The 56,350-nt window shown below is 67.3% G+C and carries 53 protein-coding genes and 1 tRNA gene; 42 read left to right on the top strand and 12 right to left on the bottom strand.

What is annotated here, in order from left to right; all coding sequences use genetic code 11:
- The first annotated feature begins 1 nt into the window (after position 1).
- Entirely contained in the window at positions 2-961 is a 960-nt protein-coding gene (locus tag RWR81_RS04890) for a PQQ-binding-like beta-propeller repeat protein (RefSeq protein WP_314455263.1), read from the top strand.
- A 236-nt stretch (positions 962-1,197) separates the two neighbouring features.
- Positions 1,198-3,873, top strand: coding sequence for an aconitate hydratase AcnA (gene acnA, locus RWR81_RS04885; protein WP_314455260.1), 2,676 nt, complete (start codon positions 1,198-1,200; stop codon positions 3,871-3,873).
- Positions 3,874-3,898: 25 nt separating this feature from the next.
- On the opposite strand, the gene RWR81_RS04880 is transcribed toward acnA, so the two are convergent.
- On the bottom strand, positions 3,899-4,750 hold the full coding sequence (locus tag RWR81_RS04880) for an alpha/beta hydrolase (RefSeq protein WP_314455257.1): 852 nt from the start codon (positions 4,748-4,750) through the stop codon (positions 3,899-3,901).
- 5 nt (positions 4,751-4,755) lie between these two features.
- Between RWR81_RS04880 and RWR81_RS04875 the strand changes: the two genes are divergently transcribed.
- The 6 genes from RWR81_RS04875 to RWR81_RS04850 all read left to right on the top strand — a co-directional run bounded on the left by RWR81_RS04875 (position 4,756) and on the right by RWR81_RS04850 (position 9,719).
- Positions 4,756-5,211: a MarR family transcriptional regulator gene (locus RWR81_RS04875; protein ID WP_314455254.1), complete on the top strand. Its 456-nt coding sequence runs from the start codon at positions 4,756-4,758 to the stop codon at positions 5,209-5,211.
- A gap of 522 nt (positions 5,212-5,733) precedes the next feature.
- Positions 5,734-6,615 (top strand): alpha/beta hydrolase, encoded by an 882-nt coding sequence (locus RWR81_RS04870; RefSeq protein WP_314455252.1) that lies wholly within the window; start codon positions 5,734-5,736, stop codon positions 6,613-6,615.
- 8 nt (positions 6,616-6,623) lie between these two features.
- Entirely contained in the window at positions 6,624-7,202 is a 579-nt protein-coding gene (locus RWR81_RS04865; protein WP_314455248.1) for a WHG domain-containing protein, read from the top strand.
- A gap of 208 nt (positions 7,203-7,410) precedes the next feature.
- A complete protein-coding gene (locus tag RWR81_RS04860; RefSeq protein ID WP_314455245.1) occupies positions 7,411-8,862 on the top strand; it encodes an FAD-dependent oxidoreductase in 1,452 nt (483 codons plus the stop codon).
- A 94-nt stretch (positions 8,863-8,956) separates the two neighbouring features.
- Entirely contained in the window at positions 8,957-9,421 is a 465-nt protein-coding gene (locus RWR81_RS04855; protein WP_314455242.1) for a hypothetical protein, read from the top strand.
- Positions 9,414-9,719 (top strand): transcriptional regulator, encoded by a 306-nt coding sequence (locus tag RWR81_RS04850; RefSeq protein WP_314455239.1) that lies wholly within the window; start codon positions 9,414-9,416, stop codon positions 9,717-9,719. The genes RWR81_RS04855 and RWR81_RS04850 overlap by 8 nt, the downstream gene beginning before the upstream one ends.
- A gap of 23 nt (positions 9,720-9,742) precedes the next feature.
- On the opposite strand, the gene RWR81_RS04845 is transcribed toward RWR81_RS04850, so the two are convergent.
- Together RWR81_RS04845 and RWR81_RS04840 are read right to left on the bottom strand one after the other, a co-directional pair.
- Entirely contained in the window at positions 9,743-10,363 is a 621-nt protein-coding gene (locus tag RWR81_RS04845) for a YbaK/EbsC family protein (RefSeq protein ID WP_314455236.1), read from the bottom strand.
- 6 nt (positions 10,364-10,369) lie between these two features.
- A complete protein-coding gene (locus tag RWR81_RS04840) occupies positions 10,370-11,023 on the bottom strand; it encodes a GNAT family protein (protein ID WP_314455232.1) in 654 nt (217 codons plus the stop codon).
- A gap of 67 nt (positions 11,024-11,090) precedes the next feature.
- Here RWR81_RS04840 and RWR81_RS04835 point away from each other — a divergent pair, with 67 nt between their 5' ends.
- Positions 11,091-11,549, top strand: coding sequence for a tRNA (cytidine(34)-2'-O)-methyltransferase (locus tag RWR81_RS04835; protein WP_314455229.1), 459 nt, complete (start codon positions 11,091-11,093; stop codon positions 11,547-11,549).
- A gap of 24 nt (positions 11,550-11,573) precedes the next feature.
- On the opposite strand, the gene RWR81_RS04830 is transcribed toward RWR81_RS04835, so the two are convergent.
- Together RWR81_RS04830 and RWR81_RS04825 are read right to left on the bottom strand one after the other, a co-directional pair.
- The gene (locus RWR81_RS04830; protein WP_314455227.1) at positions 11,574-12,437 is read right to left on the bottom strand and encodes an SDR family oxidoreductase; all 864 of its coding nucleotides are present in this window, start codon (positions 12,435-12,437) and stop codon (positions 11,574-11,576) included.
- Complete coding sequence (locus RWR81_RS04825; RefSeq protein ID WP_314455225.1) at positions 12,434-13,009, bottom strand: YbhB/YbcL family Raf kinase inhibitor-like protein; 576 nt, start codon at positions 13,007-13,009, stop codon at positions 12,434-12,436. Before RWR81_RS04825 ends, RWR81_RS04830 begins: the two co-directional genes overlap by 4 nt.
- A gap of 236 nt (positions 13,010-13,245) precedes the next feature.
- Between RWR81_RS04825 and RWR81_RS04820 the strand changes: the two genes are divergently transcribed.
- Together RWR81_RS04820 and RWR81_RS04815 are read left to right on the top strand one after the other, a co-directional pair.
- Entirely contained in the window at positions 13,246-14,112 is an 867-nt protein-coding gene (locus RWR81_RS04820) for a hypothetical protein (protein WP_314455222.1), read from the top strand.
- A complete protein-coding gene (locus RWR81_RS04815) occupies positions 14,109-15,800 on the top strand; it encodes a DNA polymerase Y family protein (protein WP_314455219.1) in 1,692 nt (563 codons plus the stop codon). Before RWR81_RS04820 ends, RWR81_RS04815 begins: the two co-directional genes overlap by 4 nt.
- On the opposite strand, the gene RWR81_RS04810 is transcribed toward RWR81_RS04815, so the two are convergent.
- Positions 15,765-16,508 (bottom strand): phosphatase PAP2 family protein, encoded by a 744-nt coding sequence (locus RWR81_RS04810; RefSeq protein WP_314455217.1) that lies wholly within the window; start codon positions 16,506-16,508, stop codon positions 15,765-15,767. The genes RWR81_RS04815 and RWR81_RS04810 overlap by 36 nt on opposite strands.
- Before the next feature lie 137 nt (positions 16,509-16,645).
- On the opposite strand from RWR81_RS04810, the gene RWR81_RS04805 reads away from it, so the two are divergent.
- From RWR81_RS04805 to RWR81_RS04765, 9 genes are all read left to right on the top strand, one after another.
- On the top strand, positions 16,646-17,293 hold the full coding sequence (locus tag RWR81_RS04805; protein ID WP_314455214.1) for a thymidine kinase: 648 nt from the start codon (positions 16,646-16,648) through the stop codon (positions 17,291-17,293).
- 57 nt (positions 17,294-17,350) lie between these two features.
- Entirely contained in the window at positions 17,351-18,049 is a 699-nt protein-coding gene (locus tag RWR81_RS04800) for a SatD family protein (protein WP_314455211.1), read from the top strand.
- Complete coding sequence (locus RWR81_RS04795; protein WP_314455208.1) at positions 18,046-18,798, top strand: hypothetical protein; 753 nt, start codon at positions 18,046-18,048, stop codon at positions 18,796-18,798. Before RWR81_RS04800 ends, RWR81_RS04795 begins: the two co-directional genes overlap by 4 nt.
- A 101-nt stretch (positions 18,799-18,899) precedes the next feature.
- Positions 18,900-19,505 carry an XRE family transcriptional regulator gene (locus RWR81_RS04790; RefSeq protein ID WP_314455206.1) on the top strand — a complete coding sequence of 202 codons (606 nt, stop codon included), beginning with the start codon at positions 18,900-18,902 and terminating at the stop codon, positions 19,503-19,505.
- Between the two features lie 4 nt (positions 19,506-19,509).
- Positions 19,510-20,217, top strand: a complete 708-nt coding sequence (locus RWR81_RS04785; RefSeq protein ID WP_314455204.1) for a phenylalanine--tRNA ligase beta subunit-related protein — start codon at positions 19,510-19,512, stop codon at positions 20,215-20,217.
- Positions 20,214-21,146, top strand: a complete 933-nt coding sequence (locus RWR81_RS04780; RefSeq protein ID WP_314455202.1) for a dihydrodipicolinate synthase family protein — start codon at positions 20,214-20,216, stop codon at positions 21,144-21,146. Before RWR81_RS04785 ends, RWR81_RS04780 begins: the two co-directional genes overlap by 4 nt.
- An 86-nt stretch (positions 21,147-21,232) precedes the next feature.
- A complete protein-coding gene (locus RWR81_RS04775; protein ID WP_314455199.1) occupies positions 21,233-21,955 on the top strand; it encodes a hypothetical protein in 723 nt (240 codons plus the stop codon).
- 41 nt (positions 21,956-21,996) lie between these two features.
- Positions 21,997-24,522: a DUF222 domain-containing protein gene (locus tag RWR81_RS04770; RefSeq protein ID WP_314455197.1), complete on the top strand. Its 2,526-nt coding sequence runs from the start codon at positions 21,997-21,999 to the stop codon at positions 24,520-24,522.
- Positions 24,523-24,545: 23 nt separating this feature from the next.
- Entirely contained in the window at positions 24,546-27,956 is a 3,411-nt protein-coding gene (locus RWR81_RS04765) for an error-prone DNA polymerase (protein WP_314455195.1), read from the top strand.
- Between the two features lie 12 nt (positions 27,957-27,968).
- Here the strand turns inward: RWR81_RS04765 and RWR81_RS04760 are convergent, their stop codons facing one another.
- Positions 27,969-29,426, bottom strand: coding sequence for an AI-2E family transporter (locus RWR81_RS04760; protein WP_314455192.1), 1,458 nt, complete (start codon positions 29,424-29,426; stop codon positions 27,969-27,971).
- 69 nt (positions 29,427-29,495) lie between these two features.
- Between RWR81_RS04760 and RWR81_RS04755 the strand changes: the two genes are divergently transcribed.
- Positions 29,496-30,410, top strand: coding sequence for a D-hexose-6-phosphate mutarotase (locus tag RWR81_RS04755; RefSeq protein ID WP_314455188.1), 915 nt, complete (start codon positions 29,496-29,498; stop codon positions 30,408-30,410).
- A 113-nt stretch (positions 30,411-30,523) separates the two neighbouring features.
- A tRNA-Leu gene (locus tag RWR81_RS04750) sits at positions 30,524-30,614 on the top strand.
- Between the two features lie 65 nt (positions 30,615-30,679).
- Here the strand turns inward: RWR81_RS04750 and RWR81_RS04745 are convergent.
- The gene (locus RWR81_RS04745) at positions 30,680-31,237 is read right to left on the bottom strand and encodes a DUF805 domain-containing protein (RefSeq protein ID WP_314455185.1); all 558 of its coding nucleotides are present in this window, start codon (positions 31,235-31,237) and stop codon (positions 30,680-30,682) included.
- A gap of 241 nt (positions 31,238-31,478) precedes the next feature.
- Here RWR81_RS04745 and RWR81_RS04740 point away from each other — a divergent pair, with 241 nt between their 5' ends.
- The 12 genes from RWR81_RS04740 (at position 31,479) to RWR81_RS04685 (ending at position 43,824) form a co-directional block, all read left to right on the top strand.
- Positions 31,479-32,747, top strand: coding sequence for an MFS transporter (locus RWR81_RS04740; protein WP_314455182.1), 1,269 nt, complete (start codon positions 31,479-31,481; stop codon positions 32,745-32,747).
- 70 nt (positions 32,748-32,817) lie between these two features.
- Complete coding sequence (locus RWR81_RS04735; protein WP_314455179.1) at positions 32,818-33,963, top strand: bifunctional GNAT family N-acetyltransferase/nucleoside triphosphate pyrophosphohydrolase family protein; 1,146 nt, start codon at positions 32,818-32,820, stop codon at positions 33,961-33,963.
- Positions 33,964-34,016: 53 nt separating this feature from the next.
- Entirely contained in the window at positions 34,017-35,531 is a 1,515-nt protein-coding gene (locus RWR81_RS04730) for an MFS transporter (protein ID WP_314455177.1), read from the top strand.
- Positions 35,528-36,094, top strand: coding sequence for a helix-turn-helix domain-containing protein (locus RWR81_RS04725; protein WP_314455174.1), 567 nt, complete (start codon positions 35,528-35,530; stop codon positions 36,092-36,094). Before RWR81_RS04730 ends, RWR81_RS04725 begins: the two co-directional genes overlap by 4 nt.
- Positions 36,095-36,155: 61 nt before the next feature.
- On the top strand, positions 36,156-38,207 hold the full coding sequence (locus RWR81_RS04720) for a M3 family metallopeptidase (protein ID WP_314455171.1): 2,052 nt from the start codon (positions 36,156-36,158) through the stop codon (positions 38,205-38,207).
- Between the two features lie 48 nt (positions 38,208-38,255).
- On the top strand, positions 38,256-39,356 hold the full coding sequence (locus RWR81_RS04715; protein WP_314455168.1) for an FAD-dependent oxidoreductase: 1,101 nt from the start codon (positions 38,256-38,258) through the stop codon (positions 39,354-39,356).
- 74 nt (positions 39,357-39,430) lie between these two features.
- Positions 39,431-39,739, top strand: coding sequence for a DNA primase (locus RWR81_RS04710; RefSeq protein WP_314455165.1), 309 nt, complete (start codon positions 39,431-39,433; stop codon positions 39,737-39,739).
- Between the two features lie 220 nt (positions 39,740-39,959).
- Positions 39,960-40,397 (top strand): hypothetical protein, encoded by a 438-nt coding sequence (locus tag RWR81_RS04705; protein WP_314455162.1) that lies wholly within the window; start codon positions 39,960-39,962, stop codon positions 40,395-40,397.
- On the top strand, positions 40,394-41,080 hold the full coding sequence (locus tag RWR81_RS04700) for an ABC transporter substrate-binding protein (protein ID WP_314455159.1): 687 nt from the start codon (positions 40,394-40,396) through the stop codon (positions 41,078-41,080). Before RWR81_RS04705 ends, RWR81_RS04700 begins: the two co-directional genes overlap by 4 nt.
- Positions 41,077-42,093 (top strand): iron chelate uptake ABC transporter family permease subunit, encoded by a 1,017-nt coding sequence (locus tag RWR81_RS04695; RefSeq protein WP_314455157.1) that lies wholly within the window; start codon positions 41,077-41,079, stop codon positions 42,091-42,093. The genes RWR81_RS04700 and RWR81_RS04695 overlap by 4 nt, the downstream gene beginning before the upstream one ends.
- Positions 42,086-43,069: an iron chelate uptake ABC transporter family permease subunit gene (locus tag RWR81_RS04690; protein WP_314455154.1), complete on the top strand. Its 984-nt coding sequence runs from the start codon at positions 42,086-42,088 to the stop codon at positions 43,067-43,069. The genes RWR81_RS04695 and RWR81_RS04690 overlap by 8 nt, the downstream gene beginning before the upstream one ends.
- The gene (locus tag RWR81_RS04685) at positions 43,066-43,824 is read left to right on the top strand and encodes an ATP-binding cassette domain-containing protein (RefSeq protein ID WP_314455150.1); all 759 of its coding nucleotides are present in this window, start codon (positions 43,066-43,068) and stop codon (positions 43,822-43,824) included. Before RWR81_RS04690 ends, RWR81_RS04685 begins: the two co-directional genes overlap by 4 nt.
- 48 nt (positions 43,825-43,872) lie before the next feature.
- Here RWR81_RS04685 and RWR81_RS04680 read toward each other — a convergent pair whose 3' ends face one another.
- The 4 genes from RWR81_RS04680 to RWR81_RS04665 all read right to left on the bottom strand — a co-directional run bounded on the left by RWR81_RS04680 (position 43,873) and on the right by RWR81_RS04665 (position 47,669).
- Positions 43,873-44,853, bottom strand: a complete 981-nt coding sequence (locus tag RWR81_RS04680; RefSeq protein ID WP_314455147.1) for an aldo/keto reductase — start codon at positions 44,851-44,853, stop codon at positions 43,873-43,875.
- Positions 44,854-44,876: 23 nt separating this feature from the next.
- Positions 44,877-45,098 (bottom strand): sulfurtransferase TusA family protein, encoded by a 222-nt coding sequence (locus tag RWR81_RS04675; RefSeq protein ID WP_314455140.1) that lies wholly within the window; start codon positions 45,096-45,098, stop codon positions 44,877-44,879.
- Positions 45,099-45,125: 27 nt separating this feature from the next.
- A complete protein-coding gene (locus RWR81_RS04670) occupies positions 45,126-46,211 on the bottom strand; it encodes a YeeE/YedE family protein (RefSeq protein WP_314455136.1) in 1,086 nt (361 codons plus the stop codon).
- A gap of 381 nt (positions 46,212-46,592) precedes the next feature.
- A complete protein-coding gene (locus RWR81_RS04665) occupies positions 46,593-47,669 on the bottom strand; it encodes a PD-(D/E)XK nuclease family protein (RefSeq protein ID WP_314455133.1) in 1,077 nt (358 codons plus the stop codon).
- Between RWR81_RS04665 and RWR81_RS04660 the strand changes: the two genes are divergently transcribed.
- The 8 genes from RWR81_RS04660 to RWR81_RS04625 form a co-directional block, all read left to right on the top strand.
- Positions 47,668-48,786, top strand: a complete 1,119-nt coding sequence (locus RWR81_RS04660) for a peptidase M50 (RefSeq protein ID WP_314455131.1) — start codon at positions 47,668-47,670, stop codon at positions 48,784-48,786. The genes RWR81_RS04665 and RWR81_RS04660 overlap by 2 nt on opposite strands.
- A 149-nt stretch (positions 48,787-48,935) precedes the next feature.
- Positions 48,936-50,075: a Dyp-type peroxidase gene (locus RWR81_RS04655; RefSeq protein WP_314455128.1), complete on the top strand. Its 1,140-nt coding sequence runs from the start codon at positions 48,936-48,938 to the stop codon at positions 50,073-50,075.
- Positions 50,072-50,866, top strand: a complete 795-nt coding sequence (locus RWR81_RS04650; RefSeq protein ID WP_314455125.1) for a family 1 encapsulin nanocompartment shell protein — start codon at positions 50,072-50,074, stop codon at positions 50,864-50,866. Before RWR81_RS04655 ends, RWR81_RS04650 begins: the two co-directional genes overlap by 4 nt.
- 30 nt (positions 50,867-50,896) lie before the next feature.
- Positions 50,897-51,994 (top strand): tRNA (adenine-N1)-methyltransferase, encoded by a 1,098-nt coding sequence (locus RWR81_RS04645; RefSeq protein ID WP_314455123.1) that lies wholly within the window; start codon positions 50,897-50,899, stop codon positions 51,992-51,994.
- On the top strand, positions 51,987-53,690 hold the full coding sequence (gene arc, locus RWR81_RS04640; protein ID WP_314455121.1) for a proteasome ATPase: 1,704 nt from the start codon (positions 51,987-51,989) through the stop codon (positions 53,688-53,690). Before RWR81_RS04645 ends, arc begins: the two co-directional genes overlap by 8 nt.
- Positions 53,687-55,342: a proteasome accessory factor PafA2 family protein gene (locus RWR81_RS04635; RefSeq protein ID WP_314455118.1), complete on the top strand. Its 1,656-nt coding sequence runs from the start codon at positions 53,687-53,689 to the stop codon at positions 55,340-55,342. Before arc ends, RWR81_RS04635 begins: the two co-directional genes overlap by 4 nt.
- A 56-nt stretch (positions 55,343-55,398) precedes the next feature.
- Positions 55,399-55,632 (top strand): ubiquitin-like protein Pup, encoded by a 234-nt coding sequence (locus RWR81_RS04630; RefSeq protein WP_314455115.1) that lies wholly within the window; start codon positions 55,399-55,401, stop codon positions 55,630-55,632.
- 2 nt (positions 55,633-55,634) lie between these two features.
- Positions 55,635-56,350: proteasome accessory factor PafA2 family protein (locus RWR81_RS04625; RefSeq protein ID WP_314455113.1), on the top strand; the 716-nt coding region annotated here is incomplete at its 3' end.

Below are 56,350 nucleotides of genomic sequence, written 5' to 3'. Positions count from 1 at the left end.
TTTGTGGGAGGCGGCGACTGCGGCGAGCTGGCGGACGGATACGGGGCTGCGGTTCTTCCACTCCTTGTGGGGGGACTACCTCGACTACGACGGCCCTGAAAGGCCCGGTTCGTCCCGCCAGGATTATGCGGAGATGCCTAGGTTGGTGCATGAGGATGGGGACTGTGTGGTGGTTCAGGCGGGGTCGGGGGTGTGTGCGCTTGAGCGTGCTGATGGGCGGGTGCGTTGGTCGGTGGTGCTGGAGGCCCCTCAGGGGTTGGTGGCCGGGGGCGTGTCGCGTGAGTTGGTGGCCGGGGGTGTGTCGTGTGGGTTGGTGTGGACCAATGCGGGTGCTGTGGATCTGGGGACCGGTGAGGTGAGGAGAGTGCCCGAGGCGGTGTCCCGGGCGGTCAACCTGGTGGCCGGTGAAGGCGTCGTCGTGACCATCGTGCCCACCGATGACGGTATGGATGAGCTCGTCTGCCTGGAGTCCCACGGCTGCTCGGAGAGGTGGCGCAACACGATCAAGCATGTGCCGTATGCGCCGCTGGAGCTCAACGGTGGCACGGTTGACAACTCGGTGTCCTTCGGGTCGGGTTGCTACGACCTGGACAGCGGCGAGCACCACCTGATGCCGGTGAGTCTTCTGCCTCCCAGGATGCGGGACGGGGTCTTCATCGTCGTCGACACCGAGGTCGGCAGGAGGGTGCGGGTGGTTGTTGACGACGACGGGGAGGGGATCGCGGTTCGCGCCTTCGCTCCGTCAGAGGGAGAGAATGTGAGAGATCTTCTGGATAGGTCGAGGTACCGGGAGTGGTCCACCTCGGGTGAGGAGTTGTGGTCGGTTCCGTTGGAGGCCCGTCCGGGTGCGGTTGTGGCTATTGACTCCGCCTTGGGGGAGCGGGGGTCCTCCTTCTGGGTCATGGAACTGGATGATTCCGACGCGCTGTACCTGTCGTACTGGCAGCCCGGCCCTGCGTGAGCACGGAGCCCCGACCGACGATAGGTGCCGGTGACCGCACGTTAATCGGCTCCGCCCCGCGGCGGACCCGGCATTGCTATCGGCGTCCTGCCGGGGATCCTTCAGACCCTGCGGCATGTTGACGCGGGATGACGGAGCGTCGTCTAGCGTGTGTCGCGGCCCGATCGGGCAAGGCCGGCTTCCGCACCCCCGCGGGCGCACGGCGGCCCGTCCCCTTGTGCAGAACAGGAAAGACGTTGACGAGCCTCGACACCTTCCACTCCCGCTCCACCCTCGACGTGGACGGCCGCGGCTACGAGATCCACCGCCTCGACGCCGTCCCCGGACTGGAGCGCCTGCCCTACAGCCTCAAGGTCCTGGCTGAGAACCTGCTGCGCACCGAGGACGGCGCCAACATCACCGCCGACCACGTGCGGGCCCTGGCCGCCTGGGACCCCGCTGCCGAGCCCGACACGGAGATCCAGTTCACCCCGGCCCGCGTCGTCATGCAGGACTTCACGGGCGTGCCCTGCATCGTCGACCTGGCCACCATGCGTGAGGCCGTCGCCGACCTGGGCGGGAACCCCGAGGTCATCAACCCCCTCAACCCCGCTGAGATGGTCATCGACCACTCCGTCCAGATCGACTCCTTCGGCCTGCCCGGCTCCCTGGAGCGCAACAAGGAGCGCGAGTACGAGCGCAACGCCGAGCGCTACCAGTTCCTGCGCTGGGGACAGGGGGCGCTGTCCAACTTCCGCGTCGTCCCCCCGGGCACCGGTATCGTCCACCAGGTCAACATCGAGTACCTGGCCCGCATCGTCTTCACCCACGAGGCCGACGGCGTCACCCGGGCCTACCCCGACACCTGCGTGGGCACCGACTCCCACACCACCATGGTCAACGGCCTGGGCGTCCTGGGCTGGGGCGTGGGCGGCATCGAGGCCGAGGCCGCCATGCTGGGGCAGCCCGTCTCCATGCTCATCCCCAAGGTCGTGGGATTCAAGCTCTCCGGAGCCATCCCCGCCGGCGCCACCGCCACTGACGTGGTACTGACCATCACCGAGATGCTGCGCGCCCACGGCGTGGTGGGCAAGTTCGTCGAGTTCTACGGAGAGGGCGTCGCCGAGGTGCCGCTGGCCAACCGCGCCACCATCGGCAATATGAGCCCCGAGTTCGGCTCCACCGCCGCGATCTTCCCGATCGACGAGGTCACCCTGGACTACCTGCGCCTGACCGGTCGCTCCGAGGAGCGCGTGCGCCTCGTGGAGGCCTACACCAAGGCCCAGGGCATGTGGCACGACCCAGCCCGTGAGCCCGTCTACTCCGAGTACCTCGAGCTGGACCTGTCCACCGTGGTGCCCTCGATCGCCGGCCCCAAGCGTCCCCAGGACCGCATCGTCCTGTCGGGGGCCAAGGAGTCCTTCCAGGAGGTCCTGCCCACCTACGCCTCCCAGCCCTCCAAGCCGACGTCGGTGACCCTGGCCGACGGCACCGTCACCGAGCTGGACCACGGGCACGTCGCCATCGCCTCGATCACCTCGTGCACCAACACCTCCAACCCCTCGGTGATGATGGCCGCCGGGCTACTGGCCCGCAACGCCGTGGCCCGGGGCCTGCGCTCCAAGCCCTGGGTGAAGACCTCCACCGCGCCGGGCAGCCAGGTCGTCACCGACTACTACGAGAAGGCCGGGCTGTGGCCCGCCCTCAACGAGCTGGGCTTCAACGTCGTCGGCTACGGCTGCGCCACCTGCATCGGAAACTCCGGGCCCCTGCCGGCCGAGGTCTCCCAGGCGGTCAACGACGCCGACCTCGCCGTGGTCTCGGTGCTCTCGGGCAACCGCAACTTCGAGGGGCGCATCAACCCCGACGTCAAGATGAACTACCTGGCCTCCCCGCCGCTGGTCATCGCCTATGCCCTGGCCGGGACCATGGACATCGACTTCGCCACCGAGCCGCTGGGCCAGGACCCAGAGGGCCGCGACGTCTTCCTGTCCGACATCTGGCCCGACCCCACCGAGGTCCAGGCCGTCATCGACGCCACCATCGACCGCGAGATGTACACGCGCGACTACGCCGACGTCTTCGCCGGTGACGAGCGCTGGCAGGGCCTGGACACCCCCGAGGGGGACACCTTCGCCTGGGACGAGGAGTCCACCTACGTGCGCAAGGCCCCCTTCTTCGAGGGCCTGACCATGGAGCTCACCCCGGTCACCGACATCGAGAGTGCCCGGGTGCTCGCCCTGCTGGGAGACTCAGTGACCACCGACCACATCTCCCCGGCCGGCGCCATCAAGGCCGACTCCCCGGCCGGCCGCTACCTGGCCGAGCACGGCGTGGCCCGCGCGGACTTCAACTCCTACGGATCGCGCCGCGGCAACCACGAGGTCATGATCCGCGGCACCTTCGCCAACATCCGCCTGCGCAACAGGCTGCTCGACGGCGTCGAGGGCGGCTACACCCGCAACCTCCTCACCGGTGAGCAGGAGTCGATCTTCGACGCCTCCCAGGCCTACCAGGCCGCCGGCATCCCGCTGGTGGTCCTGGGCGGCAAGGAGTACGGCTCGGGCTCCTCACGCGACTGGGCCGCCAAGGGCACGGCCCTGCTGGGCGTCAAGGCCGTCATCGCCGAGTCCTTCGAGCGCATCCACCGCTCCAACCTCATCGGCATGGGTGTGGTGCCCCTCCAGTTCCCGGCCGGGCAGAGCGCCGAGTCGCTCGGCCTGGACGGCACCGAGACCTTCTCCATCACGGGCCTGGTGGCGCTCAACGAGGGCGCCACCCCGCGCACCGTCGCCGTCAGGGCCGAGAAGACCGACGGCTCGGTCATCTCCTTCGACGCCGTCGTGCGCATCGATACCCCCGGAGAGGCCGACTACTTCCGCCACGGCGGCATTCTGCAGTACGTGCTGCGCAGCCTCACTCGGAGTAAGTAAGAGACGCGCGTCGCGTTCCCAGCCTCTACCCGCGGAGGAAGCGTCGGATGGCGCTCCAGGTATCTGCGGGATTCTCCTGTGGGGTGAAATGTCCTGCCCCGGGTACGAGGGCGCTTTGGATGTTGGTCATCCCTGCTTGCTTGAAACCAGCAACGTAGGCGTTGATGTCCCCGTTCTCCTGGTCGCCTCGCAAGTAAAGTAGCGGGATGCTGATCGCATCGCTCGATGCCGCGTTCTCCTGGGCGTCCTTCCAAAGTGCCCGGTAGAACTCGAATCCCTGGCGCAAGGAGTCAGGGGACTGGTAGGAGGAGACGAACTGGCTGCGCGAGGCCTTGCTGATGCTGCTCGGGACCGCGCTCGTTGCATCGTAAAAGTAGTCGAAGTACGCAGGCAGGTGATTCGCGGTGACCTGTTCCGGCAGGTCTGGGATGGAATGAAATGCGAAATGCCACAGCCAAGGAATCCTAATGACATCGTCCCAGGGTGCGACGCCAGGGATCACCGTGTTCATGATGACGGCACTGTTCAGGGAGCCGAACTCTCTTAGGTAGGAGAAGGTAATCATGCCCCCGACGTCGTGCCCGACCATAGTGACATTCTTCAGACCTAGGTGCGCGATGAGATCGTGGATCTGGTGCGCCAGCAAGATCTTGCTACCGCAGGGGCCGGTCGTCTTTGAGCCGCCGATACCAGGTAGGTCCACGGCGATGCACTGGTACTCGTGAGCGGCCAGGAGAAGGATCTCCTTCCAGGCCGTGCTGTCCTGCGGCCACCCGTGAAGAAAAATTATAGTGGGCGCGCAAGGGTCTCCAGCGCGAAGGATACGGAAGGTGCGGTCGTCGAGGGTGACGTCGTGAGTGCTGATCGTGGTAGACATGAAACATGTCTACCACATCGAGCCGTTCGTCGCTTGTCAGTTTTCGTGAAGGGGCCGGGTTCCTGATCTCGCGATTGGGGGGTATGGTTGAGAAGGAGTGGGGGTCTTTGCTGCGAGATGTTGGGCTCACTCAGGCTGAGTTCGCGATTCTTGCAACTCTTGCTGACGGGGCGACGGTTCGACAGCGAGATCTTGCGATCCACGTTGGAAGTGATCCTCGCAACATCGTCCCTGTTGTAGCTTCTCTAACTGATCGAGGTCTCGTTGACGTGGCGCCTGCGCTGGAGGATCGTCGCGTGAAACAGATCAGATTGAGTGTTGAGGGGGCTGATCTGCTCGACACTGTCCAGATTATGCTAGCTCCGTCTCGGGCGAAATTTTTTCGCGGCCTCTCTGATGCGGAATATGATCAGCTTTGTTATCTCTTGCGGGTGGTCTACTCCTCTGCAGTGTCTGTGTGACATATTCTGCGCCCTTCAAGGCAGGTTTGTGCTGCCGGTGCTGAAAATGCGACCACCTAGAGTCGTCGAACATAGGGGTCCTTCGAGCTGTAAGTTGGTCGGGGTTGTCGTGAGAGGCGAGTAACTCAGGAAGTCTCAGGTGTCGCTCATGGGATTCCTTATCGCGGCCACGAGGTCACGCCACTCTTTCTCGGACTGCTTCGTGGTGTATTTCAAGATGTACCCCGACTTCCTCGTCGGCTATGGAACCAGGTTCTTCGTGGGCATGATCAGGGGCGGTCGACGACCGTTTTATCGTCGTCATCGTTGAGGCACTCGACCGGCTGCAGGCTCAGACCTGCGGCAATTGTCGCAGTTGTCTCTTGCCAATTGGTCAACTTGGTGACCTCCAGGTGTGGTTGGTGTGTTGAGAAGGGTGCTCGTGCAGTGTCGATGAGGTCTCGAGTGCACCGTTCTTGATCTTGAACGGCTGTGCAAGGAGTCTGCTTGCCCTCGGACGTGAGTGTCAGTAACTTTATGGCTATGACTATTAGCCAACTTGGGGTGCCGGGCGGCACCATCGCCTACGAGGTGCATGAGCCTGTCGGTGTAGGTGCTGGATCGGCTGCAGAGAGTTGGCCGCTCGTCGTCTGCTCACCGGCCATGGGGGATGTGCGGGACGTCTACGCACCGCTGGCGCAGTCCCTGAACGAGGCGGGCTTCCGCGTTGTCACTGCGGACCTGCGCGGTCATGGGGACAGCTCGGCAACCTTCACCGCCTATGGTGACGAGGCCACAGCATCCGACCTCATTGCCCTGATCGAGGCTCTCGACACCGGCTCCGCCGTCGTCGTAGGAGCTTCCATGTCCGGGGCTGCTGCGGTGATCGCAGCCGGGCGCCGCCCCGACCTGGTGCGAGGGCTCGTCCTTGTCTGCCCCTTTCTGCGTGGGCCGCAGAGTCGAGTCAAGACTCTCGTGCAGCGCACCATGCATGGGATCGCGCTGATGCGCCCCTGGGGTCCTGCTGTGTGGAACAGCTACTCGGCCAGGTTGTGGCCGGGACTGCCCGACGCTCGGCAGCGAGCCACGCGCCTGGGGGACCTGCTGCGCCGCCCGGGGCGCTGGCGCGCCTTCTGGACCACGACTCGCACCGACCACCGCGTCGTCACCCCCTGGCTGGACAAGGTGGACTGTCCCGCCCTCGTGGTCATGGGACAGAAGGACCCCGACTGGAAGGACCCCATGGTCGAGGCCTCCTGGGCGGCTCGTGCCGTTGGTGAAGGGTCGGGAGAGGTCATGATGGTTCCCGACGCAGGGCACGCCCCGATGCTGGAGTGCTCCGACGTCGTCGGGCCGCGTGTGGTCGACTTCGCTCGGCGTATCGTCGCAGGCACGCCGGGTCGAGGCCGGCGGGGGAGAGGTTGAGGAGAGAGATGCCCAGAGCAGGACTGAGTGTCGAGCGTGTGGTGGGGCGGGCGGCGCAGATCGTTGACGAGCATGGTCTTGAGGCACTGTCCCTGAGTCGTCTGGCCGCCGATCTCGGAGTCGCGCCGCCGAGCCTGTACAAGCACGTTGCAGGCATGGACGATCTGGTCCGGGGAGTCTCCGTGCGGGCGGTGGAAGAGCTCGCCGACCGCCTGGCGGCCTCCGTCATGGGGCTGGCCGGACGTGACGCCCTGAGTGCCCTTGCTGAGGCCTACCGTGGCTTCGCCCACGAGCACCCCGGGCTCTATCCGATGACCCAGGTCCCCGTGGGGACATCAGATGGGAGCCTGAGCCCGATACGTTCATCCGCAGCCCGACGCACGGTTGACGTCGTCACTGCGGCGCTGGCCGGCTACTGCATCCCCGACGAGCGAATCGTCGATGCTGTGCGAATGACTCGAGCGTCACTCCACGGCTTCGTTGATATTGAGGTCCACGGGGGCTTTGCCATGGACGCATCCATTGACGTGAGTTTCGCCACCCTTGTCGACTCCCTGGATGCGGCCCTGGTTGCTCTGGGCGGATAGGAGGATGGTGCCACGTATCAGTGGGGATGAAAGGATAAGTCACCTCAATGACCCTACTGGGAAGGGTGACGGCTGCGTGAGCTTCCCCAGGCGTAGGCGGTGATCTGCTAAGGACTCTGCAGCCACCTTGGAATAGAGCCCCCTCGCTCCCCGTTGCCCTGGCGTTCCGTCCGTACCGACCGGCAACCGCCGAAGGAGATGCGCACCCATGTCCCAGTCCACTGTCAACAGCGACTCGACCAGCCAGGCAGACGTCCCGGTCGAGGATGTCGACCTGCTCGTCGTCGGAGGGGGGAAGGCCGGCAAGTCCCTGGCCATGCTGCGCGCCAAGGCCGGCGACAAGGTCGTCATGGTGGAGCGTGACAAGGTGGGCGGCACCTGCATCAACGTCGCCTGCATCCCCACCAAGACCCTCATCTCCGCCGCACGGGTCCTCCATGAGGTCCAGGGCTCAGGTGCCTATGGCGTCACCCTGCCCGAGCAGGACGGCGGCACCGACGCCCTGACCCAGGCCCGCATCAACCTGGCCTCCTTCCGCGCCCGCAAGGAAGCCGTCGTGGGCGGCATGGTGGCGGCCCACGAGAAGATGTTCCCCGCCTCCGGGATGGACTTCGTCAAGGGCACCGCCCACTTCGTGGGGGAGCGCATCGTTGAGATCACCCTGAACGACGGCGGCCTGCGGCGGGTACGCGGCGCCAAGGTCCTCATCAACACCGGCACCACGCCGTCGGTCCCCCGGATCGATGGCCTGGCCGACGTGCGTTACTGGACCAGCGAGGACCTGCTCACCCTGCCCGAGCTGCCCACTGGGCTCGTGGTCCTGGGCGGCGGCGTCATCGGCGTCGAGATGGCCTCCCTCATGGGGCTCCTCGGTGTCCCGGTCACCATCGTCCACGCCGGTCAGCACATTCTGGATCGCGAGGACGAGGATGTCGCCGCCGAGGTGGCCGCCGGCCTGGAGTCCCTGGGTGTCACGGTCCTGACCGGTGCGCGCGCCTCGAGAGTCAGCGCTGCGGCCGACGGGCGGGGCGTCGTCGTCACCACCGCCGACGGGCGCGAGGCGACCGGCTCCCACCTGCTCGTCGCCCTGGGGCGCACCCCCGTCACCGCTGGCCTCGGCCTGGAGGTCGCGGGGGTGGAGCTGACCGAGCGCGGCTTCGTGCGCGTCGACGACCACCTGCGCACCACCGCCGAGAACGTGTACGCCGCCGGTGACGTGGCCGGGACGCCCCAGTTCACCCACGCCTCCTGGAACGACTTCCGTGTCCTGCGCGACCTCTTCGCCGGTAAGGAGGCCTCCACCGCCGGGCGCCTCATCCCGTGGGCCGTCTTCACCACGCCCGAGCTCGGGCACGTGGGCCTGACCGAGGCCGAGGCCCGCCATGCCGGCTACGAGGTACGCGTCGCCAAGACGCCCACGGCGGCCGTCCCGCGCGCCAAGACCCTGGGCCGCACCGAGGGCTTCCTCAAGATCGTCGTCGACGCCCGCACCGACCTCATCCTGGGCGCCGCCATCATCGGCGCCGAGGCCAGCGAGGTCGTCACCAGCATCCAGATGGCGATGCTGGGTGGCCTGACGTGGCAGCAGGTGCGCGACGCCGTCATCACCCACCCCACCATGAGCGAGGGACTCAATATCGTCCTGGACTCCCTGGGCTGAGGGATGTTCCCGCAGGCGCGGCCCTCAGTCCGACGCATCGGTCGTCCCGTCAGGTCACTTGCCAAGTTGGCATGTCAATGGAACACTTGCCGTTATGGCAACTCATGATGAAGTAGATACGACCGACATCCGCGAGCGCATTGATGCGTTGGACCGGGACCGCGCCACCCTGGAGAAACGGCTTCAGGCGCCCCGGGGACTGATGTGGGCGGCCGGGGCGGCGGTCGCCTGGTTCGTCGCCGACGCGGCGACCTCCAACCCCGGCGTCTCCTACAGGCCGAACGGAGGGTACCTCCTGTCCATAGCGGCCCTGCTCGTCATCAGCCATCTCGTCCAAAAGGAGGTCGGCGTCAGGTTTCGCCAGATCGGGGTCTCGGGCTGGCTGATGATAGGGGCTACAGTGGTCAGCGCCCTCGTCTTGTTCAGCGTCGGGCTCATGCTGGTGTCCACCGGCCACCGGTGGCTGACGGTCGTGCCCATTCTGCTGGCCTGGGCCGTGGGGGCCTGGGGCGCGACGAGCGTCTTCCGAGCCTGTGCGAGGGCGGCCGGTCGTGGATGAACCGGTTTTCGACGAACTCATCCACGCCCCCCTGCGTCTGAGGATCTGCAGTCTGCTCGCCCCCGTGGACTCCATGGCCTTCGCGACCCTGCGTGACGCCCTGGAGATCACGGACGCGCACCTGTCCAAACAGGTTCGCATTCTCCTCGACGCGGGCTACGCCGTCTCGACGCGCACGGGCTCGGCGAGCAGGGAGGGTGGCCGGCGCACGGTCTGGCTCTCCCTCAGTCCGCAGGGGCGCCACGCCTTCGAGTCACATGTCCGGGCCCTGCGCAGGATGCTGCCTGCGGAGGCCTGAGGCGGGGCCCGGGCCCAGGGCGGCTACCGGTCCGCCGTTGCGTCGGGACGCCCCTGCGGCCGCAGGCCCAGGCCGGTGACGACCTCCGCACCCGGCAGCGCTGCCAGCAGCGATCCGGGCACCAGGAGCTTGGAGTGGCGCAAGCCCGAGCCGATGAGCACCGTGGCCCGCTCCGCCACGGCGCCGTCGATGAAGAGTCGCCAGTCCTCGGGCAGGCCGACCGGTGTGATCCCGCCGTACTCCATCAAGCTCAGCTCCACGGCCCGTTCCACCGGCAGGAATGAAGCCTTGCGCACGTCAATGCGCCTCTTGACGACGTGGTTGACGTCGGCGAAATCGGTGGCGCGCACGACGCAGGCGGCGATGCGCTCCTCGCCCGTGCGCTTGCCGGCTACGAGCACGCAGTTCCCAGTCGCCTCAGGGCACAGGGAGTAGCGCGCGTTGAGGACATCGGTGTCGGAGTACTGCGGATCGATCGGGACTACCTGCGCCTGGTGGGTCAAGCGCGCACCATCGGGGGAGGAGCCCTCCAGCGCCCGCAGCGCCGCAGCCACGGGCGCGGCGAGAAGATCGGTGCGCTCCAGGGCCGGCTGCCAGCCGATCTCCGCAGCGAAGACCTCAGCCGGATCACGCAGCTCAGTCATTCCTTCTCATCCTTTCGACGACGTCGAGCGCCTCTCGATGCGCTCCACCAGACGGGTCCTGACCCCGGGCCACTGCTCCGGGGTGATGGCGAACATGGCTGTGTCGCGCGTGCTCCCCTCCTCGCCGAGTGCCAGGGAGGGCTGCCAGGCGTGCAGGACCCCCTCGAAGGTCGCGCCCAGCGCTGCGATCGCGCCGCGAGCCACCTCATTGCGCGCATCGGTCTTGATGTCCACACGGTCCACGCCCCACTCCTCAAAGGCCTGCGTGAGCAGCAGGAGTTTGGCGGCCGGGTTGACGGCGGTGCCGCGGACAGCGGGGGAGAGCCAGGAGGATCCGACCTCGACGGCGAAGAGCCGCCCGTCCGGCATCCACCGCGGCGTCAGGTACGCGGTGTGCCCGACGACGCGGCCGGTGTCGACCTCGACCTGGGCGAACGGTGCGTAGTTGCCCGTGTCCCGACGGGCCAGACTGCGAGTCACGTAGTCCTTGACCTCGCCAGGCGTCGGCACTGTGGCGAAGGGCGTCGTCGAGGCATCCTCGGCGGCCTGCTGCAGCCCCGGCACGTGCTCGAGTGTCAGCGGCTCCAGGCGCACGACATCGCCGGCCAGCACGCCGCAGGTCAGGACGGGCGAAGGGGCATGTGACAGGGCGGGGCTCATGCCCCGATCATGGCAGCCGCGGCACAGTCGCCGCTGAGATGCCTCGGCATGTGGTCTCATTGTCCCCGTGCTGCACGTCATCTTCTTCTCCCCGCGCATCCCCGGTAACACCGGGGCGGCGATTCGTCTGAGCGCCAACACCGGCTCCATGCTCCACCTCGTGGACCCTCTGTTCGACATGGACGACGCCAAGCTGCGTCGCGCCGGCCTGGACTACCACGAGCTGGCCAACACGCGTGTTCACGCCACCTGGCGGGAGTGCCTGGACCAGGTTCCCGGGCGCATCTTTGCCTTCACCTCCCGCACCGAGTGCCTCTACACCCAGGTCGACTGGCGCGGTGATGATGCCCTCCTGTTCGGCCCTGAGCCCACCGGTCTGCCTCAGGAGATCCTCGACCACCCGCGGGTGAGTGCCCACCTGCGTATTCCCATGGTGGAGGGCAACCGCTCCCTCAACCTCGCCAACTCCGCCGCCATCGGCCTGTACGAGGCCTGGCGGTCCCTGGGCTTTGCCGGTGGGGCCTGAGGCCCTGTCGCAGACCCCGCCGCCTCAGAGCATGCCGGCGGGCCGGATTGCCAGGTCCTCCACGACCGCGTCCAGCGGGGTGTCCACGGCCAGGCGCACGGCCGCGGCCACCGACTGCGGCGCCATATGGTCCGCAGCCCGGTAGGTGGGAGTGGCCATGATCCCCTCGGTGCGCAGACGCGCTGCCTTGAAGGCCTGCATCCGCTCCTGCATGGGGGTGTCCACCCGTCCCGGGTAGATCGAGGTGACTCGTACCTTGCCCGCCTCCTCCTGGCGCAGCGTGTCGGCCAAGGATCTCAGTCCCGCCTTGGAGGCGGAGTAAAGGGCGTTGCCCGAGTGGGGGTTCACTCCGGCGCCGGAGTTGATGAACACCGTCAGTCCGCGCGCCTCCCGCAGCGCGGGCAGTAGCAGACTGGTCAGGTATGCGGCAGCCACCAGGTTGAGGTCGAGTACTGCGCGCCAGCGCGTGGGCGTGATCTTGTCGACCGCGCCGGGTGCCTCCATCCCCGCGCTGTGCACCAGCACGTCGAGGCTCTCGATATCGATCCGGCTGATCATCCTGGCCAGAGCCGAGTCGTCGGTCAGGTCGACCGGGCAGATGAGAACCGCGGTCTGGGACTCCTCCTCCAAGGCCAGCGCCAGCTCCTCAAGGTCCTTGGTGGAACGGGCCAGCAGGATGAGGTTGTGGTCCCGGGCCAGGTCCCTGGTCACGGCCAGACCGATCCCGGAGGTCGCTCCGGTGATCAGAGCGATGGGGCGGCGCTGGTGGCGGCCGAAACCTGCGCGCGTGAAACCTTGTGCGGGGGTGAAGGGCGCGGATTCCCCCTGTCGACGACGTCGGCCCGACTTGGAGACCGAGGCGTCGACCTGGGCGATCTGCGGGCTCACTTGCCGTCCCTGAGGAAGGCGGCGGCCCCGGGCTCGCCGGGCACGGAGTAGGTGGCGGTGAGCGTGGCTCGAGCGATGCAGTGCGGAGCCAGGCGGAAGGCTGCCATGGCGGGGCTGGCATCTTCGGACAGGCCCAGTGTGTCCACGTCCAGGGCGGAGACGGTGAAGACGTAGCGGTGGTCGCCGTCGCCCGCGGGCGGGTAGGGGCCGAACCAGGCGTGGTCGCCCGAGTCCCCGGCCAGGTGGAAGGCGGCGCCGTCGAGCTGAAGATCGCTGGCCCCCGCGCCCCGTTCCAGCGAGGTGACCGAGGCGTCCAGGTCCACGATGGTCCAGTGCCACCACCCCGACATGGTCGGAGCGTCCGGGTCGAAGCAGGACACGACGAAGGACTGCGTCTGCTCGGGGAACCCCGACCAGCTCAGAGCCGGGGAGATGTTGTCGTGGACGGCGGTGAAGACATCCGGGATCCGTCCCTCATCGGTCAGGTCCGCAGAGGTCAGAGTGAAGGAGGGGGCCATGGGTAGGAGGCCGGTGGGGGCCGTCGGGCGCGGGCGAGTGAGGTCGACTGTCATAGGTGTACCTCCAGGCAGGTTGTGGACGGGGCGGTGACCTGCCGCTGAGGGCGCGGCCACCACCACTGTAGACGCCCCTCAATGACCCCGTCCCTGTGCATTTCCTGAGGATGTGCTCAAAGGAGTTTGTCACTGTTTCGAGGCTATTTGTTACTGGCAACCTCGATCAATGTCACACCGAAGCGCTATTCTGAGCTCTATTCGTCGAACATGTGTTCGACGAGGAAGGAGGTGTCATGAGAGCCGCGGTCCTGCGTGCGCCGGCAGGCGCCCAGGCCCGTCTCGACCGGGCCCGTCTTGCCTTGAAGCTGGCCGAGGAGCGCACCGGGCTGCGTGACTCGGCAGCCCTGGAGGTGCAACGCGCCGTCTCCTCCTTGTCAGCCGCTACGTCAGCCGGTTCGTCGTCGACCGCCTCCCTCATGGCGCTCACGGTCTCACAGGACTCGGGCGTGCTCAGTCTGCAGGGATCCACTACCCTCCTGCTGGCCGCCCTCGCCCTGCGGCAGGGCGGTGCCGGCTGGTGCGGCGTCATCGGGGGAGAGGATCTGGGCTGGTGCGCAGCCACCGAGGTGGGCCTCGACCTCAAGCGGGTCCTGAGCGTTCCAGCGTCAGTCCTCGACGACGTCTCCGTTCCGACCGTCGCCTCCACCGCCTCCACCCTGCTCGACGGCGTTGACGCCCTTCTCATCGACACCCCTAGCGCCGAGCGCCTGCGGCCTCAACACCGCAGGCGCCTGCTGGCCCGGGCGCGCGAGCGTGGCCGCCTCATCCTGACCCCCGCCCCCTGGGAAGGAGCCCGCACCCTCCGGGCCGGGCCCCTGACCCCCGACACTGGAGCCGAGGGCACAGACCCGGTGCAGCCCCCGACGGGCTACGACGGCGTCGTCGTCCCCATCGGGCAAAGGGGCTCAAGTGTCGCCGTGCAGGCCGTGGAGATGCCGGCCGGATACCTGCGAGGCCTCGCCTGGACGCTGACCGACCCTCAGCGCCCGAGGCTCACCGACGCCGGGGGCCTCGCGCTCTCCCTGTCCGCCGAGGGTCTGCGGACCTGCTCCCACGACGCAACCGAGCCGTCCCCCGGACCCCAGGAGGCGGTCGGATGAGCCTGCCGCAACCGACCTCGCCGCCGGGTCCGCCCGCCTCCCGGCTCGTGGCCATCTGGGTCCCCGACTGGCCCGTCGTCGCCCTCACCCTGGAGACACGCCAACAGCGCCGCCACCCCTGCACACGCCGGAGCGACCTTCACCTGCCCGACCCGGCCACAGCCCCTGTCGCCGTCGTCGGCGCCCGCGGAGTCCTCGCCGCCTCCGCCCCCGCCCGCAGCGCCGGTATCACCACCGGAATGCGACTGCGCGCCGCCCGATCCATCTGCCCCGGGCTCACCGCCCTGCCTCCCCAGGAGGAGCGCGAGGCCCGAGCCTTCGAAACCGTCATGGAGGCCCTGACCTCCCTCCTGGCGGACCCCGTCGTGGCCCGCCCCGGACTGGCCCTGTCCGCAGCCGGAGGACCCGCCAGGTGGGCCGGTGGAGAAGAGCCCCTCGCCGCAGCCCTCGTCGAGGCTATCGCCCAGGAGGCCGACGTCGAGTGCCAGGTCGGCATCGCCGACTCCCTGTCTGGAGCCGTCCTGGCCGCCCGTCAGGGAATCATCGTCGAACCAGGGCGGACCCCCGACTTCCTCTCCCCCTGGCCCCTAGGCGCGCTTCTGGCCTGCCTGCCCCTCAGACGCCTACGAAACGACGCCCGCCCCCTGCTGGAGACCCTCACCCGACTCGGCCTGCGCACCCTGGCGGACCTGGCGTCCCTGCCTCGCAAAGATGTCACCGCCCGCTTCGGCCCCCTGGGAGAGAGACTTCACCGCCTGGCGGCCGGCACCTGCCACGAGGCCCCCGCTACGGCCCGGCCCGCCCAGGACATCACCGTCGCCTCCGTCCTCGACCCGCCCGTGGAGCGCGCAGACACCGCCGCCTTCGCCGCCCGACACCTCGCCGAGGCACTGGCGGCCCGCGTCCTGAACGAAGGGCTCGTCGTCGGACGCCTCAGCGTCGAGGCCCACTGCGCCGACGGCGCCGAGCTGACCCGCACCTGGATGCTGGGGACCATCCCTACCGTCGCGGAGCTCGCCGACCGCGTGCGCTGGCAGCTCGAGGGGTGGCTCTCCGGGCGTCCGCCCTCCTCCGGACTGACTCGCCTGAACCTCACGGCCCTCGAGCTGAGCCCGGCCACAGCCGTACAGGCAGGGCTGTGGGCGGCGCCTGGTCAGCAGGCCGAAGGGCTCGCCCGTCGCGCCGCCGAACGCGTGGAGTCCCTCATCGGGGTCGGCGCCGTCCAGGTTCCCAGGATCGTTTCCGGGCGCGACCCGCGCTCGCGGGTGCGAATGGTTCCCTGGGGGGAGGAGGGATGCGTGGGTGAGCCCGCCGATGACGGCTCGGCGTCCTGGAGCGGAGCCCTGCCCGAGCCCTCGCCCTCCATCGTTCTGCCTCGGCCGGTTCCCGTGCGACTCACCGATGCTCGGGGGCGTGAGCTCGGTGTGGACGTCCACGGTCAGCTCGACGGCGTCCCCGGCTTCCTGAGTCTCGGTGACGGCGTGAGCGGCCTTGTTGAGGGTGTTGTCAATGATGCGCACCGGATGGAGGCCGTGCTCCTGTGGGCCGGGCCCTGGCCGGTCGACGAGGGCTGGTGGACCCCACAGGGGGCCTCGCGCCGCGCCTACCTCCAGGTGGTCACCGACGTCGGGCCGCCCCGTCTGCTGGTGCGCTCAGGTCGGTGGTGGCTCGACGCCGTGTACTCCTGACGGTGTATCTGCTGATGCAAGCGCGGGAGCCCGGTCCGGGCGCCGTCGCCCCTGAAGCCAGAGAAGTGCCAGAGCTACCAGGCACAGCCAGGCCAGGCCCAGGGACCAGCCGGCCAGGACGTCGGTCATCCAGTGGTAGCCCAGGTAGACGCGTGAGGCCCCCACCAGGAGGGTTGTTCCTGCCGCCGCCATGATCGCCAGGGTCCGGTACAGCACGGCTGAAGTGGACAGGAGGGCCATTCCTGCCAGCAGACCCGTGAAGACTGCCGTGTTGAAGGAGTGTCCCGAGGGGAAGGACGTCGTCAGGGCGGGGGAGCCCAGGAGGGTATCGGTCGAGGGGCGTGTGCGCCCGAAGATCTCCTTGAGCCCCACCGTCAGCAGGCTGGAGCCGACCATTGTCAGGGTCAGGACCAGGGCGTGCAGGTGGTGTTCCCGCATGAAGAGGAGGATGGTGCAGATCGCGGTCAGGATCGTCAGCCCCATGGTGGAGCCCAGCGCGGTGAACACCTGCATGACAATGGTCAGAGCCGGGTGGCGTCCGTCCGCGACCCAGGTGGTGACATCCTGGTCATGGGGCGCCAATCCCGTTTCGGTGCTTGTGGTCATAGCCAGCCAGGAGAAGATTGACAGCGTGATGACAGCGGTCACGGCCAGCGTGCCGGCGCGTCTGGTGCGCCAGGTGTCAGGCAGGTGATCGAGTGAGAGCATGAGGGCGAGGCTATCCGCGGGAGTCAGAGTAGGGCTATGAGAGGGCCATGGACTGACTGAGCGGCGTTACCCGCGTTGAAGGCCTCTGGCGAGTAGCATCCGGCCCGAGAGTCCACACCCAGGCCAGGAGGACCCGCGTGGCCAAGCTCTACTTCCGCTATGGCGCCATGAACTCCGGTAAGTCCACCGGGCTGCTTCAGACCGCCTACAACTACGAGGAGCGAGGCCAGCGCGTCCTGCTCATCAAGGCCGCGGTCGACACCAAGGGGGAGGACCTCGTGGTCTCCCGGCTCGGGGTGTCGCGTCGCGTTGATCTCCTGACCGATGCCGACGACGACCTGCGCGCCCTGGTTCACCAGCAGGCCCTGGCTGGGGCGCAAGCCGTCTCGGACGAGGACGGTGCTCGGCAGGAGGCGGCGTCCCTGCGAGAGGTTCTCGACTGCGTGCTCATCGACGAGGCTCAGTTCCTCACGCCCCTTCAGGTGGACCAGCTCATGGAGATCGTGCTGGTCGACGACGTTCCCGTTCTGGCCTACGGGATCCGCACCGATTTCCGCACTGTCAGCTTTCCCGGCTCTCGGAGGCTGTTGGAGATCGCCCACTCTCTGGAGGAGCTGAAAACCATCTGCCGCTGCGGGCGCAAGGCCATCTTCAACGCCCGCAAGGTGGGGGAGACCTTCGTCTTCGACGGCGATCAGGTGGCCATCGACTCCGGGGATGTCACCTACGAGTCATTGTGCGGAAAGTGCTACCTCGCTGCCGGTGGGAGGCTTCTCGGGCAGTGAGCCGAGGCTCCGAGATCTTCCTTGTAATCGAGGCATTACAAGCATTATCGTGAAACTGTGACTGTCTCCTACGCGCTCATCGCAGACATCATCCGCTCACGCGAGCTTCCCGATCGCAGGCGCGCTCAGCACGTCATCTACGAAACTCTGGACCGTGCCGCTGAAGACCTGGCGCTGACACAGCATCCGTACGCCACGGTCGGCGACGAGCTGCAAGCAGTCTCGGCTACCCTCACCGACGCTCTCGCTCTCACCTTGCGCACGCACCTCCTCCTGCCCGAAGGATTGGGCCTGCGCTTCGGTATCGGCGCCGGAGCGATCTCCGAGGTCGATGGTGGAGTGGTCGGAGGCTCTCATGGTGCGGTAGGGCGTCTGGTCCAGGACGGCTCGGCATGGTGGGCTGCGCGTGAGGCGATCGAGAGAGCGCATCATCTCCAGGATGAGGGGAGGTCGTTCGTTCGCACTTGGCTGCGCATCCATCCGGACGCAGCACGTGGCTCCCAGGGAGCGGATCGTGAGCGCGAGGGTTTCGTCAATTCGGTGCTGCTTCTGCGCGACCAGACAGTATTCCGCTTTCAACCGCGTCAGCGGCGCATGATGGCCGGGCTCCTCATGGGGGAGACTCAGGTGGGGGTCGCCCGTCAGGAGAAGGTGAGTCAGCAGGCCGTATCTGATTTCGCTCGCGGTGTCGGATCCTCCTTGCTGGAGGTTCAAAGAATTCTCGATGGGTTGAGCGGGAGGGGTGAGGGAGAATGACGGCCTTGCTCGTTCTTCTGCTTGCTGCCGCCTCCGCGGTTGACAGCTTCGATTGGGCGTCCCGGGCGCCCGTGAGGGCGAGGCTGCTGGTGGGAGTACCGGTTGTTTCTGTTCTTGGCGTCCTGGTGGGCTGGCCCATCCTTCATCTTGGTGCCGAGGGTGTTGTCGTCGTCGTCCTGGTGACCATCGCATGGTTGTGCTGCGGCCTTGTTCCGCGGACGTGGTGGGAAAAGTTGTCGAGGTCCCGCCAGTGGGAGCAGGTGGGGCGGTGCGGCTCCGAAAACGGTGAGGGTTGGGCGATGCGGCTCGCACGCCTTGCCCGCGCGGGCCTACTGCTCCTCGCTGTGGCACTCTGCGTCGTTGTGTGTCAGCCGCTTGGGTCTCGGGCCGCCAAGATGAGCGCAGCCGTCGGAATCGTCATCTTCCTGGCCGCTCCGGCCAATCGAATCGTCTCCGACATTCTTGCTGCTGCTCGCCAGTCCCCACAGGTGGATGAACGACCGAGCAGCTCGGAGGCGCCGATGCGTGGCGGTCACTGGATCGGCCCGCTTGAGCGCATTCTCATCCTCCTGCTCGCCTCTGTCGAGGCTCCCGCTGCTGTTGCCGCAATCGTTGCCGCCAAGGGCGTTATCCGATTCCCGGAGGTCAGTAAGGATGAGGCGGGGCAGAAAGCCGAGGAGTTCCTGATCGGCTCCTTCGCCTCCTGGGTCCTGGCCGTCCTGGGCGTCATCGTCATTCACGTCTCCTGAGCGGGAGGGCGGGGAATCGGGGTATCGGTGCTCGGGCTCCGCTCGGAGGTCTTCGAAAGAGAGGCTAGACAGTGCCCATATGGTGCACTATAGTGCATTATATGGAAGTGAGTGCTGAGTTGCTAGCCCACGAGATCGGTGTGCGGATCAAGCAAGAGCGCAGCAGTCGCCGCTGGACTCTCGACCATCTCGCAGAGGTCGCCGGGGTGAGCCGGCGAATGCTCGTGAAGGTTGAGCAGGGCGCGGTCAATCCGAGCATCGGCACGCTGCTGCGGCTCTCGGACGCACTCGGTATCGGGCTTCCAGCGCTCGTCGAGCCCCCGATGTCACGCGCGGCCAAGCTCGTGCGTCGCGGTGAAGGGACTCGTTTGTGGAGCGGCGACCACGGAGGATCCGGTGTCCTCGTCGCCGGCACGCAGCCGCCCGATGTCGTTGAGCTGTGGGACTGGACCCTCAATCCAGGAGAACGTCATGCGAGCGAGGCTCATGCTGCTGGTACTTGCGAATTGCTGCACGTCCAGACCGGATCGATCCTCGTCACAGTCGCCGATGATGTCTACGAGCTCCATGTCGGAGACGCTCTGACGTTCCACGGCGATGTCAACCACTCTTATGACAACCCGAACCAGGAATCCGTACGGTTCTCACTCACGGTCTTCGAGCCGGGGGTTGGAGCCGTGCCCAGAACGGAGACCTTGAATGATTGACCCCATGAGCCCGAACGAGTTCCTTGACGCCTGTGCCATCGAGCCTGCTGTACTCGAGCTGCGTCCCGACTATCGCGTGCAGTTACTTGTTGTTGATGGTCTTTCACCGAACCTGGGATCCGATGTCGCAGATGACCTCATCCGGGCCGCCCAGGACCATGCTCAAGTCCTGCTCGCCGAGTCGGCGGTCGATCAGCTGCCGCACATCGCAGCCTGGCGTGAAGCCTACCGGGCATTCGGGGCCAAGCCGCAGCGCACTCGCAACAGCCTCGAGGCCCTGACGCGCCGTGCAGGCAAGGGGCTGCCCCGGGTCAATGCACTCACCGACATCTACAACGCGCTCTCGGTGCTGCACCAGATCCCGCTTGGTGGCGAGGACTTCGCCCTGTACACAGGGCCTGCGCGCCTGACCCGCGCCACCGGCCGAGAACAGTTCGACACCACCGCGAACGGTGAGAGCGTCGTCGAGCACCCCGATCCCGGAGAGGTCGTGTGGTGCGACAATGCAGGAGTGACGTGCCGGAGGTGGAACTGGCGGCAAGCCCGCCGCACCGGCCTGAGTGACGCCACCCGGACGGCGTTCTTCATCCTCGATGCTCTCGCCCCGGTCACCGATACCGAGCTGAGTGCTGCTGCTGACGCCCTCGCTCAGGCGCTCAGTGCCCTCGGCTCCGACGTGAGCGTCTTCCAACGAGTGATTGGTGCGCCATGAGGCAATCGCACCAGGAAGGCGGTCCTACCCCGATCCATCTTGTTGGGCTGAGTGCCTTTCCTCTCACGCCGCTTCGCGACGACGTCGTCGATGAGTGCGCCTTCATAGGCCTCGTCGAGAGGCTGACTGCGGCCGGAGTCGACTCCATCACCGCCCTCGGTTCGACCGGGTCCTATGCCTACCTCACACCGGCCGAGCGCGCCCGGGTGGCCCGCCTCGCCGTTGAGTACGCCGGATCAACCCCGGTGTTCATCGGAGTCGGTGATCTGCGCACCTCGCACGTCCTGGCCCATGTCGACAGCGCGGAGAAGGCGGGTGCGGCCGGCGTACTGCTGGCCCCGATGACTTACCAGCCCCTCACCGACGATGACGTGTTCAGACTGTTCCGCACTGTCATCGAGCACACCGACCTCCCGGTCATCGTCTACGACAATCCCGGCACCACGCACTTCACGTTCACCGCGGAGCTGTACACCCGTATCGCCGAGCTGCCCGGCATCGCATCGATCAAGATCCCCGGCGTCCCCGCCGACCCGACTGCAGCGCGTGAGCACGTCGCGACGATTCGGGCCGCGATTCCCGAGCACGTCACGATCGGCGTGTCCGGCGACGCGTGTGCGGCCACTGGCCTGAACGCCGGCTGCGACGCCTGGTACTCGGTGATTGGAGGAACCCTCCCGGCTCCTGCGCTATCGATCACTCGAGCCGCCCAGGCGGGTCGGGTCCGGGAGGCTGTCGCCGAATCACGGCGACTCGCGCCTCTGTGGGACCTGTTCGCCGAGCTCGGTGGGAGCCTGCGCGTGACTGCGGCGATCGCCGAGCACCTCGGTCTCGTTCCACGCGCTTGCCTACCGCTGCCGATCCAGGGCCTCACCGACTCTCAGCGCATGCGGGTCATCGACGTGGCGACCGAGCTCGGTCTTGCCTGAGCGTCGCGAGGATTCTGGCGTACCGAGTCGGACGACCTGGGCGTTGGCGCGATACGTGTTTGCGGCCACGCTCGTACGCTCGGCCGATGGGGGCGGTGGTTGCCGTCGTGCTGCTTGCTCAGGCCTCCGGAAAGCCCGGATGGGCGTCCGGCATGCTGGGAGCGGCAATCACCACACCACATTTGCTCGGTCCGTTCATCGCCCGCCGCCTCGACACTGCAGATGACGGCAGGAGGATTATCGCGGTCTCGGCCCTCGCTCACGGTCTGCTGCTCGGAACGGCCGGGCTGTTGCTGCCGGTGGCATGGACCGTCGTCCTGGCAGCGCTGCTGGTTCTCTTGGGAGTATTCGGGCCCATGCTCACTGGAGGGGTGAGCAATCGGCTGCCGTCGATCGCGGGGTCGTCGCGAATGAGCCAGCGACGCGCGCAGAGCTGGGATGTCACCAGTTATGGCGTCAGTGGCACGCTTGGACCCGCTGTTGTCGTGTGGATCTCGGTCGCTGCTGGTCCACTGGGGGCGACGTTGATCCTTGCCGCTTCGGCGATCGTCGGAGCCATGCTCGTGCTCCCAAGGCAGGTGACGGTTGCCGAGTCGGGCGCCGTGTCCTCGCCGGCACGCGTTCTGATGACGATCTGGCGATCCAGGCCGCTGCGCTGCACGTTGGGGCTTACGGTCGTTGCTGCTGCTGTCCTATCGGCCGCAAGTTCCCTCTGGAACGTCATAGAGCGCCGGCGGGCAGGGGGCTGGCTGGGGAGCAGTTTCGGGTTTCCGGTTTTCGTTGTTATCGCGGCGGCTTCTGGAGGCTGATTCGTCGTGCGGTTGGTGGGGGATGAGGCTATACTGTACGTATGTTCGAAAGAGGTGGGCTTCCTCGTAACCCGGGCGCCGGTGCGGCGAACGTGCCTGCCGGGGAACCGACGTTGGGGCTTGGGATCTTGGTGGAGGATGCGGCCGGTTTGCTGGCGTCCCTGGGTGCGGGCAGCGAGCTGGCCGGTGTGGTGGAGGGGCTGCTGGCCCGTCTGCTGGTGACCGCCCGGGACGCCGGCGACGGTGAAGGGAGTGCTGGCGCCGAGGACACCGTCGGCGGCGGTGCTGCTGACAGTGAAGACGCTGGTGCTTGTGGCGATGGAGGCGCTGACAAAGAGGGCTTGCTCGCTGGTGAGCTCGGTGGTGACGTGGCTCTGGTGGCCGCCGCTGAGGGGCGCAGAACCGTGGGCGTGGAGGAGGCCGGTGCCTCAGTGCTGATGGGCATGGGTGTCTCGGGCGTGGGGGAACTGGTGGCGGCTTGTCACCGCCTGGCGGCGTGGGCCACGTGGGGTGAGGCGTTGGCGGCGGCATGCCTGACCGGCTGCTCGGAGCTGTCAACCCATCCGGGGCAGTGGGGTCCGGGTGGTGAGGTCTCACCGGTAGTCGGGTTTGAGGAGCGCCGGTTCAACGCCACCTGCCTGCTCTCCGCGAGGCTGGGGGTCTCCCGTGCTCGGGCCGGGCAGATCATCGACCACGGTCAGGCTCTCATGGGCACTGGGTTCGGTCCCGTTGAGTCCATGGAGCGCTGCGGGGTGCTGGATGCCGCGAAGGCGTCCCTGGTGACCCGCCGCCTGGAAGGGGTCCCCACCCTGGTGGCGCTAGCGGTTCAGGAGAAGGTCCTGCCCCAGGCGCCCCGGCGCGGCGTGTCCCAGGTGGGACGGGACATCGAGCGGGCCCTGATGGAGATCGACCCCGACGGTCACGCCGAACGCACCCGAACCAGCATCGCCAAGCGTTGTGTGTCGCGCCCGAGGTCTGCGGGCGAGGGCGTCTGCCGGGTCGGGTTGCTGCTGCCCACCATGGACGCTCTCCTGCTGGACGCGACTCTGGACGCGATCGCCGCCAGTGCCCGGGCCGCCGGTGAGGAACGCACCTTGAGCCAGCTGAGAGCCGACGCGGTCACCGCGATGACCCTCTCCACGCTGCGCACTAGCCAGCAGGTCGCCTACCAGCCGTCCCAAACCGGTAGTGACTCGGGCGGCGCCGGTGGCTCGTCTTGCCTCGTAGGCTCTGTTAATCGTATTGACGAGCAGGCCAGGGAGCGCGGCGGGGGCGGTCTGGGATCTTTCAGCACTGCAGAGACGGATTCTCTCGCTTCTCAGGGTCGCTGGGCTTCCTCGGCTCTTTGGGAAGCAGCTGGTTCCTGGGATACCGCCAGCGCATACAGCAGTGGCTCCGACCCACGAGCCGGTGACCCCGCCGAACGCGCTGGTCTCGCCGACGGTGGTGGCACCGGTGCGGCGGGCTCAGCACCCGGCGTCTGCGAGGCGTCCGACCCGGGTCGTCTGCTGCCCGATGGGGTGCCCCTGGAAGGACTCCTGAGCACCCTCAGCGGCCTGGTGGGGTCCGCCGGCCCGTGGTGGACGCCGTCTGCAACCGGGCACCTGCCCCTGCCAACGGGTATCCACGTCGATGTCAATGTCACCGTCCCCATCACCAGCCTGACGGGCCCGGCCTGCCCGGCGGGTCTGGCCCCACCAACACAGGCTCCTACCGGTTGTGACCCCGGTGGCGGTGATCCTGGGGACGGTGAGTGCTCCGGTGATCCTTGCGGTCATGATTCCGGTGGAACCGGCCCAGGCCCCGCCGCCCCTGCGCAGGCCACCGAGGTCGCCGAGGTGACCGTGGGGGCGCGCAGCGTGGCGGTACCGGCCATAACTGCCTGGGCCCTGGCCACCGGCGGGACCTGGAGACGCCTGGTCACCGATCCTGCCAGCGGAGTCGTACTCGACATCGGCCGCACCAGGTACCGGCCCCCGGCCGGGCTGGCGGACCTGGTGCGCGCCCGCGACAAAACATGCGTCTTCCCCACCTGCCAGACCCCGGCCCCCCGCTGCGACATCGATCACCTCACCCCCTGGAGCGAGGGCGGCACCACGAGCCTGGACAACCTCGCGGTGCTTTGTCAGGCCCATCACCGGCTCAAACACACCCCCGGATGGGCCCTGACCAGAAACCGTGCCACCGGGGCCCTGTTCTGGCACACCCCCGACAAGACCGTCTACCAACGCCACATGGACGGCACCATCAACCGCCTACCTAGAAAGGTCGGACCCCACCAGCACCTTGTTCCCGGTGGCCTGGTCCCCCAGATCCTGAGCCAGCAGATCACCCCCGAGCTCATCGACCGGCTCAACACCGCCCTCGACAACGCTCACGACAGCTCCCTCAACGCTCGGCCCCTCGACCCCGCCACCACCACCAACGACGGCGGCAGCACCCGGCTGCTCATGACTCGTGGCCCCCGACCCGGGCAAAGGGCCGGAGACTTTGAGACCACCCCCTACCCCAACGCCACCCACATCCTCGGGCTAGCACCACTCATCGACGAGGCCCCACCCTTCTGAAGCACCAGGTCCCACCGACAGCTATGACCAGTCGACACCGCTACGCCGAGCTGCACGCCCACTCCGCCTACTCCTTCCTCGACGGAGCCAACGAACCCGATGACCTGGCTTCGGCTGCCGTCGAGCTCGGTCTGGAGGCCCTCGCCCTCACCGATCACGATGGCGTTCCCGGCATCGTCAAGCATGCTCAGGCGGGTCGTGCCCACGGCCTGCCCACTGTTCACGGCACCGAGCTCACCCTTGCTGACGGCTCCCACCTGCCTATCCTGGCCCGCAACCCCGTCGGCTACCACCGCCTGGTATCGGCCATCTCCCGGCACAACCTGGACGCCGGAGAACGCCGAGAACCCGCCCATGACCTGCCCGCTCTCGCCGCGGCCCTCCGCGCCGCCCCCAGCGGTCAAACCGGGGGAGCCTGCGGAACCTGCCTCGTCCTCACTGGTACCTCCAACGGCCCCCTGCGTCGTGCTCTGGGCGATCCCCATCGGCCCGGTACCTGGAACCTGGCGGCGGCGGACGCCTGCCTGGGCTACCTCGCCGAGCTCTTCGCCGCTCCCGACCGCGGTCGCCGCACCAGCACCACTACCGGTAACACACAGGTGGAGGGAGACGCCGCCATCGGCCTGGCCGTCGAGCTCACCCTGGACGGCGGCCCCACCGACGCCGCCCTCACCGAGACCCTGACCCGCCTTGCTCGCGCGCACCGGCTTCCTGTCGTGGCCACCGGTGCGGTGCGCTGTGCCCGCCCCACCGACGCCCGTCTCGCCGATGTCCTCACCGCTACCCGCCTGGTCACAGACCTGGAAGGAGCCCGCGGCCACCTGCCTGCCATCGGCCGCTGGCTACGAGGGGTCCAGGACATGGTCAGGCTCCACCGACGCAGTCCCGACGCCGTCGACCTGGCCGCAGATCTCGCCTCCGACCTCGCCTTCGACCTGGCCCTCATCGCCCCGGACCTGCCCGACGCCGACGTTCCCGCCGGATACACCCCCACCACCTGGCTGCGCGAGCTCACCCGCCAAGGCGCCGTCCGCCGCTACGGCACCCCACAGGAGCATCCCCGGGCCTGGGAGGTACTCAACCATGAGCTCGACGTCATAGAGTCCTTGGGCTTCCCCGGCTACTTCCTCATCGTGCACTCCATCGTCGAGTTCTGCGCACAGTCGGGGATCCTGTGCCAGGGAAGGGGGTCAGCTGCCAACTCAGCAGTCTGCTACGCCCTGGGAATCACCGCGGTCGACGCCGTCCGGCACCAGATGCTCTTCGAGCGCTTCCTGTCCCCAGGGCGAGCCGGCTACCCGGACATCGACCTCGACATCGAGGCCTGCCGCCGTGAGGAGGTCATCCAGCACGTCTACTCCCGCTACGGGCGCGACTGCGCCGCCCAGGTTGCCAACGTCATCTCCTACCGCCCCCGCTCCGCCGTCCGTGATGCTGCCCGGGCCCTCGGCCATCCCGCCGGAGTACAGGACACCTGGGCCAAGCAGATGGACCGATGGACCACGGTGCGTCCTGGAGGACTCACAGGACGGAGTGAGGAGGTTCCCGAGCCGGTCCTCGACGTCGCCGAGAAGCTGCTGCGCCTGCCCCGCCACCTGGGGGCCCACCCCGGAGGCATGGTCCTGTGCGGCCGTCCTGTCACCGAGGTGTGCCCGGTGCGCTGGGCCGCCATGGACAACCGCTCGGTCCTCCAATGGGACAAGGATGACTGTGCTGAGGCCGGCCTGGTCAAGTTCGATCTCCTGGGTCTTGGAGTACTCACCGCCCTGCGCCTGGCCTTCACGACCCTGGCCGAGCGGGGCCAGGCCGTCCCCGACGCCGTCGAGGAAGGAGAGCTTCGCGCCTCCCAGACCGGCCGGCCCTGGGGGCTGCACACCCTCCCCGAGGAGGACCCGGCCGTCTACCGGCTGCTCACTGCCGCGGACACGGTCGGGGTCTTCCAGGTCGAGTCGCGCGCCCAGATGGCCACCCTGCCACGACTGCGCCCCCAGACCTTCTACGACATCGTCGTCGAGGTCGCCCTCATCCGTCCCGGTCCCATTCAGGGCGACGCCGTCAACCCCTACATCCGTCGCAGGCTGGGACGCGAGGAGGTCACCTACCTGCACGACTCCCTCAAACCGGCCTTGGCCAAGACGCTGGGCGTGCCGCTCTTCCAGGAGCAGCTCATGCAGATCGCCGTCGACGCCGCAGGGTTCAGTCCCGCCGAGGCCGACACCCTGCGTCAGGCCATGGGGGCCAAGCGGTCCATCGAACGGATGGAGGCTCTCCACGACCGGCTCGTGACCGGTATGAGGGACCGAGGCGTTGACGAGCCCACCGCTGAGAAGATCTACAGCAAGTTGAGGTCGTTTGCCGAGTTCGGATTCCCCGAGTCTCACGCCTTCTCCTTCGCCTACCTGGTCTACGCCTCGGCCTGGCTCAAGGTGCGTAAGCCTGAGGACTTCTACGCAGGAGTCCTCGCCGCCCAGCCCATGGGCTTCTGGTCCCCGCAGTCCCTCGTGGCTGACGCCCGCCGTCACGGTGTTCGCGTTCTGCCCGCAGACGTCAACTACTCGCCGGCTCAAGCCACCGTAGAGCAGAGGGACGAGTACCTGAGTGCGGGACCGCCAGAAGAATCGCCAGACCAGTGGAGAGCACTGGCCCCCGATCCTGCCGCTCTGTCCCCGCTCGACGTCCACGACGACCTTGCGGTGCGTCTGGGCCTGGCCTCGATCAAGGGGCTGGGGGCGAGGGCCGCACAGGCCGTCGTCACTGAGAGATGCACCCACGGCCCTTACCGGGACCTGGCCGACCTCGCCCGGCGGGTGAGTCTGAGCCGCTCCCGTCTTGAGGCATTGGCTGCCTCAGGCGCCCTCGGCAGTCTGGGGGTGGAGCGTCGTCGGGCCCTATGGGCCGCAGGTGTCCTGGCCGATGAGCACGGCCGATGCCTCGGCTCCTCCCACCAGGAGCGAGGCGCGTGGCTCCAACCCACGCTTCCGGGCACCACCGTCGGCGCCGTCGCCCCGCCCCTGCCGATCATGACCGCCCGCGAGCAACAGGCCGCCGACCTGAGTCTGACCGGGGTGTCCACGCACGGTTCGCCCCTGAGCCCGCTACGCCCCGGACTGGCCGCCGGCGGCGTGCTGAGGGCAGCCGAACTATCCCATCAGGAGCACGGGAGCCGGGTCCGGGTCGCGGGCGTCGTCACCCACCGACAACGGCCCCATACTGCCTCCGGCATGATCTTCCTCAACCTGGAGGACGAGACCGGCCTGCTCAACGTCGTCTGTCGAGCCGGCATGTGGCGCCGCTACCGTAGCATCGGCAGACGTGCCAGCGCCCTCATCGTGCGCGGAACGGTGGAGAAGGGGGACGGGGTCGTCGCCCTCATGGCTGAGCATCTCCAGGCCCTTCCCGGTGTTCCCGTCACCGGCAGCCGGGACTGGTGCTGAGCCCGGAGGCCCTTACTCCTTGGGGTCCTTGGGGGAGGAGTATGCGGGCAGCTCGCCGGTGACCGGGGCGTCCTTGGTGTGCAGCTCGGAGTAGACGGACCAGGCCACGCTGATCAGCGGCACCGCGACGACCGCGCCGAGCAGTCCGGAGGCGTAGGTCCCCACGGCGACGCCGATGATCACCACAACCGGGTGCAGAGAGACCTGCCGTCCCATGATGAGGGGCTGGAGAATATGCCCCTCGATCTGACCGATGCCGGCAACCCCCACACCGACGACGATCATGGTGACCAAACCGCCGGAGGCCAGGGCCACCACCATGGCCACGAGCATGGCCACAGGAGCGCCGATGATCGGGATGAAGGCGCCGATGAACACAAGCACCGCCAGCGGCGCGGCCAGAGGGATCCCCACCAGCTGCAGGAAGATCCCGGCCATGATGGCGTCGGTCAGTGCCACCAGCACGGTGCCGCGCGCATATCCGGCGAAGGTGTACCAGCCCGCGCCCGCCGCCCGGTGGGTCGGCTCGCGTATCGTGGCGGGCAGCTCATTGAGGAACCAGCGCCACATCCTCCCACCGGAGGCGAGGAGGAAGATCGTGACGAACAGTGCCAGCGCCAGGACCGTGAGGACATCGACGACGGCGCCCGCGTTGGAGACCAACTCTGAGGCCAGGGAAGGGGCATTGGACTGCAGGTAGTGCCGTCCCTGACGTAGCCAGATCTGGAGCTGGTGATAGATCTGCTGCTGCGTCAGGTGCAACGGTCCGCGCTCCAGGAAGTCCATGATCGTGTCGATGCCGTCACTGAACTGGGAGGCCAAGGAGTTCCACTGACTGGTCACGGAGGTGACCACGTAGGTGACCAGTGCCGCGATCGCGCCAATGGTGGTGAGCAGCGCCAGGAAGGTCGCCGGATAGCGGGGCATGATCCTGGCGAAGAGGTTCACCAGCGGCTGGAGGATCGAGGTGAAGACCAGTGCCATGAATAGGCCGATGAATACCGGGATCACCTGCGAGGTGGCGTAGAAGACAAGGCCGATCACGATGATGACCCCCAACCCCAACCACGCCCCTATGCCGCCGCGCACCAACCAGGAGGGCAGAGAGTCCAGGACCGACGAACGGGTTGTCACCGTCTCGGGGAACGAGACCGACGGCGTCACCCGGACATGGGTGGTGGACACAGGTGGGGTGACTGGCTCCGTGGTGGGCTCACCGTCCGTAGCGGACTCCCAGTGCAGTTGGTAGTCACGATCCGCCTGCCTGCGTCTCTCCGCCCAATCGATCCCCCGGTCCAGCGCCGTGCGAGCGTACTTGAGCCGTTTCAGGAGACCGCTGCTGCTCAGAAGCTCTCGAGACGGCTTCGCACTGGGATCGGCTGGCCCGGCCGGCTCAGTGGAGCCGGCTGTCTTGGAGGGCTCGGGAGCCTCGGCAGGTGTGTCTTCTGACGCAGAACTGGTTGTTGTCATGGGGTGAACGTTCAGGCCTTCGCTGGTCATCGGGCTGACGAAACACGACCAGCCTACTAGCGTGGCCCCATGACCGCCCCGAATGACAGCACCCCGAATCACTCCGTTGCGACGACGAGCCCGGTGCGCCTACCGCGCACCGCTGCATTCGGACCGGGATCGGGAGGGCAGCCGCGGCTCCTCATCGACGCCCCGGCCGGGGCCGCTGAGATCTACCTCCATGGCGCCACCGTGACGTCATGGATCCCGCGTGGTGGCTCGGAGGTCATCTTCACCTCGAGGCAGGCGGTCTTCGACGGCGCCACCGCTATCCGTGGAGGCATTCCCCTGTGCCTGCCCGAGTTCGGTGTCGGTATCAACGGGAATGCCGTGCCGAAGCACGGCTGGGCGCGCATCGCACCCTGGCGGCTGCGGACGGTCACCAGTACCGACGACGGTGGTGTCCGGGCCCTTCTGAGTGTCAGCCGCGATCGTCTGACTGCGCTCTACGAGGTTGAGGTCGGCCAGACCCTGCGCCTGGGGCTGAGCCTGCGCAATGACGGGACCGAGCCTCGCACGGTGGAGGCCGCCGCTCACACCTACCTGTCGGTCCACGATGTCACCGCCAGTGTCATCAGCGGTCTGGACGCAGCCGCCTATAGTGACAACCTGGCCCGCAATCCGCAGGAAAGCCGGCGTGTTCAGGAGGGTGACGTCAAGATCTCCGGTCCCGTGGACCGCATCTACGACTCCGCCGCGCCGATTGCGGTGATCGATCCCGGGCGCCGGCGCACCATCCGCATCGACAAGCGCAATGCTCCTTCCACCATCGTGTGGAACCCCTGGTCCACCTACAGTACCCCGCTGCCGGACATGGCCGACGACGAGTTCCCCACCATGGTCTGCGTCGAGAGTGGAGCGGTACGTGAGCACGCACCCACCATCGCACCCGGGACGAGTTGGTCCATGCAGGTGACTCTCAGCGCCGAGAACAACGAGATGTGACGGGAAGCACTTGAAGGTGGTTTGGTGGGCCCGGCCGCCGTCGTGCTAAGTTTCTCTGCGTCGCCAGGGCGAGTCTCTGGCGGAGTTGCTGACAAGAGGCAGAGATAATACGAGTCCGAGTGGCGGAATAGGTAGACGCGCTAGCTTGAGGTGCTAGTGCCTTATTAAACGGGCGTGGGGGTTCAAGTCCCCCCTCGGACACCACCAATCGCATGGTCCCCGGAACCCTGAGGTTCCGGGGACCATACCATTCCCGCGAGAGGACTGGCTCAGTTCCACTCGGGACGGTAGAGATCTGGGCGGGATTCTGAGGCGAGGAGAATCAGCAGCCAGATCGGTCCGGCGAATGGAATAAGAGCGATGAAGATCCAGGTTCCCGGCTTTCCGATGTCGTGCAGGCGTCGGACCTGGGATGAGAGTGCCGGAAGAAGGACCGCGAGGCCGTAGATCGCCATGATGCCGGAAAAGATGTAGTAACTGGCGGGAAGTACAGGTGGTTCCACGATGCCGCCGTGCAAGGATCTGTCGAAGCCGATAAGCATGGTATGCATGGCGTTCAGCAGTGGAATGATGGTGAAGATGCTCAAGATGAGGCCGATGAGAAAGTTCACCAACCACGGCCACCAGAACTCCGAGCGGGAGGCATAACCGCGGAACTGGGCGTAGCGCTGGAAGAAGCGCTTGATGGCCTCGCCGAAGCTCGCCCCCGGCAAGGGGGCGATGTCGGGGGACAGGGTCGGGACCCCGAACTGGCCGGGGCCGCCGCCGTAAGGCGCCTGATTCGGGGGGGTGCGGGTTGGGGGTGCCGTAAGGCGGCTGGTTGCCATAAGGGGCGGGGCCGCTTCCGTAGGACATATCATCCTCCAAGTGAGACGGGCGGGGCATATGAGCCTCACTGGCCGAGCGCGCCCGGAGGGGCGCTCCTTCCAGAGGCGGATCGGCATGTGGGCTACACCTAAGCGTAAGGACATTCTGCGTCACCTGGCTCCGTCCTCTTCAGTGTCCCTATGGGGAGTAGTGCCTATGGAGGAGTCGACCGCAGGGGCCGTCCCAGTAGAGTGAATCGCTATGCGTCCCGATATCCCGCTGAGCAACCGTCTTCACCTACGGCGCGATCCTGAGCTGATTCGGGCCCGGGTCGCGGTCTATCTGGTGTTTCTGGCCAACGGTCTGGGATTCGCCAATCTGGTTCCCCGCTTTCCGCAGATCGTGGCGCGGCTGGATCTGAGCAAGGCTGCCTTCGGCCAGGCTGTGGCCGCTGTCAGTGTCGGAGCCCTGGTGGCGGGGCTGGCGGCGTCCTGGCTCATCTCCCGCCTGACCTCGGCGAGGGTCGCTAGTCTGGGTGTACTGGTGATCGCGTTGGGGCTCTTGGGCGCCGGCATGGCGCGATCCTGGATCGCCCTGGCCGCCTGCTTGCTGGTCGTGGGTGGGACCGACGCCATCGTCGACGTCGCGCAGAATGCGCATGGTCTGCGGGTCCAGCGTCGCTGGGGCGCCTCGATCGTGACGAGTTTTCACGCCGCCTGGTCACTGGGCACGGTTCTGGGGGCGACCATGGGGCAGGCCATGGCCGGGGCCGGCGTGGCTGTGGGAACCCATATGGCGTTGATAGCGGTGATGCTGCTGATCATCTCGGTGGGGCCCCTGCTTGCGGGCTGGTTCCTGTCCGGTCGCGACTCAGGTGGGCGAGCCTCCGATCAGGCAGGGGTCTCCGAAGTCTGTGCCCCCTCCTGCGGGACGTCGCCCACGACCTCGCCGCGTCGCCCGCTTCCGGTGACGTTCCTCGTTCTCGGCATCGTCGGGCTGTTGTGCGCCTCTGCCATGTTCCCCGAGGACGTGGCCATGAACTGGTCGTCTCTGCTCCTGTCCGAACAGGGCGCCGCCGTCGGGCATGTGGGTCTGGGACTGGTGGCGCTCCAGGGGACGATGATCGTGGGACGCCTGGTAGGGGACCGGATCATCGACGCCGTCGGCCAACGCGCTGTCATCGCCTGGGGAGGAGCCCTGGTGACGCTCGGGATGGGGGTCGCGCTACTGCTTTCGTCCGTCCCCGGAACACTGATCGGGATGGCGGTCTCCGGAGTCGGCTGCGCCGTCGCCGTACCCGTGATCTACTCCGCGGCCGATGACGTCGAAGGACTTCCCCCTGGGCTGGGGCTGACGATCGTGTCCTGGCTCGCCCGTCTTGCGGGTCTCCTGGCGCCGCCGGTCGTCGGTTGGCTCGCCGATGACCACGGACTGTGGGTCGCCTTGGCCTATGGCATGCTGGGAGGTCTCGTCATGGTCGCCGGCTGGCCGATCCTGCGCCGCCGGTCCGTGAAGGCGAAGGCCGCCTGAGGCTCACACGCCCTTCGACCGGTCCCCTTGTCCATCCCGATCAATCCAGGCAGAGCTAGTATTTCTTCCCATGGATCCCTTTGAGATGACTGTGGCCGCCGATGCTGATCTGCCTGCTCTCGTCCTGTCGACCCCGACCGGGGAGGACATCGACCGCATCGCGGAGATCTGTCGGGAGAGCGACATCCAGGAGTGGACCTTCATCCCTCGCGGCTACCAGCGCAGTGACGCGCAGTCCTTCGTCGAGCAGATCGTCGCCGACGGTTGGAATGAGGGGCGCGAGCTCACGTGGGCGGTTCGCGAGGCCGGTGACAACGGAGCCTCCTCGACCCTCGTGGGAATGCTCGGCATCACCCTGAGTGGCCCTGAGGAGGCTCGGACGGGAGAGATCGGCTACTGGCTCACCGCTGCTGCGCGAGGGCGCGGCACCATGACCCGCGCCGTCGCCGCCCTCATCGATACGGCCTTCGACCCGGACGGCCCCCTGGGCCTGTCCGCGCTGCGGTGGCGTTGCGATATCCACGACTCGAGCCGCGGCCTGGTGCCCAACTGGGCCTCCTGGAAGGTCGCATGGTCCCTCGGCTTCCAGCGAGAGGGGCAGGTGCGCCGTCTTCTGCTCAATGACGGCCGGCTCCGCGATGGCTGGATCGCCTCCCTGCTTCCCGATGATCCGCGCGAGCCGCAAGCGCCCTGGGACGGTCCCGTCAGCGCGGAGGCGGCTTCACTGCCGCTAGTGGTGCATGACGGTGTCGGAGAGCGCGAGGGCGATGACCCCGAGGCCCTTGTGCGGCGCTTCCACAACGTCTACGGACTACCCATCCAGACCGACGGCGCCTGCCTTGAGCGCGAGAGTCTGAGCATGCGCATGAGTCTCATCGCCGAGGAGTTCGCCGAGCTCGTCGGCGCCGTCTACGGGCAAGCGGCCCGCACCGAGGTCGAGTCGAGCTACCGCCGCGCCGTGGCCGCCGATGATGGCGCTCGTGACACCGTCGAGGCGGCCGACGCCCTGGCGGACCTCGTCTACGTCATCTACGGCATGGCCCTGGAGACCGGGATCGACTTGGCGGCCGTGCTCGCCGAGGTGCAGCGCTCCAACATGTCCAAGCTGGGTGCCGACGGAAGGCCGATCTACCGCGAGGACGGCAAGGTGCTCAAGGGACCGGGCTACTTCGCACCGGACGTGGCGGAGGTGCTCCGCCACCGACGTCTGTGCTGAGGGGAGCGCCGCCGTCAGCATAACTTGACTGTATGTATAGTACAGTTTGAGTCGTGACTCGTACTCCTGGACCTCGCGCGTGGGCGGCCCTGGCCGTCCTGACCCTGGCCGTGACCCTGCTGGCCATCGACTCCACGGTGCTGGCTCTGGCCATTCCCTCGCTGAGCGCGGACCTGAGCCCAACGGCCAGCCAGCTGCTGTGGATCGGTGACATCTACTCCTTCACCCTGGCGGGTCTCCTGGTCACCATGGGCAATGTCGCCGACCGTATCGGTCGACGGCGTCTCCTGCTCATCGGGACGCTCGGTTTCGGCGCGGCCAGCGTTATGGCGGCTTTCGCGCCGAGTGCGGGAGCCCTTATCGCAGCACGCGCACTGCTGGGCATCGGCGGCGCCACGATCATGCCCTCCACCCTCTCCCTCATTCGCAATATCTTCCCCGACGCTCATCACCGCACCACCGCCATCGCGATCTGGTCGGCCGGCAGCTCCGGTGGCACAGCCCTGGGGCCCTTAGTCGGTGGGGCATTGCTGGAGCACTTCTGGTGGGGCAGCGTCTTCCTCATCAACGTTCCCGTGATGGTGACTGTCATCCTCGCCGGCCTGTGGCTCCTGCCCGAGTCGAAGAACGATCACGGCGCCCCGGTCGACCTGGTCTCCGCGATCCTGTCGGTGCTCGCGATCGTGCCGATCGTCTATGCCGTCAAGTCCTTCGCCCATGACGGCCTGACGGTCGTTGCCGTGGTGGCCCTGCTCGCTGGACTCGGTGCCGGGTTGCTGTTCCTGCGCCGCCAGGGCACGCTGGCGACACCGCTCATCGACGTCGAACTGTTCAAACGCCCCGCCTTCACCTGGGCGATCCTCGCCACCGTCCTGGCGATCTTCTCCCTGGCAGGCCTGCTCTACTTCTTCTCCCAGTACCTGCAGCTCGTCCGGGGCTACTCCGCCCTCCGGGCGGGCCTGACCGAGCTCCCCACCTCGTTGGCCTCCATCGCCGTTATCACGGTCGTGGCCGCGGTGGTACGCAGACTCGGAAACGGCCGGGTGCTCGGAGGCGGTCTGATTCTGGCAGCAGGGGGCCTCCTCGTCGTCGCCGTGGGCGAGTCCTACGGTGGGATCGTGGTGATCTGTATCGGCCTGCTCGTCATCGGCGCCGGCGTCGGCATGGCCTTCACAGTCTCCACCGGCGCGGTCCTGGGATCGGTGCCGGCGGACCGGGCCGGAGCGGCCTCCGCCATCTCCGAAACCGGTCTTGAGCTCGGTGTCGCCCTGGGGATCGCGGTGCTGGGAACGATCCAGGACGTCGGCTACCGGTTCATGCTCGGGCGGACTCCCTCGAGTCTTCCGGACCGGGTGGCCGATGCCGCCGAGCAGTCCCTGGCCACCCTGTCGGGCATCATCGACCGGAGCGACCTCGGGCAGACCCAGCTGCTCGAGCGGGCTCAGATAGCATTCACCCATGCCATGCAGGCCACGGCCGTCATCGCCGCCATCATCCTCCTGGTCGCGGGCGTCATGGCTGCACGTCATGTTCCGGCCACGAGTGAGACGAGTGAGGAGACCGCATGAGAACCTCGAAGCGGGACCGCATCATTGCCGGGGCGCTCGAGCTCGCCCACCGAGACGGCTTCGACGCCCTCACCTTCGACGCCCTGGCTGAGCACGTTGGACTGACCCGAGGCGGAGTCATCTACCACTTCCGCTCCAAGACCGAGCTCCTGGAGGGTATCGCTGCGGCCTTCCAGGAGCGGTGGCGGGCCGAGGCGTTGGAGGCACTGGGCAAGCCGCTGGAGGAGGCGAGCTGCGGCGAGCGCATCGAGGCCTTGGCGCGCTCAGTAGTCAACGGCGAGATCCTCCCCGGAGAGGTCAGCTTCATGATCTCGACCACGCCGGAGGCCGAGACGATCAAGAATGCCTGGGACGTGCTGCGTGACGAGTGGGTCGGGGAGGTGCCCGAGCTCACCCCGATGCAACGCGTGGCGCTGCTGGCCGTGGACGGCTGGTGGGCCAACCGTGCTGTCGACAGCCGCAGCCGTAACCCCGATGAGCCCGCCATCGCCGACCTCATCGTGTCCCTGGTGGCGGGAAACCTGCCTGACCAGAAGCTCTTCAAGCCATCCGATAAGGACTAATGACCCACAAATGTCTGCACGTTGTGCTTGAGAAGCACTGGGGTCATGGCACGATGGGCCCATGAGCGAGACCACCGACGACACCGACCTCCCGGAGTCGAACGTCTTCGCCAGGCCATGGTCGCTCGACCTGGGCCTGCCCGGATTCACATCCGTGGACCATGCCGACATCGAACCGGCCATTCGGGCCGGGATCGCCGCTGAGCGTCAGGAGTGGGAGGCGATCGCCACCAACGAGGCCGAACCCACAATCGCCAACACGGTCGACGCCCTGGAGCGATCCGGTGAGCTCCTGGAGAGGGCACTGACGGTTCTGGACGCTCTGACCTCCGCCACCGACTGCCCGGACCTCGATGAGCTCGAGGAGATGCTGGCCCCGGAGCTGGCGGCGCACTCCGATGCCTACCACCTCGATGAACGCCTCTATCGACGTTTCAAGGCCCTTGATGATCGCGTCGCCACCGCGCCTGACGGCGAGGACGTGCGCGACGCCGACGGCGTCATCATTGACGCCGAGACCGCTCGCCTCATCCGCCTGACCGTTGAGGGGTTCGAGCGTAACGGAGTCGGTCTGGACGAGTCCGACACGGACGCCCTCAAGAAGATCAACGCCCGCGTCAACGCGCTCAAGATACGCTTCTCGGTTCTTGCCACCGAGGCCATGCATGCTGCTGAGGTCACCAACGTCACGGTTGTGCCGGCCCTGACCAGCACCCGGCCTCACGCCGCCCGGCTCGCCCTGATGGAGAAGTCCATGAACCGGGGGCTGGGCGGACAGGGCGGCACCGGTGATACCCGGGATATCGTCCTGGAACTCGTGGCACTGCGCGCCAAACGAGCCGCTCTCCTGGGCTTCCCGCACCACGCCGCCCTCGTGGCCGCGGAGTCGGCCGCTAGAACCACTGAGGCGGTGTCCGAGATGCTGATCCGTCTCACGCCGCCCGCCATGGCCAATGCCTGCCGCGACGCCCAGATCTACGCCGCCCGCATGGAGCGCGATCCCCAGACCCGGGAGGGGGAGACTTTCGGCCCCGCCGACTGGCCCCTCTATGAGGCCGCAGAGCGCAAGGAGCGCTTCGGCGTCGACGACGAGGTCCTGGCCCCCTACCTGGAGCTGTGGAGCGTTGTCACCAAGGGCGTCTTCTACGCCGCCAACCGTCTCTACGGCATCACCTTCCATGAGCGCGAGGACTTGGCCGAGCACATGTACGCCCCCGGAATACGAGTCTGGGAGGTGCGCGACGGTGAGGAGCCCCAGGCGCCGGTCCTGGGACTCTTCGTCGGCGACTACTACGCCCGGGCGGGCAAGTCCGGAGGTGCCTGGATGGACAGTCTCGTCACCGGTTCAACGCTCACCGGCCGCAAGCCGGTGGTCATCAACTGCTGCAACATCGAGCAACCCACCTCCGGCCCGGCCCTGCTGACCTGGGATGAGGTTGTCACCTGTTTCCACGAGTTCGGGCATGCCCTGCACGCCCTGTTCTCCGAAGCCCGCTACCCGTCAGCCTCCGGGACCGCCGTGCCCCGGGACGTCGTCGAGTTCCCCAGCCAGCTCAACGAGAAGTGGGCTCTTCATCCCGATGTGCTCGCCGGCTACGCCCGCCACGTGGACAGCGATGAGCCCCTGCCGACTGAGCTGGCCGAGCAGCTGCGCGGACAGGGTGCCTTCGGTCAGGGCTACGCCACCACCGAGTACCTGGGCGCCGCCGTGCTCGACCAGGCTTGGCACACCTTGGCACCCAATGAGGTCCCGAGGGACGTGCACGAGGTCGCGTTGTTCGAGCACCGGGCTCTGGCTGAGGCGGGGATCAACGATGCGCTCGTGCCGCCCCGGTATCGCAGCACGTACTTCTCCCACGTCTTCGCCGGAGGCTACAGCGCCGCCTACTACGCCTACATCTGGAGTGAGGTCATGGACGCCGACGCCATCGCCTGGTTCACCACCGACGGCGAGATCAACGGCGACCTCGGCCTGAACCGCAAGGCCGGAGAGGCGTTCCGTCGCGAGTTCCTGGCCCGTGGAGACTCCCGGGACGCCTTGACCTCCTACCGCGCCTTCACCGGGCGCGAACCCAGCATTCCGCCTCTTCTGAAGCGACGCGGACTCACCTGACGGGAACAGCCCGCGTTTTCACCCTCTCATCACCGGAAGGATCACAATATGGCTCGCGTCACCATCGTCGGCGGTGGGTATGGCGGCATTACCATTGCCAAGGCCCTCGACGACGTCGCTGAGGTCACTCTCGTGGAGCAGAAGGACACCTTCGTCAGCCACGCCGCGGCGCTGCGGGCAGCCGTTGACCGGGACTGGGCGGAGAAGATCTTCCTGCCCTATGACCGGCTCCTGACCAATGGGCGGATCGTCCACGGAACGGCGCTGGCTGTTCATGGCACCACCGTCGAGGTCTCCGGTTGCGGACCGATCGAGGCGGACTACCTGGTACTGGCCACCGGGACCGCCTACCCCTTCCCGGCCAAGCACATGGAGTCCTCCTCCACTATCGCCAAGGCCCGCATCGAGAGGGTGCACACCAACCTCGAGCAGGCCTCGCGCGTGCTCATCGTAGGAGCCGGCGCCGTCGGTATCGAGCTGGCCGGTGAGATCACCTCGGCCTTCCCGGACATCAAGGTGACCATGCTGGAGGCTGCTGACAGGATCCTGCCTGCCGGCGACTACAAGCCGGAGATCCGCGAGGACATCTCCGCTCAGCTCGCCCAGCGCGGCGTGGAGGTCATCACCGGTGACTCGCTCAGTTTCCTGCCCCCGGTCGACGTCGGCGTGCTCTCACCCTTCCGGGTCACCACCCAGGGCGGACGGCGCCTGGAGGCGGACATGTGGTTCCGCGCCTACGGCTCGGCGGCCGCCACCGGATTCCTCGGCGAGGACTACGACGAGGTGCGCCACTACGACGGCACGATCCGCGTTGACGAGTATCTGCGGGTGGTGGACCACCCCGGTGTCTGGGCCATCGGTGACATCACGGACGTGCGCGAGTCCAAGCGCGCCGACGCCGCCCGGGCCCACGCCCGAGTCGTCGCTCGTAACATCACCGACCTCATCGCGGGTCGGGAACCCAGCGCGACCTATGCCCCCGGAACTGAACGGATCATCCTGCCTCTGGGCCCCGACGGCGGCGCCTCCCAGATTCTGCGCGACGGCGTGCGCGTCATCGTCGGACCTGAGGAGACCAGCAGGATCAAGGGGGAGGATCTCTTCCTGGGCCTCATCCGCCAAGCGTTGGGGGTCGAGCGGGACGCGTGATCACGGCGCAACGCCCCCAGGCATTGCCACCCGCCTCATACACCGGGCGGGGGAGAGCCGGTAGTGTGTCCTACATGACGAACGACCCGCGGTCCGCGCTCAACCGACTCATTGCCGCCTTCGAGGCGCACCTGGATGCTGCCGCGACCGGTGACGAGTTCTCCCCGGCCGTGGTCGCGGCCGAGAACGCCCTCCAGGACGCCTTCTTCACCTACGACGACTCGCTGTTCACCGCCTACGGCATCGAATTGCCCTTCGAGGCCTTCGACTCCGATGGCGATGACGAGGATGAGGACTACGACGATGACGGCGAGTACGACGATGATGAGGACTACGACGATGACGGCGACGAGGAGGACGAGGACTACGACGACGAGGACTGACTGAGGCCTCTCTGCAGTCTATCGCTCAGTAACGGGGTCCGAGCCAAGCGCACGGGCCCCGTCTGCTGCGGGAGGAGGACGGACGCGGTGTCAGAATCGCAGGCGCGGTTAGTTCACCGCCGAGGCATATGATACGGTGATATTTCTCAGGTGAGCCTTACCTCATGAATTGGGGTCGGGCATTCCGTATCCGGTCGTCCTCACGAAGATAGGAATCTCGATGCTCGTGTCTCCCTCTCGCCGTCGACTACTCGCCACGACCCTCTCAACGGCGGGGCTTCTCGTCCTGGCCGCCTGTGGATCGAAGACAGCGAGCTCTTCAGGCTCCCAGAGTTCCGGGACGGAAACCGCCGCATCCACGGGAGTGAGTGGTGCAGCCGCTTCGAGTGGCAAAACGACCACTTACCCCGTCACCCTCAAGCACGCACAGGGGGAGACCACGATCAAGGAGGCGCCTCGGCGTGTCGTCGTCCTGGACTACGGCGTCCTGGACTCCATGGCCGCCCTGGGGCTGGCCGATCTCGTCGTCGGGGTTCCGAAGAGCGGCGGCAACCTGCCCGAGTCACTGTCCCAGTTCCAGGATGACAAGTACAAGGACATGGGAGGCCTCAAGGAGCCCAAGGAGGAGGCGATCGCCGGGCCGGGCCGGACCTGGTGATCGTCGCGGGCCGCACCGCCAAGTCCTATGGGACCTTCTCGCAGAAGTTCACCACGATCGACATGAGCGTCAAGCCGCAGGGCGCGAGCGGGTCGGCCGCGGCCACACCGGAGCAGGGCGGTGAAGGAGGTAACGGAGACAAGGGCAAGAAGAATGAGCCCTCCGCCTCGATGACTGAGATCCTCACCAGCCATGCCACGATCCTGGGGTCGATCTTCGGAAAGACGAGTGAGGCCGAGGCCAAGGTCAAGGAGTTCACCGATGCCGCCGCAGAGGTTGCTGCCCTGGCCAAGAACACCGGCAAGGGGCTGTGCCTCATGACCACCGGCGGCAAGGTGAGCGCCTTCGGCAAGGGCTCCCGCTTCGACGTCCTCTTCGACGAGTTCGGCGTCTCAGAAGCTGTTGAGAACGTCGACGAGGCGACCCACGGTGAGGCCGTCTCCTTCGAGTTCATCGGACAGGCCAACCCCGACGTCCTCTTCGTCCTGGACCGCGATGCCACGATCGGTCAGGAGGGCTCCTCCGCCAAGGAGATCCTTGACAACGAGCTGGTCACCGCCACCAACGCCTGGAAGAACAACAAGGTCCACTACCTCAACGGGCCCGATTGGTACCTGCTTGGCGCCGGCTTCGGAGTCAGCCCGCGCATGGCCAAGGAGATCAAGGGCGACCTGTCCGCATGAGCCTCAAGCGCCCTGACGTCGCCTCTGGGGCGCGGCGATTGGGGCTGCCTCTCCTGATCAGTGGCATCCTGCTTCTGCTCGCCCTGGGGTTCGTATCGGTGTGTATCGGAGTGGCGGACTTCGATCCAGCGGATCTGGTCCGCTCCAGTTCGCAGGGTCGCTCCATGCGCCTCTTCATGGTCTCCAGGGTGCCGCGCACTCTGGCGGCTGTCCTGTCCGGCTCGGGCATCGCCGTGGCGGGAGCGGTCATGCAGATGAGCGTACGCAACCGCTTCGTCTCCCCGACCACGGCCGGGACGACCCAGTTCGCCGTCGTCGGGCTGCTGCTCGTGGCTCTCTTCGCACCGGGCACCAGCGTCCTGGGTAAAATGGCGGCGGCCTGCGCGTGCGCGGTCGCGGGATCGGCCGTCTTCCTGTGGCTGCTGCACCTACTGCCCCACCGGCGCACACCCGACGACGTGACCGTTCCTCTCATTGGTCTCATGCTCGGCGGAGTGGTGGGAGCGGGCACCACCTTCGTGGCCTGGCGTCACGACCTGCTTCAGTCACTGGGATCCTGGACCGCCGGCGACCTCTCCCGGGTGCTGGCCGGACGCTATGAGCTGCTGTGGCTGGTGGCCCTGATGGTCCTGCTCCTCTACCTCGCCGCCGACCGCCTCACGGTGGCGAGCCTCGGGGCGGAGACGGCTACCGGGCTCGGACTGAGCTATCACCGCACCATCAACCTGACGATCATGGCCGCGGCAGTCATGACGGCAGTCAGCGTCGTCGTCGTTGGGAGCCTGCCCTTCCTCGGGCTCGTGGTCCCCAACGTCGTCTCCCGGCTCATGGGAGACAACCTGCGTCGAAGTCTGCCGGTCATCGCCGTGGGCGGCGCAGTCCTGACGTTGGGCTGTGACATTGCCGGACGCGTGGTCCGCTACCCCTACGAGATTCCCCTGTCCGTCATCATGGGTGTCGTCGGTGCCGGTGTCTTCGCCGTACTCATCCTGCGAGGAGTGGAACGTGGCTGACGTGCTGTCCCGACGTCGTCGCCGGGAGAACCAGAGTGCCGTTCTTCGCCTCGTGGTCGTCCTGGTCCTGGTACTTGCGGCCGGCGGAGTCTTCCTGGTCATCAACGCCTTCGACCCGTTGCTGGTCCTGCCCTACCGGTTGCCCTCCCTGGGGGCGCTCGTATGTGTGGGATGGGCCAGCGGCGTCTCCACCGTCATGTTCCAGACCGTCACGGGCAACCGGATCCTCACGCCCTCCGTGCTCGGCCTGGACGCGCTCTACGCCCTGCTGCAGGTCGTTCTCCTCCTCATGCTGGGAGCAGTGGGATTCTCCTCCCTACCGGACCTGTGGGCCTTCGTTCTGACACTCGTGGTGATGATCGGGGTGTCCGTGACGTTCATGGGAGCCGTGCTCGGCGCCAGACGCTCGGTGACCACGCTGGTGCTTCTGGGCGTCGTGCTGGGAACCTTCCTGCGCTCGGGGACCACCTTCATCCAGCGACTCCTGGCCCCCAACGACTTCCTCGTCCTCCAGGACCGGCTCTTCGCCTCCTTCGGCTCTATCAACCCGGACCTGCTGGTGCTATCGCTCGCTCTGACCGCCGTGGTCTCGATTCTGGCGATCCGTGAGTTGCGGGCGCTCGACATTGTGGCCCTCGGTCCCGACGTCGCCACTGCGCTGGGAATCGACCATCGCCGTGTCAGCCGGCGCGTCATGGTCATGGTGGCCGTCCTGGTATCGGTGTCCACGGCCCTGGTCGGGCCGATCATGTTCCTGGGGCTGCTCGTGGCCCACCTGGCCTACTGGGCCGCCGGCACCAACCGTCACGTCATCACCGTACCCATGTCGGCGCTCGTAGCCATGCTCGTGCTCATCGTCGGGCAGACGGTATTGGCGCATGTCCTGGACGCGGACAACATCCTGTCCGTCATCATCGAGTTCCTCGGTGGGCTCACCCTCATCGTCCTGATCATCAGCTCCAGGAGGCGTTCATGATCAAAGTGCGTGGTCTCGCCAAGTCGTACGGCGAGCGTCAGGTCCTCTCCGACGTCGACCTCGATCTGCCGGCCGGCGGAGTGATCGGGCTGGTCGGCGCCAATGGGGCAGGTAAGTCCACACTCCTGTCCGTCATGGCTCGACTCCTGGGGGCCGATGCCGGCACCGTGGAGGTCGGTGGACTGGATGTCACCACGACCCCGGGGCGCCAGCTGGCCACCGTTCTGTCCGTCCTCAAGCAGGACAACCACCTCGCTGTGAGACTGACCGTGCGCGACCTGGTGGGTTTCGGCCGCTACCCACACAATCGGGGACGCCCCACCGAGCATGACGAGACGATCGTCGACCAGGCCCTGGAGTGGATGGACCTGACTGACCTGGCCGATCGCTACCTCGACGAGATGTCCGGCGGGCAGCGCCAGCGTGCCTTCGTCTCCATGGTGCTGGCCCAGGAGACGCCTTACATGCTCCTGGATGAGCCCCTCAACAATCTGGACATGGTCCACTCGGTGGCCATGATGCGCCGCCTACGCGCGGCTGCCCACGAGTTTGAGCGCACAGTGGTCATCGTCATGCATGACATCAACATGGCCGCCGCGTGGTCGGACCAGATCGTCGCTATGCGTGACGGCAGGGTCATCCTTCAGGGGACTCCTGAGGAGACGATGACCCGGGAGTGCCTCAGCGAGGTCTTCGGCATGGACGTGCCCGTTCACGAGGTCGACGGCAGGCGCGTCGCTCTCGTGTGGGGCTGATCCTCACCAGCCGGCGCTCAGCGGCGCCGACTGGTTCAGCCGAGTGGCTTAGAAGCGCTCGGGGTAGCCGAGCTGTAATGAGGTGACCTCGTCCAGGGCGTGGCGGATCTGGACCGGGAGTTTCAGGTCATCGGCTGAGAGCACCCCCTGGAGCTGGGCCGGCGTGCGTGCCCCCACGATGCTCGAGGCGATCCCGGTGGCGTCACGGGCCCAGGCCAGCGCCACCTCGGCCGGCTTGCGGTCCAGGCCCGAGGCCGCCGTGGCCACGGCCTCAACCACGCCCCGGTGCGGATCGCCCAGGTAGGGCGACACGTAGGAGCGCAGGTGCGGTGAGGCGGCCCGTGAGTCCGGCGGGATCGTGGCCCGGTACTTGCCCGTGAGGACGCCCCGCCCCAGGGGGGCGTAGCTCAGGATGCCGAAGCCCAGGGCCTGGGAGGCGGGCATGAGCTCGCGCTCGATGCCCCGGGAGAGTAGGGAGTGCTCGACCTCGACGGCGGCCAGCCCCGGTCCCCGGCCGCCCTCGCTGAGCAGGTCGTACATGCGCACCGAGGCCCAGGCCGGGTGGTTGGCGATCCCCACGTAGCGGGTGCGACCGGAGGAGACGGCCAGGCTCAGGGCGTGGGCCGTCTCCTCCAGGGGCGTGGTGGAGTCCGGCACCTGAACCAGCAGCAGGTCGAGGTGGTCGGTGCCCAGGCGGGACAAGCTGATGTCGAGCGTATCCAGCAGCGAGCCTCGGGAGGCGTCGGCCACCGAGGAGCGTTCCCCGGTGCGCCAGGTGCGCACCCCGGCCTTGGAGACCAGGACGAGGTCCTGACGGTCCACATGCTCGCGCAGGAGCGTGCCGATGACCTCCTCGCTGACGCCCTCGCCGTAGGAGGCGGCGGTGTCCACAAGGGTGCCTCCGGCATCGAGGAAGATGTCGAGCTGCTCCTTGGCCTCGAGCTCGTCGGTGTCCCGGCCCCAGGTCATCGTGCCCAGACCCACGGAGGACACTCGCAGGCCGGTTCGGCCGAGTCTCCTGTGCTCCATAGGCCTAACCGTAGCGGTTCGACCTACTTGCGCACGGTGATGGTCCAGGCCGCGTTGCCGGTGCGCTCGAACTCGGTGACGGTGTAGCCGTTGTCGGCGGCCCAGGCTGGCAGCGTCTGGGTTCCCTGGGTGCAGTCGAAGCCGATGACGAGCTCGTCTCCGGTGTCGAGGTCCTCCATGGCCTCTTCGGCCTCAATGACGGGGAAGGGGCAGACCTGGCCGGTGGTTTCCAGAACAGTGCGCATGAATATCTCCCTGGTGTCGGTGTGCTTTCAAGCGGTGGTGGGGATGTGGGCGGCGGTGCGCTCGGCGCGTCGCCGCTGCCGAGGGCGGATGAGGAGGAACCAGGCGGACGCCCCGACCCCCAAGATCTGGAAGACGAGGGCTGTCCAGCCCTGCCATGACAGAAGCGAGGTCTGCACCAGGGCGTTGCCGATGGAGCAGCCACCGGCCCACACTGCGCCGATCCCCATGAGGGCGCCGCCGATGATGGAGCGCTGGATGACCTGGGCGCTGGGCACACGAACGCGGAACTCGCCGGAGGCCTTGGCGGCGATGTAGGAGCCGAGCAGGATACCCAGAACCAGGAGCACGCCCCAGTCGAGTCGCTTGGTGTCACCGGTGATGATGAGTCCCACCAGATTCGATGACGGCGTCGTGATCCCGAGCCCATCCGGGCGCCCCGAGGCCCAGGACGTGGGCCACGCGACGACGGCGACGATACCGACGAGGAGTCCTGTGACCAGCGGGTTCCACTGCTTTTCCAGCAGCAGGTGGGCCAGTCCCGTGCGCTGTGCGGTCAGCTGGACCTGGGCCGGGCGACTGCGCCCCAGGACGACGAAGCGGTGCACCACCACGCCGGTGACCCCGGCCAGGATGACGACGCCGACTCCGTCAGGCACCCCGATGGTGGCGGGGATGGTGGTGAGGTCGGTGACCCACAGCCCCTTGACCCGTGCGGTCACCCCCGACAGGAGCCCGGTCTTCGACGCGGCCGCAGTGGTGGCGTATGCCACGAGTGCGAACCAGGAACCGACCAGCCCCTCGCCCGCACGGTAGTAGGTGCCGGTGGCGCAGCCTCCTGCCAGGACGATCCCGGCTCCGAAGAGGAAGGAGCCTAAGGCGGTGGCAATCACCGACAGCCTGGGGATCTCAGGAGTGATGTAGCCTGCGCCAGTGAGGACGGCGACTCCGAGCGCCTGAACGGCGATGGCCAGTAGGAAGGCCGTGAACCAGCGCCAGGAGCGGGAGACCCACAGGTCGCGGAAGGCCCCGGTGATGCAGAAACGGCCTCGTTGAAGGAGGAAGCCGAGGACGGCTCCAACGATGAGTCCAGTGAAGATGGTGGGTGATGGCACGGTGTGGTCCTTATCCGGCTGCTGCTCTCAGGAACAAGCAGCCTGCGTGGGGACCGGTGACGCAGCACAGGGAGAAAGGAACAGAGACAGGCCACGTCATCCGATGGGGGAGTGAGGTGGAGGCCTGGCTGGACGCGGCTGATGGGGCGCCGTCTCAGGGGCGCCGGGAGCCGGGGAGGACGATCTGTCTGAGACCGCCTCAGAACGCCCGAACCAGGCAGTGCATACACATGCCGGCTCCGCGCAAGGCGGTGCGGGCGGTGTGAGCCTGGGCGACGTTCATGTGCTTCTCCGTTGGGAAGTGGCTGGCGACGATTATCAACCGCTACGGACTGTAACCGACTGCTTCTCGCCGTGGCAATTACTGAACGGTGGCTGGGATCAGGCGGCAGTGCGGCGGGCACTCAGGAGACGGGTGACTCCTTCGTCGGGTACCTGCGGCGTGGTACCGCCGAAGATCGGGCACTGGGCCTGGAAGGCGCACCAGTCGCACAGTCGGGAGCGGCGCGGACGGAACTCCCCGGTGCGGGCGCAGTCCTCGACTTCGTCCCACAGGTGGGCCAGACGGGTCTCGGTCCGTTCCAGCTCGGCCAGACGAGGATCGTGGGTCAGCACGCGCCCGTCCTTGAGATAGACAAGCTGGAGCCGGGCCGGCGCCTGTCCTCGCAGGCGCCACAGCACCAGGGCGTAGAAGCGCATTTGGAACAGCGCCTCCTCCATGAAGCGCGTGCCGGGGCTGCGGCCGGTCTTGTAGTCGACCACGCGCATGGCGCCGTCGGGCGCCACGTCCAGGCGGTCGACGAAGCCCCGCAGGAGCAGGCCGTCACCGGTCTCGGTCTGGACGAAGAGCTCGCGCTCGGCCGGCTCCAGACGCTGAGGGTTCTCCAGGGTGAAGTAGGTGCGGATGAGGCCGCGGGCCTCCTCCAACCAGCTCTCCACCTGCGCTGAATCAGCGAACAGCGCCATGACCTCCGGGTTCTTCTGCCGGTGAGAGGCCCACTGGCTGGGTAGCAGGTCAAGCGCCGCTTCGGGCTGGCGATCGGAGGCCGGCAGGTCGTAGAGACGCTCCAGCACGCCGTGAACCACGGTGCCCTTGTGCGTGGCCAGGGAACCGGGCTCGGGGAGGCGGTCGACCGTGCGCAGGCGGAACATGAGCGGGCACTGCATGAAGTCCTTGGCTCGCGATGGTGACAGGGCGGCGCGGCGCCGGTCGTCGGAACCGCCTCTCGGGCCACCACGGGTGCCGGGACCCGTGGGCCTGGCACCCGTGGTGGCGGAAGAGGTGGTGACGGTGCGCGGCTCACTGGACATGGGGGCGACGCTACCGCGGGGAGGTGCCAGGACGTCGGACATGAAGACGGTTGCTCCACGGCCGGCGTCGTCGTCGGCATGGGAACCGGCTGTGGCCTCCGAGCAGATGCGGCGAGCCGCCCCCGACGGCGTTAGGCTCACGCTCATGCCTGCCTCCTCATCGACCGGCGAGTGGGTGATCGCCCGTATCGGCGGCGCTCCCGTCGTCATCTCGCCGACCTCGCTCCTGCTCGGCCTGCTCATCGCCGGCAGCTGGTACCCGCTGGTCTCCGCCGCGCTGGGGCCCTTCGGCACCACGACGGTGCTGCTCGTGGTGGTTGCCACGGTCCTGGGCGTGGCCGCCTCGGTCCTGCTGCACGAGCTGGCCCACGGGCTGGCCGGTACCCTCATGGGGCGGCGTCCCACCCGCTACGAGCTCTACCTGTGGGGCGGGCGCACGTCCTTCGGACCGGCACGGGAGTGGACCGCGTGGAAGGACCTGGTGACCTCTCTGTCCGGTCCGGCGACCAACCTGCTCATCTGGCTCGTTGGGACGCTGGTGCAGGACTCCGCGCGTCTGCCGGTTCCCGCGACCTTCACGGTGTGGGCCGTGACTCTGGTCAACCTCGCCCTGGCCGTCTTCAACGCCCTGCCGGGACTACCCCTTGATGGCGGCTACGCCCTGGCCGCGCTCGTCATCCAGGTGACCGGAAACCGCAGGCTGGGGCTCAAGGCGGCCGGCTGGGGTGGGATCGTCGTGGTCGGCGGCGTGGTGTGGTGGTGGATCCTGCGTCCGCTTCTGCTTGAGGGGCGCCGGCCCGACGCCTTCAACCTCATCCTGGTCGTCATGGTGGGGTGGTCGATCGTGGCCTCCAGCTGGCAGGTCCTTGAACTCGGGGGAGGCGCCCGGGCCGCCTCGAAGCTGAACCTGCGCGAGCTGTCCCGGCCCGTGCACGTCGTCGGACCTGACACGCCCCTTGCCCAGACGCGCGAGGCCCTCACACGCGGAGCAGCCCTCGTCCTGGTGGCTGACGGTCCCGAGCTCGTGGGCACGATCGATGAGGTCTCCCTCGGCGAGGTCGGACTCTGCGACACAGTGGCCGCGTCCGGCGCCGATGTGACCGCGGCCCAGGTCTGCACGGTGCTGCCGGCAGCGGCGGTGACGACTGAGCTGACCGGCCAGGCGGCCGCCGACGCCATGAAACGAGCCCGAGAGGTCTCCCGCTGGCTGGTACTCGTGGACTCGGGAACCCTGAGTGGAGCCGTCCCCACCGGCGCGCGCTGAGGAGCAGCGCGACTGAAACGCCCAAGCGGCCCGACCATGCGAAAGGATCGTCAAGCTTATCGGGGCCGAACGTACTGTGGATGATAACCTTCAGTTCGGATCAAATGCTTCGGGGTATCCGTGTTAGCGTCATCTTCTAAGGTGAAACCATGAGCGACATCAACTCTCAGGACCTCTCTCAGGAGATCCTGGCTTCGCCGGCCAAGGCATCGATCTTTCTCACCGTGACCATACGGAGCGGAGGCGAGGCCCAGGTCATCGATCTGCTGACCGATGTGTCCGGGTTGACCCAGGCCGTTGGTTTTCGCTACCCCGAGACAATGCTCAGCTGCGTCGTCGGCATTGGGGCAGGCATGTGGGACCGTCTTTTCGACGTGCCTCGACCTGAGTATCTGCACGATTTCACGGCACTTCAGGGAGGAAAACACAGTGCTCCGTCGACGCCAGGAGATCTGTTCTTCCACCTGCGCGCCGCAACGCTCGACATGTGCTTTGAGTTGGTGCGCCAGATCATGCGCCGACTGGGCTCCGTGGTCGACACCTACGATGAGGTCCACGCCTTCCGCTACCTGGACAATCGAGACCCTCTGGGCTTCGTCGACGGTACCGAGAGTCCGCGGGGGCAAGCGGCTGTCGCAGCGGCGCTCATCGACGAAGGTGCTTGGGCGGGCGGCAGCTACATCATTGAGCAGAAGTACATCCACAACCTCACCGCCTGGGACTCGTTGAGCATCGAGGAACAGGAACGCGTCATCGGTCGCACCAAGCTCGATGACATCCAGCTTCCTGATAATGAGCAGCCTACCAACAGCCACGTGACCATGAACACCATTGAGGACGCCGACGGCAACGAGCTCCAGATCGTGCGTGACAATCTCGCCTTCGGTGAGGCCTCCGGGGACCAGGGCACGTTCTTCATGAGCTACGCCGCAGACCCACGCGTCACCGAGCTCATGCTCAGGCGTATGTTCCTGGGGGAGCCCGAGGGCAACTACGACCGCATTCTCGACTTCTCCACACCCCTGACAGGGTGTCTCTTCTTTGCTCCGCCGGCCGCTTTCCTCGACGACGCCGACCAGTACGCGCATGCTGCCGTCCGACCTGAGGCCGGGCAGGAGGACCCAACCCAGCCCGCCACTGAGCTGAGCGCCGCCAGAGGTCTTGGGTTCAATGCGTCTTCTGAAGCGCCGCGTGACCAGACACCAGATGATCACGGGAACGGTGCGGGCTCCACTGCTGCACCGTCCGATGGATCCCTTGGGATCGGAAACCTGAAAGGCCGAGTATGAACAACCTGCATCGACAGCTCGCCCCCATCTCCGAGGCCGCCTGGGGTGAGATCGACCAAGAGGCGCGGCGCACCTTCATCCGCTGGATCGCCGGACGACGTGTCGTCGACGTGGTTGGACCCGACGGAGCGGATCTGGCGGCAGTACGCACCGGTCACCAGGTACGTGTGGATACCCCCTTCGAAGGTGTCCAGGCCCACCAGCGTCAGGTCCGGCAGATCGTCGAGCTGCGGGTTCCCTTCCGGGTGAGCCGCGAGGCCGTCGATGCCGTCGACTGGGGAGCCCAGGACTCCGACTGGCAACCCGTGAAGGACGCTGTTGCTCAGATCGCCAGAGCCGAGGACGGCATTGTCTTCGCCGGGTTGACGAGCGCGGGCATTGAGGGGTTGGTTCCCTCAAGTTCCAACCCTGTCGTATCGCTCCCGCAGCCGAAGGATCTTCCTGACGCCGTTGCTGCTGCTCTCAAGGAGCTCCGCCTCGCCGGAGTCGAAGGTCCATACGCCCTCCTGCTTTCCGCCGAGCTGTGGACCGCCGTCGCCGAGACCACTGATGACGGATACCCGATCCGCAAGCACATCGATCGCCTCCTGGATGGCGAGGTCCTATGGGCTCCCGCCATTCAGGGCGCCGTTCTGCTGAGCACGCGGGGCGGTGACTATGAGCTGCACCTCGGCCAGGACCTGTCCATCGGATATCTCTCACACGATGCCCAGTCGATTGAGCTCTATCTCCAAGAGACGCTCACCTTCCTTCCTTACACCTCCGAGGCGAGTGTCGTGCTGACGCACTGAGGCCACGTACCGGTCATACACTCGCTTCTGATGAGCGAGCAGACTGAGCACACCGAGCACACGGCGACCTCACTCGAGAAGCCGCACCAGCGCCCGGAGCCGCAGGAGGTCCTGGGGCAGGCGGGCCGTCGCGGTCCCTTCCGCTACGGCGAACGCATCCAGGTCACCGACACCAAGGGCCGTAAGAACACCTTTCTGCTCGACCCCCACGGCTACTTCCAGTCTGTGCGCGGTTCCTTCCGCCACCGTGACGTCGTCGGCATGGACGAGGGCAGTGTCATCGAGACCGACACGGGCCATGAGCTGCTCCTACTGCGCCCGCTCCTGGCCGACTACGTGCTGTCCATGCCCCGCGGTGCGCAGGTGGTCTACCCCAAGGACTCCGGACAGGTCATCGCCATGGGCGACATCTTCCCCGGCGCCCGCGTCCTGGAGGCCGGGGTCGGCTCTGGCGCGCTGACCATGAACCTGCTCTCAGCCATCGGCGAGAGCGGTCACCTGCTGTCCATCGAGCGCCGTGAGGACTTCGCCCGGATCGCCGCCTCCAACGTGGACGCCTGGTTCGGCCGGCACCACCCCGCCTGGGAGCTGCGCACCGGGGACTTCGCCGACGTCGTCGCCGCCCGGGTGGAACCGGCCAGCATCGATCGGGTGGTCCTGGACATGCTCGCGCCCTGGGAGAATGTCGAGGCCGCCTCCGCGGCCCTGGCCCCGGGCGGGCTCTTCCTGGCCTACGTCGCCACCGTCACCCAGCTCTCGCGCACCGTGGAGGCCCTGCGCCACAGCGGGCTGTTCACCGAGCCCGAGTCCTGGGAGTCCATGGTGCGCACCTGGAATGTGGACGGGCTGGCCGTGCGACCCGACCACCGTATGGTGGCGCACACCGGTTTCCTCCTGACCGCCCGGCGCCTGGCCGCAGGCTCGCGGCCCCTGACCCGTAAGCGCCCGCCCGCCCGCGGCGCCTACGACGAGGGCGGCTACTGGCTTCCCGACGACGTCAAGGAACGCACCAGTACCGACAAGAAGGTCCGTCGCGTCCTGCGCGACTGCCGGGCCAAGCAGCCCACCGACGCCACCGTCGTTCAGGACGGGACCGCCGACCACACCCAGGACAGCGCTCATGCCTGAACCGTCTGCAGCCGGCGCCGATACGGTGCAGCCGCTGGGCATGCCCGCCAAGGACTTCACCAGCCATCAGCTGCGCGAGGCCCGCGCCCAGGCCGTCAGCCTGGCGGCCAAGAACGAGCGCCTCGTCGCCGCCCTGGGCACCGCCCGCGAGCGCATCACCGAGCTCGGTCGGCAGCTCGACGCCGTCACCCGGCCCCCGGTCACCCTGGGACTGCTCGCCGACCTTCCCAGTACAGGGGATTCTGGGGACTCCGGGCAGGCGGGGGAGGGGGCCTCCCAGGAGCGTGAGGTCGCCGTGAGCCTGGCCGGACGTCAGATGCTCCTGCACGTCCACCCCGGCGTGGACGATGCCGACCTCCAGGCGGGACGGCTCGTGGCCGTCAACGACCAGATGCTCGTCGTCGCCACCCTTCCCGAGCCCCAGACCGGCGAAGCCGTCACCCTCGAGGAGACTCTCGACGACTCCCGTGTCCTGGTGAGCACCGGCGGAGGAGGCACGAGGGCCCTCACCCTGTCCTCCTCGCTGCGCCGTATCGCCGGGACCGGAGAGGGGCTTAAGCCCGGCGACACTCTGGCCGCCGACCTGCGTGCCGACATCGCCACGGCCCTCATCGAACGCACCAACGTTGAGCAGCTCGTCGTTGCCGAGACCCCCGACGTCTCCTGGGAGGACATCGGGGGACTGGGGCCGCAGATCGAGCAGATCCGCGATGCCCTCGAGCTTCCCTTCACTCATCCGGACCTTTTCCAGGCCTATGGGTTGCGCGCCCCCAAGGGGCTTCTGCTCTACGGTCCGCCCGGTTGCGGCAAGACCCTCATCGCCAAGGCCGTCGCCACCTCGCTGGCCGGATCTGGACGTGCCTCGACGCAGGGCCGCTCGGCCGCCTTCCTCAACGTCAAGGGCCCCGAGCTGCTGAGCAGGTTCGTCGGTGAGACCGAGCGGCAGATCCGCGCCATCTTCGACCAGGCCCGCAAGGCCGCGGCCGAGGATCGTCCGGTGGTCATCTTCTTCGATGAGATGGAGGCACTCTTCCGCACCCGCGGCACCGGCGTGTCCTCCGACGTCGAGACCATGATCGTGCCGCAGGTCCTCGCGGAGATCGACGGCGTGGAGTCCTTGCGCAACGTCGTCATCATCGGGGCCTCCAATCGCGAGGACATGATCGATCCTGCCATCCTGCGCCCCGGCCGCCTGGATATGAAGATCTGCATCAACCGGCCCGACGCAGTCGGGGCAGAGGAGATCCTGGCCCGGCACCTGAGAGCCGACCTGCCTCTGGCCCCTGCCGAGCTCGCGGCTCACGGGGGAGACCGCGAGGCCACCGCGTGCGCGCTGCGTCGCGTCGTCGTTGAGACGCTCTACGCGCGAAACGAGGACACCGCCGTCCTGGAGATCACCGAGGCGCACGGGGCCTCAGGCGGTGCTGCTACTCGCACTCTCCACCTGGCCGATCTGGCCAGCGGAGCCATGCTGGCCGCCATCGTCTCCCGGGCCAAGACGGCCTCCATCAAGGACGAGCTCTCCGGGGGAGACGGGGGCCTGAGCGCGGACAGGCTCCGCGTAGCTGTTGAGCTCGAGGCCCGGCAGAACGAGGAGATCACCGGAGCCACCACCCCTGAGGGGTGGGCCCGGCTCATCGGTGCCCGTACCTCGAAGATCCTTGGCGTTCGCAGGCTCGGGAGGGAGAGAATATGAGTGACAGTGGCTTTCAACCGGGGCCGGTGAGGCGTCCCGTCGGCCTGGAGACCGAATTCGGGGTCCTGCGCCCGAGCGATCCTTACGCCAACCCCGTGGTCCTCTCCAGCCAGGTCGTGGAGGCCTACAGCGCTGGGGCCGATGCGCCCAGTGCACGGTGGGATTACGCGGGTGAGGATCCTCTGGCTGACCTGCGTGGCGGCAGGCTCCGCCGCTCCGCGGCGCACCCCAGTCAGCTCACCGATGATCCCGCGCTTCCGGCGCCGTCGGGCGATGCTTCTCCAGTCATGAGGACGGCGGACCCACCACCCGCTCCCTGGGGCTCGCAAGCCCGCCCCAGCGCCGTTGAGGAGGCGTTGCCCCAGGCAGCGGCCACGGTTCTTGTCAACGGGGCCCGCCTCTACGTGGACCACGCCCACCCCGAGTACTCCTCGCCGGAGGTCCTCACCCCCCACGACGCCCTCGTCTGGGACCGCGCCGGGGAGGTGATCGCCCGGCGTGCCATGGCGGTGCTCGACGATGCCGTCGGTCAGGGCGAGATCGTCCTGTACAAGAACAACGTCGACGGCAAGGGGGCTGCCTACGGCTCCCATGAGAACTACCTCGTCCGGCGCGGCCTGCCCTTCGAGGAGCTGGCCGCGATCCTCACCCCCTTCCTGGTCACCCGCCCCGTCCTGGTGGGCGCCGGGCGGGTCGGGATTGGCCAGCGCAGCCAGCGGCCCGGTTTTCAAGTCAGTCAGCGAGCAGACTACGTCGAGTCCGAGATCGGTCTGCAGACCACCTTCAACCGCCCCATCATCAACACCCGCGACGAGCCTCACGCCAATGCTGCGCGTTGGCGTCGCCTGCACGTCATCAACGGCGACGCCAACCGCTTCGATGTTCCCATCTACCTCAAGGTCGCCACCATCGATCTGCTCCTGTGGTTCCTGGAGCAGGCGCACGGCACCGGGGCGTTCAAGGATGCTCTGGCCGAGTTGAGCCGGTTGGCGATCATCGGCGACCCCGTGGAGGAGCACTGGGCCGTATCCCACGATCCCACCCTCACCTACGAGTTGACCACACGGGCCGGGACCATGAGCGCCCTGGCGATCCAGCGCGCCTACTTGGAGATCATCAGTCCCGCCGTGACGCGCGCCGGAGACCCGGAGTCGCAATACGCCCTGGACCTGTGGTGCCAGGGCCTCGTCGCCCTGGAGCAGTGGAGCCGCGATGGCTCCGGTCCAGCGGCCCACCTGGTGGAGTGGGTCGCCAAGTACGAGCTCTGCGAGGGACTGCGCCGCCGGTCGGGAACCGGTTGGGACGACGCCCGTCTGGCCGCCCTCGATATCCAGTGGGCCGACCTGCGTCCAGGACGCTCAGTGGTCGACAAGCTCGACGCGGCAGGTCGGATCCACCGCCTGGTCACCGAGACCGAGGTCGAGCGGGCCGCCGACGCGCCTCCCAAGGGAACGCGCGCTGCCATCCGCGGAAGCGCCATCAACCGTTACCCACAGGTCGTGGGCGCGTCCTGGACCTGCTTGGTTCTCGACATCCCCGGCCACCCCGAACTGCTGCGTCTGCGTCTGCCCGACGACGTCGCCGTCGGAGCGGATGAGACGGCGACCATCCTGGAGGAGATTGGTCGTCGGGTAGCACCTGCGAGAGACTGACTCCCACGGCGCCGACCTACGATGCGCTGACCGAGACGACGAGTGAAGGGGAACATATGACGCCGCAACACGCCAACCAGTCTCACGGACAGGCTCGTCGCGTCGGCGTCGAGTCCGGTGTCGAGGGCACGGACGACCAGATCAGCGCCGGAGCCCCGATGGCGTTGACCCGGAGCATCACAGACGCCCAGGCCGCAGATGTCGACAGCATCCTCGATGAGATCGACTCGGTCATCGAGACCAACGCAGCGGCCTTCGTCCAGGGCTTCGTCCAGAAGGGCGGCCAGTGAGCATGAGCGGCTCACGGCCCCTGGCGCGCCGCATCATCGGGGTGGAGACCGAGTACGGCATCACCTGTGCCCCCGCCGGAGACGGCCTGCCGCCCCTGGACGCCGATCACGCGGCTCGCGAGCTCTTCGACCCCGTCGTCCAGCGCTCGCGCTCCTCGAACATCTTCACTCGTGGAGGTGCCCGTCTCTACCTCGATGTGGGCTCCCACCCGGAGTTCGCCACCGCCGAGTGCGACCGCCTTGAGGACCTGCTCGCCCAGGACCGCGCCGGCGAGCTGGTCATGGCGGACCTGGCCCAGCAGGCCAACGTCCGCCTGGCCGCAGCGGGCGTTCCCGGACAGATTCACCTGCTGAAGAACAACCGCGACGCCGAGGGCAACGGTTTCGGCTGTCACGAGAACTACCTCGTGCGCCGTCGTGGCGATTTCTGGAACGACGCGCGCACACTCGTACCCCACTTGGTGACTCGGCAGATCCTCGTCGGCGCAGGACATATCGCGGGCAATGACGAGGCTCGTCCCTCGGGCAGCAGTCTCAGCGGCTACGTCTTCTCCCAGCGGGCGGACCAGATGTGGGACGCCGTCTCCTCGGCCACGACCCGCGCCAGACCACTGATCAACACCCGCGATGAGCCTCATGCCGATGCCGAACGCTACAGGCGCTTGCACGTCATCGTCGGGGACTCCAATATCGCCCAGGGATCCACCCTGCTCAAGGT

Source organism: uncultured Actinomyces sp., from assembly GCF_963526355.1.
Lineage (GTDB): Bacteria > Actinomycetota > Actinomycetes > Actinomycetales > Actinomycetaceae > Actinomyces.
The sequence above is the reverse complement of the archived record's forward strand: the minus strand, read 5'-3'. Positions and strand labels throughout refer to the sequence as shown.

What these genes read in the sequence shown, in the direction of transcription:
- RWR81_RS04880 (WP_314455257.1), bottom strand. Translation starts at nt 4,750, where the DNA reads ATGTCTACCACGATCAGCACTCACGACGTCACCCTCGACGACCGCACC.
- RWR81_RS04875 (WP_314455254.1), top strand. Translation starts at nt 4,756, where the DNA reads ATGTCTACCACATCGAGCCGTTCGTCGCTTGTCAGTTTTCGTGAAGGG.
- RWR81_RS04870 (WP_314455252.1), top strand. Translation starts at nt 5,734, where the DNA reads ATGACTATTAGCCAACTTGGGGTGCCGGGCGGCACCATCGCCTACGAG.
- RWR81_RS04865 (WP_314455248.1), top strand. Translation starts at nt 6,624, where the DNA reads ATGCCCAGAGCAGGACTGAGTGTCGAGCGTGTGGTGGGGCGGGCGGCG.
- RWR81_RS04860 (WP_314455245.1), top strand. Translation starts at nt 7,411, where the DNA reads ATGTCCCAGTCCACTGTCAACAGCGACTCGACCAGCCAGGCAGACGTC.
- RWR81_RS04855 (WP_314455242.1), top strand. Translation starts at nt 8,957, where the DNA reads ATGGCAACTCATGATGAAGTAGATACGACCGACATCCGCGAGCGCATT.
- RWR81_RS04845 (WP_314455236.1), bottom strand. Translation starts at nt 10,363, where the DNA reads ATGACTGAGCTGCGTGATCCGGCTGAGGTCTTCGCTGCGGAGATCGGC.
- RWR81_RS04840 (WP_314455232.1), bottom strand. Translation starts at nt 11,023, where the DNA reads ATGAGCCCCGCCCTGTCACATGCCCCTTCGCCCGTCCTGACCTGCGGC.
- RWR81_RS04825 (WP_314455225.1), bottom strand. Translation starts at nt 13,009, where the DNA reads ATGACAGTCGACCTCACTCGCCCGCGCCCGACGGCCCCCACCGGCCTC.
- RWR81_RS04820 (WP_314455222.1), top strand. Translation starts at nt 13,246, where the DNA reads ATGAGAGCCGCGGTCCTGCGTGCGCCGGCAGGCGCCCAGGCCCGTCTC.
- RWR81_RS04815 (WP_314455219.1), top strand. Translation starts at nt 14,109, where the DNA reads ATGAGCCTGCCGCAACCGACCTCGCCGCCGGGTCCGCCCGCCTCCCGG.
- RWR81_RS04810 (WP_314455217.1), bottom strand. Translation starts at nt 16,508, where the DNA reads ATGCTCTCACTCGATCACCTGCCTGACACCTGGCGCACCAGACGCGCC.
- RWR81_RS04795 (WP_314455208.1), top strand. Translation starts at nt 18,046, where the DNA reads ATGACGGCCTTGCTCGTTCTTCTGCTTGCTGCCGCCTCCGCGGTTGAC.
- RWR81_RS04790 (WP_314455206.1), top strand. Translation starts at nt 18,900, where the DNA reads ATGGAAGTGAGTGCTGAGTTGCTAGCCCACGAGATCGGTGTGCGGATC.
- RWR81_RS04785 (WP_314455204.1), top strand. Translation starts at nt 19,510, where the DNA reads ATGAGCCCGAACGAGTTCCTTGACGCCTGTGCCATCGAGCCTGCTGTA.
- RWR81_RS04780 (WP_314455202.1), top strand. Translation starts at nt 20,214, where the DNA reads ATGAGGCAATCGCACCAGGAAGGCGGTCCTACCCCGATCCATCTTGTT.
- RWR81_RS04775 (WP_314455199.1), top strand. Translation starts at nt 21,233, where the DNA reads ATGGGGGCGGTGGTTGCCGTCGTGCTGCTTGCTCAGGCCTCCGGAAAG.
- RWR81_RS04770 (WP_314455197.1), top strand. Translation starts at nt 21,997, where the DNA reads ATGTTCGAAAGAGGTGGGCTTCCTCGTAACCCGGGCGCCGGTGCGGCG.
- RWR81_RS04765 (WP_314455195.1), top strand. Translation starts at nt 24,546, where the DNA reads ATGACCAGTCGACACCGCTACGCCGAGCTGCACGCCCACTCCGCCTAC.
- RWR81_RS04760 (WP_314455192.1), bottom strand. Translation starts at nt 29,426, where the DNA reads ATGACAACAACCAGTTCTGCGTCAGAAGACACACCTGCCGAGGCTCCC.
- RWR81_RS04755 (WP_314455188.1), top strand. Translation starts at nt 29,496, where the DNA reads ATGACCGCCCCGAATGACAGCACCCCGAATCACTCCGTTGCGACGACG.
- RWR81_RS04745 (WP_314455185.1), bottom strand. Translation starts at nt 31,237, where the DNA reads ATGGCAACCAGCCGCCTTACGGCACCCCCAACCCGCACCCCCCCGAAT.
- RWR81_RS04740 (WP_314455182.1), top strand. Translation starts at nt 31,479, where the DNA reads ATGCGTCCCGATATCCCGCTGAGCAACCGTCTTCACCTACGGCGCGAT.
- RWR81_RS04735 (WP_314455179.1), top strand. Translation starts at nt 32,818, where the DNA reads ATGGATCCCTTTGAGATGACTGTGGCCGCCGATGCTGATCTGCCTGCT.
- RWR81_RS04725 (WP_314455174.1), top strand. Translation starts at nt 35,528, where the DNA reads ATGAGAACCTCGAAGCGGGACCGCATCATTGCCGGGGCGCTCGAGCTC.
- RWR81_RS04720 (WP_314455171.1), top strand. Translation starts at nt 36,156, where the DNA reads ATGAGCGAGACCACCGACGACACCGACCTCCCGGAGTCGAACGTCTTC.
- RWR81_RS04715 (WP_314455168.1), top strand. Translation starts at nt 38,256, where the DNA reads ATGGCTCGCGTCACCATCGTCGGCGGTGGGTATGGCGGCATTACCATT.
- RWR81_RS04710 (WP_314455165.1), top strand. Translation starts at nt 39,431, where the DNA reads ATGACGAACGACCCGCGGTCCGCGCTCAACCGACTCATTGCCGCCTTC.
- RWR81_RS04705 (WP_314455162.1), top strand. Translation starts at nt 39,960, where the DNA reads ATGCTCGTGTCTCCCTCTCGCCGTCGACTACTCGCCACGACCCTCTCA.
- RWR81_RS04695 (WP_314455157.1), top strand. Translation starts at nt 41,077, where the DNA reads ATGAGCCTCAAGCGCCCTGACGTCGCCTCTGGGGCGCGGCGATTGGGG.
- RWR81_RS04685 (WP_314455150.1), top strand. Translation starts at nt 43,066, where the DNA reads ATGATCAAAGTGCGTGGTCTCGCCAAGTCGTACGGCGAGCGTCAGGTC.
- RWR81_RS04680 (WP_314455147.1), bottom strand. Translation starts at nt 44,853, where the DNA reads ATGGAGCACAGGAGACTCGGCCGAACCGGCCTGCGAGTGTCCTCCGTG.
- RWR81_RS04675 (WP_314455140.1), bottom strand. Translation starts at nt 45,098, where the DNA reads ATGCGCACTGTTCTGGAAACCACCGGCCAGGTCTGCCCCTTCCCCGTC.
- RWR81_RS04660 (WP_314455131.1), top strand. Translation starts at nt 47,668, where the DNA reads ATGCCTGCCTCCTCATCGACCGGCGAGTGGGTGATCGCCCGTATCGGC.
- RWR81_RS04665 (WP_314455133.1), bottom strand. Translation starts at nt 47,669, where the DNA reads ATGAGCGTGAGCCTAACGCCGTCGGGGGCGGCTCGCCGCATCTGCTCG.
- RWR81_RS04655 (WP_314455128.1), top strand. Translation starts at nt 48,936, where the DNA reads ATGAGCGACATCAACTCTCAGGACCTCTCTCAGGAGATCCTGGCTTCG.
- RWR81_RS04650 (WP_314455125.1), top strand. Translation starts at nt 50,072, where the DNA reads ATGAACAACCTGCATCGACAGCTCGCCCCCATCTCCGAGGCCGCCTGG.
- RWR81_RS04645 (WP_314455123.1), top strand. Translation starts at nt 50,897, where the DNA reads ATGAGCGAGCAGACTGAGCACACCGAGCACACGGCGACCTCACTCGAG.
- arc (WP_314455121.1), top strand. Translation starts at nt 51,987, where the DNA reads ATGCCTGAACCGTCTGCAGCCGGCGCCGATACGGTGCAGCCGCTGGGC.
- RWR81_RS04635 (WP_314455118.1), top strand. Translation starts at nt 53,687, where the DNA reads ATGAGTGACAGTGGCTTTCAACCGGGGCCGGTGAGGCGTCCCGTCGGC.
- RWR81_RS04630 (WP_314455115.1), top strand. Translation starts at nt 55,399, where the DNA reads ATGACGCCGCAACACGCCAACCAGTCTCACGGACAGGCTCGTCGCGTC.